The organism is Streptomyces sp. NPDC090025, from assembly GCF_044748125.1.
Taxonomy (GTDB): domain Bacteria; phylum Actinomycetota; class Actinomycetes; order Streptomycetales; family Streptomycetaceae; genus Streptomyces.
The window spans coordinates 1-57,400 of sequence record NZ_JBIVFL010000009.1 but is presented as its reverse complement, the minus strand read 5'-3'; the positions used below and the strand labels follow the sequence as shown (position 1 = coordinate 57,400).

At 72.9% G+C, this 57,400-nt stretch carries 48 protein-coding genes, 1 other RNA gene and 1 pseudogene (1 of these 50 cut by a window edge); 22 read left to right on the top strand and 28 right to left on the bottom strand.

Translation table 11 applies throughout. The annotated features are described in order from the left end of the window. A protein-coding gene (locus tag ACIPXM_RS21075) for an ABATE domain-containing protein (RefSeq protein WP_401657520.1) crosses the window boundary here: on the bottom strand, positions 1-86 show its beginning. Its footprint begins 640 nt before the window's first position; the window shows 86 of its 726 coding nt (coding positions 1-86); its start codon is at positions 84-86; its stop codon lies off the left edge, out of view. A 468-nt stretch (positions 87-554) separates the two neighbouring features. On the opposite strand from ACIPXM_RS21075, the gene ACIPXM_RS21070 reads away from it, so the two are divergent. Beyond that, positions 555-1,391 carry a helix-turn-helix domain-containing protein gene (locus ACIPXM_RS21070; RefSeq protein ID WP_401657518.1) on the top strand — a complete coding sequence of 279 codons (837 nt, stop codon included), beginning with the start codon at positions 555-557 and terminating at the stop codon, positions 1,389-1,391. A 3-nt stretch (positions 1,392-1,394) separates the two neighbouring features. On the opposite strand, the gene ACIPXM_RS21065 is transcribed toward ACIPXM_RS21070, so the two are convergent. After that, positions 1,395-1,937, bottom strand: a complete 543-nt coding sequence (locus ACIPXM_RS21065; protein ID WP_401657516.1) for a GNAT family N-acetyltransferase — start codon at positions 1,935-1,937, stop codon at positions 1,395-1,397. A 105-nt stretch (positions 1,938-2,042) separates the two neighbouring features. On the opposite strand from ACIPXM_RS21065, the gene ACIPXM_RS21060 reads away from it, so the two are divergent. After that, positions 2,043-2,261 (top strand): type II toxin-antitoxin system VapB family antitoxin, encoded by a 219-nt coding sequence (locus tag ACIPXM_RS21060; RefSeq protein WP_401657514.1) that lies wholly within the window; start codon positions 2,043-2,045, stop codon positions 2,259-2,261. Between the two features lie 32 nt (positions 2,262-2,293). Here ACIPXM_RS21060 and ACIPXM_RS21055 read toward each other — a convergent pair whose 3' ends face one another. From ACIPXM_RS21055 to ACIPXM_RS21045, 3 genes are all read right to left on the bottom strand, one after another. After that, positions 2,294-3,535: a uroporphyrinogen-III synthase gene (locus tag ACIPXM_RS21055; protein ID WP_401657512.1), complete on the bottom strand. Its 1,242-nt coding sequence runs from the start codon at positions 3,533-3,535 to the stop codon at positions 2,294-2,296. Positions 3,536-3,619: 84 nt separating this feature from the next. Next, the gene (locus ACIPXM_RS21050) at positions 3,620-5,026 is read right to left on the bottom strand and encodes a nitrate/nitrite transporter (RefSeq protein WP_401657510.1); all 1,407 of its coding nucleotides are present in this window, start codon (positions 5,024-5,026) and stop codon (positions 3,620-3,622) included. 205 nt (positions 5,027-5,231) lie between these two features. After that, complete coding sequence (locus ACIPXM_RS21045; RefSeq protein ID WP_401657508.1) at positions 5,232-6,194, bottom strand: LysR family transcriptional regulator; 963 nt, start codon at positions 6,192-6,194, stop codon at positions 5,232-5,234. A 156-nt stretch (positions 6,195-6,350) separates the two neighbouring features. Between ACIPXM_RS21045 and ACIPXM_RS21040 the strand changes: the two genes are divergently transcribed. Beyond that, positions 6,351-7,664 carry an MFS transporter gene (locus ACIPXM_RS21040; protein ID WP_401657506.1) on the top strand — a complete coding sequence of 438 codons (1,314 nt, stop codon included), beginning with the start codon at positions 6,351-6,353 and terminating at the stop codon, positions 7,662-7,664. Here the strand turns inward: ACIPXM_RS21040 and ACIPXM_RS21035 are convergent. Then, positions 7,661-8,182 (bottom strand): hypothetical protein, encoded by a 522-nt coding sequence (locus tag ACIPXM_RS21035; protein WP_401657504.1) that lies wholly within the window; start codon positions 8,180-8,182, stop codon positions 7,661-7,663. The two genes, ACIPXM_RS21040 and ACIPXM_RS21035, sit on opposite strands and share 4 nt — an antisense overlap. A gap of 308 nt (positions 8,183-8,490) precedes the next feature. Here ACIPXM_RS21035 and ACIPXM_RS21030 point away from each other — a divergent pair, with 308 nt between their 5' ends. From ACIPXM_RS21030 to ACIPXM_RS21015, 4 genes are all read left to right on the top strand, one after another. Beyond that, the gene (locus ACIPXM_RS21030; protein WP_401657502.1) at positions 8,491-8,766 is read left to right on the top strand and encodes a type II toxin-antitoxin system Phd/YefM family antitoxin; all 276 of its coding nucleotides are present in this window, start codon (positions 8,491-8,493) and stop codon (positions 8,764-8,766) included. Then, entirely contained in the window at positions 8,763-9,026 is a 264-nt protein-coding gene (locus ACIPXM_RS21025; RefSeq protein WP_401657500.1) for a Txe/YoeB family addiction module toxin, read from the top strand. Before ACIPXM_RS21030 ends, ACIPXM_RS21025 begins: the two co-directional genes overlap by 4 nt. A 297-nt stretch (positions 9,027-9,323) precedes the next feature. Continuing rightward, entirely contained in the window at positions 9,324-9,554 is a 231-nt protein-coding gene (locus tag ACIPXM_RS21020; protein ID WP_401657498.1) for a FitA-like ribbon-helix-helix domain-containing protein, read from the top strand. 5 nt (positions 9,555-9,559) lie between these two features. After that, a complete protein-coding gene (locus tag ACIPXM_RS21015; protein WP_401657928.1) occupies positions 9,560-9,982 on the top strand; it encodes a type II toxin-antitoxin system VapC family toxin in 423 nt (140 codons plus the stop codon). Between the two features lie 120 nt (positions 9,983-10,102). Here ACIPXM_RS21015 and ssrA read toward each other — a convergent pair. The 5 genes from ssrA to ftsE form a co-directional block, all read right to left on the bottom strand. Then, positions 10,103-10,471, bottom strand: a transfer-messenger RNA (tmRNA) gene (ssrA, locus tag ACIPXM_RS21010). Positions 10,472-10,603: 132 nt separating this feature from the next. Beyond that, entirely contained in the window at positions 10,604-11,143 is a 540-nt protein-coding gene (gene smpB, locus ACIPXM_RS21005) for an SsrA-binding protein SmpB (protein WP_401657496.1), read from the bottom strand. Between the two features lie 18 nt (positions 11,144-11,161). Then, positions 11,162-12,484 (bottom strand): S41 family peptidase, encoded by a 1,323-nt coding sequence (locus ACIPXM_RS21000; RefSeq protein WP_401657494.1) that lies wholly within the window; start codon positions 12,482-12,484, stop codon positions 11,162-11,164. A gap of 79 nt (positions 12,485-12,563) precedes the next feature. After that, complete coding sequence (gene ftsX, locus ACIPXM_RS20995; protein WP_401657492.1) at positions 12,564-13,481, bottom strand: permease-like cell division protein FtsX; 918 nt, start codon at positions 13,479-13,481, stop codon at positions 12,564-12,566. A gap of 21 nt (positions 13,482-13,502) precedes the next feature. After that, positions 13,503-14,192 carry a cell division ATP-binding protein FtsE gene (gene ftsE / locus ACIPXM_RS20990; protein WP_046910798.1) on the bottom strand — a complete coding sequence of 230 codons (690 nt, stop codon included), beginning with the start codon at positions 14,190-14,192 and terminating at the stop codon, positions 13,503-13,505. Between the two features lie 227 nt (positions 14,193-14,419). On the opposite strand from ftsE, the gene ACIPXM_RS20985 reads away from it, so the two are divergent. Further along, on the top strand, positions 14,420-14,605 hold the full coding sequence (locus tag ACIPXM_RS20985) for a hypothetical protein (RefSeq protein WP_401657490.1): 186 nt from the start codon (positions 14,420-14,422) through the stop codon (positions 14,603-14,605). Between the two features lie 157 nt (positions 14,606-14,762). On the opposite strand, the gene ACIPXM_RS20980 is transcribed toward ACIPXM_RS20985, so the two are convergent. The 6 genes from ACIPXM_RS20980 to ACIPXM_RS20955 all read right to left on the bottom strand — a co-directional run bounded on the left by ACIPXM_RS20980 (position 14,763) and on the right by ACIPXM_RS20955 (position 22,022). Further along, on the bottom strand, positions 14,763-15,773 hold the full coding sequence (locus tag ACIPXM_RS20980) for a hypothetical protein (RefSeq protein WP_401657488.1): 1,011 nt from the start codon (positions 15,771-15,773) through the stop codon (positions 14,763-14,765). A 308-nt stretch (positions 15,774-16,081) separates the two neighbouring features. Continuing rightward, a complete protein-coding gene (locus ACIPXM_RS20975; protein ID WP_401657486.1) occupies positions 16,082-16,468 on the bottom strand; it encodes a hypothetical protein in 387 nt (128 codons plus the stop codon). Positions 16,469-16,581: 113 nt separating this feature from the next. Beyond that, positions 16,582-17,082: a hypothetical protein gene (locus ACIPXM_RS20970; protein ID WP_401657484.1), complete on the bottom strand. Its 501-nt coding sequence runs from the start codon at positions 17,080-17,082 to the stop codon at positions 16,582-16,584. Positions 17,083-17,346: 264 nt separating this feature from the next. After that, complete coding sequence (prfB, locus tag ACIPXM_RS20965) at positions 17,347-18,456, bottom strand: peptide chain release factor 2 (protein ID WP_401657482.1); 1,110 nt, start codon at positions 18,454-18,456, stop codon at positions 17,347-17,349. Positions 18,457-18,698: 242 nt separating this feature from the next. Then, on the bottom strand, positions 18,699-19,958 hold the full coding sequence (locus ACIPXM_RS20960; protein ID WP_401657480.1) for a serine/threonine-protein kinase: 1,260 nt from the start codon (positions 19,956-19,958) through the stop codon (positions 18,699-18,701). A gap of 249 nt (positions 19,959-20,207) precedes the next feature. Beyond that, positions 20,208-22,022, bottom strand: a complete 1,815-nt coding sequence (locus ACIPXM_RS20955) for a serine/threonine-protein kinase (protein WP_401657478.1) — start codon at positions 22,020-22,022, stop codon at positions 20,208-20,210. 499 nt (positions 22,023-22,521) lie between these two features. Here ACIPXM_RS20955 and ACIPXM_RS20950 point away from each other — a divergent pair, with 499 nt between their 5' ends. After that, positions 22,522-26,298, top strand: a complete 3,777-nt coding sequence (locus tag ACIPXM_RS20950; RefSeq protein WP_401657476.1) for an FtsK/SpoIIIE domain-containing protein — start codon at positions 22,522-22,524, stop codon at positions 26,296-26,298. Between the two features lie 82 nt (positions 26,299-26,380). Next, positions 26,381-26,530, top strand: a pseudogene (locus ACIPXM_RS20945) (carbohydrate ABC transporter permease); the annotation flags it as partial. A gap of 38 nt (positions 26,531-26,568) precedes the next feature. Here ACIPXM_RS20945 and ACIPXM_RS20940 read toward each other — a convergent pair. Next, complete coding sequence (locus tag ACIPXM_RS20940; RefSeq protein ID WP_401657474.1) at positions 26,569-27,249, bottom strand: TetR/AcrR family transcriptional regulator; 681 nt, start codon at positions 27,247-27,249, stop codon at positions 26,569-26,571. Between the two features lie 125 nt (positions 27,250-27,374). On the opposite strand from ACIPXM_RS20940, the gene ACIPXM_RS20935 reads away from it, so the two are divergent. The 3 genes from ACIPXM_RS20935 to ACIPXM_RS20925 all read left to right on the top strand — a co-directional run bounded on the left by ACIPXM_RS20935 (position 27,375) and on the right by ACIPXM_RS20925 (position 30,609). Then, a complete protein-coding gene (locus ACIPXM_RS20935) occupies positions 27,375-28,355 on the top strand; it encodes an ABC transporter permease (RefSeq protein ID WP_401657472.1) in 981 nt (326 codons plus the stop codon). A 79-nt stretch (positions 28,356-28,434) separates the two neighbouring features. Then, on the top strand, positions 28,435-29,271 hold the full coding sequence (locus ACIPXM_RS20930) for an ABC transporter ATP-binding protein (protein WP_401657926.1): 837 nt from the start codon (positions 28,435-28,437) through the stop codon (positions 29,269-29,271). Positions 29,272-29,310: 39 nt separating this feature from the next. Beyond that, positions 29,311-30,609 (top strand): glycosyltransferase 87 family protein, encoded by a 1,299-nt coding sequence (locus ACIPXM_RS20925; RefSeq protein WP_401657470.1) that lies wholly within the window; start codon positions 29,311-29,313, stop codon positions 30,607-30,609. A gap of 93 nt (positions 30,610-30,702) precedes the next feature. On the opposite strand, the gene ACIPXM_RS20920 is transcribed toward ACIPXM_RS20925, so the two are convergent. Next, the gene (locus ACIPXM_RS20920; protein ID WP_401657468.1) at positions 30,703-35,661 is read right to left on the bottom strand and encodes an NAD-glutamate dehydrogenase; all 4,959 of its coding nucleotides are present in this window, start codon (positions 35,659-35,661) and stop codon (positions 30,703-30,705) included. A 370-nt stretch (positions 35,662-36,031) separates the two neighbouring features. Here ACIPXM_RS20920 and ACIPXM_RS20915 point away from each other — a divergent pair, with 370 nt between their 5' ends. Continuing rightward, positions 36,032-36,589 (top strand): DJ-1/PfpI family protein, encoded by a 558-nt coding sequence (locus ACIPXM_RS20915; protein ID WP_401657466.1) that lies wholly within the window; start codon positions 36,032-36,034, stop codon positions 36,587-36,589. 31 nt (positions 36,590-36,620) lie between these two features. Here ACIPXM_RS20915 and ACIPXM_RS20910 read toward each other — a convergent pair whose 3' ends face one another. Next, on the bottom strand, positions 36,621-37,280 hold the full coding sequence (locus tag ACIPXM_RS20910) for an HAD family hydrolase (protein ID WP_401657464.1): 660 nt from the start codon (positions 37,278-37,280) through the stop codon (positions 36,621-36,623). A gap of 78 nt (positions 37,281-37,358) precedes the next feature. Beyond that, complete coding sequence (locus ACIPXM_RS20905) at positions 37,359-37,865, bottom strand: DUF6912 family protein (protein WP_401657462.1); 507 nt, start codon at positions 37,863-37,865, stop codon at positions 37,359-37,361. A 279-nt stretch (positions 37,866-38,144) separates the two neighbouring features. On the opposite strand from ACIPXM_RS20905, the gene ACIPXM_RS20900 reads away from it, so the two are divergent. Next, the gene (locus tag ACIPXM_RS20900; RefSeq protein ID WP_401657460.1) at positions 38,145-38,561 is read left to right on the top strand and encodes an Rv3235 family protein; all 417 of its coding nucleotides are present in this window, start codon (positions 38,145-38,147) and stop codon (positions 38,559-38,561) included. Between the two features lie 158 nt (positions 38,562-38,719). Here the strand turns inward: ACIPXM_RS20900 and secA are convergent, their stop codons facing one another. Then, a complete protein-coding gene (secA, locus tag ACIPXM_RS20895; RefSeq protein WP_401657458.1) occupies positions 38,720-41,527 on the bottom strand; it encodes a preprotein translocase subunit SecA in 2,808 nt (935 codons plus the stop codon). 252 nt (positions 41,528-41,779) lie between these two features. Between secA and ACIPXM_RS20890 the strand changes: the two genes are divergently transcribed. After that, positions 41,780-42,364 carry a GNAT family N-acetyltransferase gene (locus ACIPXM_RS20890; RefSeq protein ID WP_401657456.1) on the top strand — a complete coding sequence of 195 codons (585 nt, stop codon included), beginning with the start codon at positions 41,780-41,782 and terminating at the stop codon, positions 42,362-42,364. Between the two features lie 109 nt (positions 42,365-42,473). Then, entirely contained in the window at positions 42,474-43,640 is a 1,167-nt protein-coding gene (locus ACIPXM_RS20885) for a winged helix-turn-helix domain-containing protein (RefSeq protein ID WP_401657454.1), read from the top strand. Positions 43,641-43,725: 85 nt separating this feature from the next. Here the strand turns inward: ACIPXM_RS20885 and ACIPXM_RS20880 are convergent, their stop codons facing one another. The 6 genes from ACIPXM_RS20880 to mtrA all read right to left on the bottom strand — a co-directional run bounded on the left by ACIPXM_RS20880 (position 43,726) and on the right by mtrA (position 51,362). Beyond that, positions 43,726-44,490 (bottom strand): response regulator, encoded by a 765-nt coding sequence (locus ACIPXM_RS20880; RefSeq protein WP_401657452.1) that lies wholly within the window; start codon positions 44,488-44,490, stop codon positions 43,726-43,728. Positions 44,491-44,740: 250 nt separating this feature from the next. After that, the gene (gene hpf / locus ACIPXM_RS20875; protein ID WP_401657450.1) at positions 44,741-45,421 is read right to left on the bottom strand and encodes a ribosome hibernation-promoting factor, HPF/YfiA family; all 681 of its coding nucleotides are present in this window, start codon (positions 45,419-45,421) and stop codon (positions 44,741-44,743) included. A 294-nt stretch (positions 45,422-45,715) separates the two neighbouring features. After that, positions 45,716-46,579: a ComF family protein gene (locus tag ACIPXM_RS20870; RefSeq protein WP_401657448.1), complete on the bottom strand. Its 864-nt coding sequence runs from the start codon at positions 46,577-46,579 to the stop codon at positions 45,716-45,718. 188 nt (positions 46,580-46,767) lie between these two features. Then, positions 46,768-48,531 (bottom strand): LpqB family beta-propeller domain-containing protein, encoded by a 1,764-nt coding sequence (locus ACIPXM_RS20865; protein ID WP_401657924.1) that lies wholly within the window; start codon positions 48,529-48,531, stop codon positions 46,768-46,770. A 130-nt stretch (positions 48,532-48,661) separates the two neighbouring features. After that, the gene (gene mtrB, locus ACIPXM_RS20860; RefSeq protein ID WP_401657446.1) at positions 48,662-50,683 is read right to left on the bottom strand and encodes an MtrAB system histidine kinase MtrB; all 2,022 of its coding nucleotides are present in this window, start codon (positions 50,681-50,683) and stop codon (positions 48,662-48,664) included. A 1-nt stretch (position 50,684) separates the two neighbouring features. Beyond that, positions 50,685-51,362 (bottom strand): two-component system response regulator MtrA, encoded by a 678-nt coding sequence (gene mtrA, locus ACIPXM_RS20855; RefSeq protein ID WP_401657444.1) that lies wholly within the window; start codon positions 51,360-51,362, stop codon positions 50,685-50,687. A 500-nt stretch (positions 51,363-51,862) separates the two neighbouring features. On the opposite strand from mtrA, the gene ACIPXM_RS20850 reads away from it, so the two are divergent. The 5 genes from ACIPXM_RS20850 to ACIPXM_RS20830 are packed head-to-tail and all read left to right on the top strand — an operon-like array spanning position 51,863 to position 57,255. Next, the gene (locus ACIPXM_RS20850; RefSeq protein ID WP_401657442.1) at positions 51,863-53,083 is read left to right on the top strand and encodes a hypothetical protein; all 1,221 of its coding nucleotides are present in this window, start codon (positions 51,863-51,865) and stop codon (positions 53,081-53,083) included. 4 nt (positions 53,084-53,087) lie between these two features. After that, positions 53,088-53,765, top strand: coding sequence for a DUF4129 domain-containing protein (locus ACIPXM_RS20845; protein ID WP_401657440.1), 678 nt, complete (start codon positions 53,088-53,090; stop codon positions 53,763-53,765). Continuing rightward, on the top strand, positions 53,762-54,967 hold the full coding sequence (locus ACIPXM_RS20840; RefSeq protein ID WP_401657438.1) for a DUF4350 domain-containing protein: 1,206 nt from the start codon (positions 53,762-53,764) through the stop codon (positions 54,965-54,967). Before ACIPXM_RS20845 ends, ACIPXM_RS20840 begins: the two co-directional genes overlap by 4 nt. Beyond that, a complete protein-coding gene (locus ACIPXM_RS20835; protein ID WP_401657436.1) occupies positions 54,964-55,947 on the top strand; it encodes an AAA family ATPase in 984 nt (327 codons plus the stop codon). Before ACIPXM_RS20840 ends, ACIPXM_RS20835 begins: the two co-directional genes overlap by 4 nt. Before the next feature lie 12 nt (positions 55,948-55,959). Continuing rightward, positions 55,960-57,255, top strand: coding sequence for a DUF58 domain-containing protein (locus ACIPXM_RS20830; protein WP_401657434.1), 1,296 nt, complete (start codon positions 55,960-55,962; stop codon positions 57,253-57,255). Positions 57,256-57,400: the final 145 nt, after the last annotated feature.

The following is a 57,400-nucleotide window of genomic DNA, read 5'->3' as shown; positions in this document are numbered from 1 at the left end:
AGGGGTTCGTCGGCGAGTCCGAGGCAGACCCGCCCGGCGTCGTACCCCCCGGACTCCACCCAGCCGGCCGCCGTACGCGCTGTCATGCCCCTGCCACCCTTCCGTCCACCCGGGGCCCGCGGCCGGACCCGTACGGGGGACACCTCGACGACCAGAGTGCCCATGAGAGGCCGCACTGGCTAGAGGAAGTCGGGGGGTGTGGCGCGAGGACGCCCCTCGGACACCGGGGCGTTGTCAGTGGGCCGCCCTACCGTCTGTCACGGGCCGGAGGACCGTGGATGCGGCCGCGGATGCAACGGGGGACACGACGGGGGATGCGGCCGTGGGCGCGGGATGACAGCGGTCGGCCCGGGCGTACGGGGGAGCCGCCCGGGCCGACCGGCAACCGGTCGGGCTCGGGGGAAGCCACCGGTTGATCGGGGGCGCCTCGCGGGCGGTACCGCCACAAGGGCGGACATGCCTGGCGAGGGCACCCACAGCATGAATGTTGAACCGTTTAATATCTACGGACCGCTTTTCTTACCTATTCGCGCACGGACAATTCGGAGGGCGCGGTGAACAAGACGGCCCTGCGGTCCCTCCTGAAGGAACGCCGCGAGCTGATCTCCCCCGAGGCGCACGGCCTGTCCCGGCCGACCGGGCGGGGCCGGCGCGCCCGCGGCCTGTCGCAGCAGCAGGTGGACGAGCTGACGCGGCGGGCGATCGACACGTACAACCGCCTGGAGACCGGCCGCTACCCGAACCCGCCGGTGGACTACCTGCGGCAGATCGGCCGGCTGTTCGGTCTGAACGAGCAGGAGTGGGTGTCGCTGTGCCGGTACGCCGGGATCGGCGACCCGCCGGGGCCGCTGAACCCGTCGTCGGGTCTGGAGGTCCCGGGGGTGTGGCGGGAGGCGGTCGACGGCATCGCGCACATGGCGTACATCACCGACGCGTCCTGGAACCTGCTCGCGCACAACCGGCACTTCGCGGAGATGCACCCGGGCGGGCGGGTGCCCGTGAACACCATGCGCTGGATGCTGCTCGACGACAGCGCCCGTACGTACAGCCTGATCGACTGGCACACGGTCTGGGCGCCGCTGATCCTGCCCCAGCTGCGCGCCGCGCTGGCGGTGCGCGGGGAGGACGAGACGCTGCGGCAGATCGAGCGCGAGGTCCGCGCGGATCCGTTCCTCGGCCCGCTGTGGGAGGCGGGCGGCGCCCACATCCACCCGGACGGCGACGAACGCCCCCTGCGGCACGCCCTGCTCGGCCCGGGCCATGTCACCATCTGCGCGGCCCAGCCGCTGACGGCCCCGGGCGCGCGCCTGATCATCATGCTGTTCCGCCCGGGCCCCCGGAAGTCCCACGTCCGCGCCCCGATGCTGCGGGCCCGGCCGGACACCCCGTAGGCGTCAGGCGGCGGCCTGCGGCACGGGCGGCGGGTCGTCGTGCAGGACCCGCTGGAAGAGGTGGTGGTCGCGCCACTCGCCGTCGATGTGGAGGTAGCGGGGCGCGGTGCCGATGCGGGTGAAGCCGCACTTGGCGAGGACCCGCTGCGAGGCGTGGTTGTCGAGCAGCGTGCACGCCTCGAGGCGGTGAAGCCCGAGCTCCTCGGGGGCCGCCCGGCAGACCTCCCGGAGCAGCCCGGTGGCCACCCCGCGCCCACCGGCGGCCGGATCGACCCAGTAGCCGACCGAGCCGCTGCGGAACGGCCCGAGAACGATCCCGGACACGGTCAGCAGCCCGACCACCGCCCCGTCCGCCTCGTCGACCGCGAACCAGCGCCGCCCGCCGTCCGCGAGCCGGGCGGCCTGCCCCTCGGCCGTGTAGTAGACCTCGGCGCGGTACGGCTCCCAGGGCTTCAGATACGTCCGGACGCGGCGCACGGCGGCGGCGAGCAGCTCGGCGTCGTCGGCGGAGCCGGGATCGGCTGCCCTGACATGCACATCGGCCATGCGCGTAACCTAGCCGACCGGCCGGACAGCCGGGCCTGCCTCCCGCCCACCGGCGGCTCCCGAACCCCGGCCCCTGACGCACAACTCCCCTGCTGGAGGTGGTACATGACCGCGAAGCGGAACGACATGGACGAGCAAGCCCTCGCCGAGGCCGAGCGGCCCTCCGGCGGGCGGCCGACGACACCGACGGCGACCCCGCCCCCGCAAAAGCACCCGGAACGGCGCCTGCGCACCGAGGCCCGGCTCCGCTGCCTCGAACGGGCCAAGACCTGGGACGACGAGGGCTTTTGGCAGCAGCACGCCGCCGAGAAGGGCGGATCCTGAGGCCCCGCCCCCGCGCCCCAGCCCCTACCCCCTCACCCCTCGTACGCGGCCTCCGCCGTCGGGTCGACGGCCAGCCGGTAGCCGCGCTTCACCACCGTCTGGATCAGCTTCGGTGTGCCGAGGGCCGTGCGCAGCCGGGCCATCGCCGTCTCCACCGCGTGTTCGTCCCGGCCCGCGCCCGGCAGCGCGCGGAGCAGTTCGGCGCGGGCGACCACCCAGCCGGGGCGGCGGGCGAGGAGGCCGAGGAGGGCCATGCCCGCGGGCGGGACCGGGCGGAGGTCGCCGTCGACGAGGACCGCGTGGCCGCGGATCTCCACCCGGTGGCCGGCCAGCGGCAACACCCGGGCCCGGGCGGGCAGTTCCTGGCACAGGAGCTGCACCAGCGGGCCGAGGCGGAAGCGTTCGGGCTGGTGGGTGGGGACGTCCAGGCCCTGGAGGGGCAGGGCGGTCACCGGGCCCACGCACAGCGCCAGGACGTCCTGCCGAAGCGCCGTCAACAGCTCGTCCAGCAGCCCGCGTTCCCGCGCCCGGCCGGTCAGCGAGGCGGCGGCCGGGGCGCTGGTGAAGGTCACCGCGTCCAGGGCGCGCGCCACGGTCGCGTCGAGCAGCCGGTCCAGCGGGACGATGTCCTCCGGCGGCATCCAGCGGTAGACCGGCACCGGCACCACCTCCGCCCCGGCCTCGGTCAGCGCCTCCACGAACCCCGGCAGCGGCTCCCCGTGCAGCTGGAGCGCGATCCGGCGCCCGGCGACCCCCTCGTCGAGCAGCCGGTCGAGCACCTCCGCCATCGACTCGGAGCCCGGCGACCAGCTCTCGGTCAGCCCGGCCGCCCGCACCGCGCCCTTCACCTTCGGGCCGCGGGCGAGGAGTTCGACCCCGCGCAGCCGGTCGAGCAGCCGCTCGCCGTACCCCCAGCCGTCGGCCGCCTCGACCCAGCCCCGGAAGCCGATCGCCGTGGTGGCGAGGACGACGTCCGGGGCGTGGTCGATGAGTTCCTCGGTGGCGGCGAGCAGTTCGGTGTCGTCGGCGAGCGGCACGATCCGCAGCGCGGGCCCGTGCACCACCCCGGCACCCCTGCGCCGGAGCAGCGCGATCAGCTCGTCGGCCCGGCGGGCGGCCGTGACACCGACGGTGAACCCCGCCAGCGGCCCGTGCGGGAGCTGCCCGGCCGGCCCGTCCGGGACCTGCCCGTCCGGGACCTGCCCGCCCGGCGTCCGGGGGCGCCGCTCCTCGTCCATGCCCGCGTCGTCCATGCCCGCGTCTTCCTCGTCCATGTCCGCCGACCCTGCCGGGGACGGATGTCCGTCTCGGTTCACCGGTATTTCCTGGTCGTTACGGTCCCGGCCGGCCGCTGTGACTCATGCCTCGACGGCGACCGTCACCTCAGGAGCTCCGCCCGGCACGGTGTCCGGGACCGGCGCCACCGCCGCCGGGCGTCGAAGGTATACCGCCCACGTCACGCCCATGCACACCGCGTAGAACACCAGGAAGGCCACGAACGCCCCGGTGCCCGAGCCGACCGCCCGGAACGACTCGCGGAACGCGAGGTTGATGCCGAGCCCGCCGAGCGCGCCCACCGCCCCGATGAGCCCCATCGCCGCGCCGGACAGCCGCCGCCCGTACGCCTCCGCCGCCTCGCCCGCGAGCCCGGCCCCGTGCCCATGGGTGAGGAAGATCGCCGGGATCATCTTGTACGTGGAGCCGTTGCCGAGGCCGCTCAGCGCGAACAGCGCGATGAAGCCGACCAGGAAGATCCCCAGCGACTCGACGACCGAGGCGTAGAGCACGACCGCCGCGGCGACGGCCATCACCGCGAACGTGGCGAGGGTGATCCGGGCACCGCCGTGCCGGTCGGCGAGCGCCCCGCCGACCGGGCGGACCAGCGAGCCGAGCAGCGGGCCGATGAAGGTGAGCGCGGCGGCCTGGAGCGGCGTGCGGCCGAACTGCGTCTGGAGGACGAGGCCGAAGGCGAAGCCGTACCCGATGAAGGAGCCGAAGGTCCCCACGTACAGGAACGCCATGATCCAGGTGTGCCGGGAGCGGACCGCCTCGCGGACCGCCCCGGTGTCGTTGCGGACCGGCGCGAGGTTGTCCATGAACAGCGCGGCGCACAGCGCGGCGACGACGATCAGCGGCAGGTAGACGCCGAGCACCAGCCTCGGGTGCAGGGCGCCCGCGGTGCCGATGACCAGGAGGCCGACCAGCTGGACGACGGGGACGCCGATGTTGCCGCCGCCCGCGTTGAGGCCGAGCGCCCAGCCTTTCTTCCGCAGCGGGAAGAAGGCGTTGATGTTGGTCATGGAGGAGGCGAAGTTGCCGCCGCCGACGCCGGTGAGCGCGGCGACCAGCACGAAGGTGCCGTACGAGGTGCCCGGCGCCATCACCGCGTACGCGAGGCCGGTCGGCAGCAGGAGCAACAGGGCGCTCACGACCGTCCAGTTGCGGCCGCCGAAGCGCGCGACGGCGAAGGTGTACGGGATCCTGATGACCGCGCCGACCAGGGTCGCGGTCGCGATCAGGAAGAACTTCCCGGCCGGGTCGACCCCGTACGCGGGCCCCATGAACAGCACCATCACCGACCACAGGCTCCACACCGAGAAGCCGATGTGCTCGGCGAGCACCGAGAACCACAGGTTGCGGCGCGCGATCCGTTCGCCGCCGCCCGCGTGCCAGAAGGTCTCGTCCTCCGGCTCCCAGCGCTCGATCCACCGACCGCCCGTCGCCCGACCGCCCGTCCCCCGACCGTCCGTCCCCTGACCGCTCATCCCGCACCACCTCCGTGTGTGACCGCTCGCAGACGGACGACGCTAGGAAGCGCGCGTTTCGGGGGACGGCGGCCGGAGGTGACGGGGACGGAACCTTGCTCTCACCCGGCGTACGGCCCCGGTGTGAGCCGTCGGGCACCGGAACCGGGCACCGGCACCGAGCACGGGCACCGAGCACGGGCACCGGACAAGGGCACGGGAGCCGCTACGCGCCGCCGAGCAGTTCGTCCTCCGGCAGCCAGGACCCGGGCGGCCGGACCAGCCAGCCCTCCTCGGCGGCCAGTTCGGCGGCGGCCCGGCGGAGCGCGTCGAGACCGGGGTGCCGCAGCCCCTTGCGCCACACCAGACTCATCGGTGACAGCGGTACGGGGTCGACGAGCGGCCTGAGGACGCTGCCCGGCATGGCGGGGAAGTCGACGACGGCGAGCACCGGGGTCGGCGACTTGGCCATCACCCGCCGGAACTCCTCCTTGCCGACGACCAGCGGCGCGGGCGGCGCCACGGTGATGCCGCGCCCGGCGAACAGCCGGACGGCCAGGTCGGTCCACTCGGGCGTACGGTCGTTCCCGGCGCCCGCGTAGACCTGCCGGCCGGCGAGCGCGGCCAGCGGCACCTCGGCGAGCCCGCTCAGCGGGTCGCCCTCGGGCAGCAGCACGGCCATCGGCTCGTACCGGACGAACTGCGCCTGGAGTCCGGCCCGCAGCGCGGGCGCGAGCCCGCCGTACCGGCCGAAGGAGGCGTCGAGCCGGCCGGCCAGGATGTCCCGGGCGGCGCCGGTGAGTCCGCTCTCGAAGCGGGCCATGAGTTCGAGGTCGGGGGCGAGCGCGCGGGCCCGGTCGAGCACCCGGCCGTGGCTGAGGCCCGCGCTGTTGAGGTCGACGAGGAGCGGGCGCGGCCCGCCCGCGAACGCCTCGGTGAGCGTGTCGTGGGCGGTGAGCACGGCGTGCGCGTACGGGAGCAGCCGCTCGCCGTCCGGGGTGAGCGTGACCTGGCGGGTGCTGCGGACGAACAGCTCGGCGCCGAGCTCGCGTTCGAGCCGCCGGATGTCCCGGCTGAGGGCCTGCTGGGCGACGAAGAGCCGGCCGGCGGCGCGGGTGAAGTGCAGTTCCTCGGCGACGGCGACGAAGGCGCGGAGGAGGCGGGGGTCGAGATCGTTCGGGCGGGCCACCCACCGCATTTAACAACCGGAGTGCGTCAATCGCCACCGGACAGGTGTTGGACCGGCGGGGGCGGGCCGACGGAACCTTGATCCATGCCGCCCTTCGATTCCTCGCTCGCCGCTCCCGACACTCGCGGACCTCACCAACTCCCCTCCCCTGGCCTGGTGTTCACGCCGACCGGTCCGGCGCTGGCCCCGCGCTACCGCGAGCCGGCCGCCCGGCGCCCGCGCCCGTACCCCACCGGCCCCGGCCCCGGCCCCGTCGCCGTCGCCGTCGCCGTCGCCGTCCCCCGCAACCCCTACCTCCGGCTTTTCGCGGTGCCCGGCGCCCGCGCGTTCACCGTGGGCAATCTGCTGGCCCGGCTGCCGATGGCCATGTTCAGCGTCAGCGCCGTGATGATGATCGCCGGGGCGTACGGCTCCTACGCGCTCGCCGGTGCCGTCAGCGCGGCCGGGCTCGCGGTGGGCGCGGTCGTCGCGCCGCTGCTCGCCCGGCTGGTCGACCGGCACGGCCAGGCCAGGATCGCGGTGCCCGCCACCGTGTGGGCGGTGCTCTGGCAGCTGGCGCTGCTGCTCTGCGCGCACGGCCGGGCACCGGTCTGGACGCTGTTCGCGGCGGCCGTGCTGGGCGCCACGCTGCCCAACACCGGCGGGATGTCCCGGGCCCGCTGGGCGCACCTGCTCAAGGACGCGCCGGACGGACCGGCCGCCCTGCACACCGCCAACGCGTTCGAGCAGGCGGCGGACGAACTGTGCTTCATGCTCGGCCCGGCGCTCGCCGCCGTGCTCTGCTCGTCGCTGTTCCCGGAGGCGGGCACGCTCGTGGCCGCCGTGCTGTTCCTGACCGGGATGCTGGTGTTCGCGGCGCAGCGCCGCACCGAGCCGCCGGTCGCCCCCCGCACGAGGGCGGGCTCGCCGCTGCGGACGCCGGGGATGCCCGCGCTGCTCGCGGTGTTCCTGGCCACCGGCGCAGTGTTCGGCGCGATGGAGATCGTCACCCTCGCGTACGTGGACGGGCCGCCGGCCGGTCCGGTCCTCGCCCTGCAGGCGGCGGGCTCCTGCGCGGCCGGTCTGCTCTACGGCCGGGTGCGCAGGACCGCTCCGCTGGGCGTCTGCCTTGCGGCGATGACCGCCCTGATGTCGCTGCCGCTCCTTGCCGCCGCCCTCACCGGCTCGCTGCTCGCGCTGGCCGCCGGGCTGCTGCTCGCGGGCATGGCGACGGCGCCGGCGATGGTCACCGGGATGGGCCTGGTGCAGCGACTGACCCCGGCGGCGCAGCTCAACGAGGGCATGACGCTGGCGGTCACGGCGCTCCTCGCGGGCATCGCACTCGGCTCGGCGACCGGCGGCCGCCTCGCCGAGCACGCCCCGACGCCGGTGTACGGCTACCTGGTCCCGGTCGCCGCGGCGGCGCTCGCCCTGCTGCTGAGCACGGCGACGGGCCGGCGGACGGCGACGACGGTCCGGACACCCTCCTAGTAGTTCCAGCGGTTGCGGCTGCCGTCCTTGCGGCAGTGGATGATCCGGCCGTTCTCGGCGTGCGTGGACCTGCCGAGGTCGGCCTTGCGGCAGAACTGGCCGGCGTCGTAGCAGTTGCCCGCGTTCGACACGATCTCGCAGGTGGTGCCCTTGCTCGCGGCGGCCCGGGTGGGCGCGGGCCGCGGGGCGGGCGCCTTGGTGGTGGGCGCGGCCGGGCGCTTCGCGGTCCGGGTGGGGGCGGGGGCCTTCGTCGCGGCCTTGGTGGGGGCGGCCGTGGTGGCGCTGGGGGTCGGCGTGGGCGTCGGGGTGGGGGTGGGCGTCGCGCTCGACGGCGTGGCGGTCACGGTCGCGGTCGCAGTCGCGGAGGCGGTCGTGGCGACCGGCGCGGCGCTCGTCCCCTTCCCGCCGTCGCAGGCGCTGAGCCCGAGCGACAGGACGATGGCGGCGGCGACGGCGGCGGCGACCCGCCCCCGCGCAGTGGTGCGGGAGGCGGCGGTGCGGGAGGCTATCGGGGACACCCGGCCCTCTTCTTCTTCGTGCCGGGTTCTCCCCGGGCAGTGGCGTGAACGGCCACAGGCTACGGAGAGTCGTTGGTCATGAACACACCCAGGCCGATCGGCCTCACGGAGCCCCGATCCGTAGGGGCCTTCGACCAGGACGGGAACGGGACGAGAGCCCGAGGGCGGTGCGCACTCCCAGCAATACGGTACGCGTTTCCCGTACCACCTCCGTACCGTAAAGTCGTACCGTAAAGTCGTACCGTCAGCCACGACGCACTGGGTCTGACGCCGGACCTGCCATCGGCCCGACCGAAGGAGTGGAACTCGTGACCATAAGCGCCAGCGAAGCCCGTCAGAATCTCTTCCCCTTGATCAAGCGGGTCAACGACGATCACATGCCGGTCCGGATCAGCTCCAAGGCCGGGGATGCCGTGCTGATGTCCGCCGATGACTACGACTCCTGGCAGGAGACGATCTACCTGCTGCGCTCCCCCGCCAACGCGCGGCGCCTGATGGAGGCCGTGGGCCGGGACAGGGCAGGCGCCGTCGAGGTCCCGAGGACCCTCGACGAGCTCCGTGAGCTGGCCGGGGGCGAGGAGTGAGGAGGGTCCACTTCGACCCCGCGGCCTGGGAGGACTTCCTCTTCTGGCTCGCCTCCGACCGCAAGGCGGCCCGTCGGATCACCCGGCTGATCGGGGAGATCCAGCGCACGCCCTTCACCGGCATCGGCAAGCCCGAGCCGTTGAAGGGCGATCTGTCGGGGTACTGGTCGCGGCGGATCGACGACGAGCACCGGCTCGTCTACCGGGCGGACGACAAGGAAGTGAAGATCCTCCAGGCCCGACACCACTACACGGACTGACCGACGGCCGGCAGAACGCGGGCTCCGAAGTCCGGACATGACGAAGGCCCGGCAGTCGTCGTGACGACCACCGGGCCTTCGCCCACATGGGATGAGTGGAGAGGGCGGGAATCGAACCCGCCCACAAGCCCTACGGACAGTAGGCCAGGGCGATATTCCCGCAGGCCAACCGCACAGGACGACACCAAGCGGCACGATCCATCAGGATCCAGCACCCCCTGGTGCTCCCGCCGGGAGCACCGGACGCACCCTTATCGAGCGACTGCAAACTGACTGCATCGACGATAAAATGCAGTCATGACTGCATTCACGATCCGGGAAGTCCCCGACGACATCGCCCGCCGCATAAAGGTCCGCGCCGCTGAGGCCGGACAGTCCCTCCAGAGCTACCTGCTCAGCCTCGTCACCAGAGACGCCACCCAGCCCACGCTCGGCGAAATGGCCGAGCGCGCCGAGCGCTATGCCACGGAGGACATCGACATCCAGGACGTCCTCGACACCATCGACGCAGGCAGGGCGAGCCGTTGATCGTCGTGGACTCGTCCGCCCTGGTCCTGTTCCTGACGGACAGGGGCTCCCGTGGCGCCGCCGCCCGCCGGCGCATCGGCGAGGAAGACACTCTCGCCGCTCCCTACCTCCTGGACACGGAGGTCGCGTCCGCCCTCCTGGGCATGGCCCGCGGCGCCAAAATCGACCCCACGAGCCTCGACGAGCACTTCAAGACCTACCAGGGGCTGCGCGTACAGCGGCACGAGACGGGCCCGCTGCTCCCCCGGATCCGAAAGCTGTACGCCAACCTCTCCGCCTACGACGCCACATACGTCGCTCTCGCCGAGGCACTGGGCGTCCCCCTGCTGACGGCGGACGCTCGCATCGAACGAGGCGTTCAGAAGCCGCGTTGCGGGATCGAGGTCATCACGGCCAACGGTGACCAGCCCCCACACCCGGGCACCTGACGCACCCACGCATCCGACGCACTCCCTGAAGGGTGGTGCTCCCGCCGTGCTCCCACATGACGAAGGCCCCCCAACCTCGCGAAGTTTTCGCAGGTCAGGGGGCCTTCGCCCACATGGGATGAGTGGAGATGGCGGGAATCGAACCCGCGTCCAACGGTGCGGAATCAGGGCTTCTCCGTGTGCAGTCTGGTACGCGTTTCTCAGCCCTCCGGATCACCCAGACAAGTCCGGAACGGGCTCAGTCACTGTTTGATTTCCCTCTTCACCCCGTGACCGGGATCAAGGTTTAGTCCCCTGGATGATGCCAGGATCCGGGTCGGGAACAGCCCCGGGCTGACACTTCGCAAGTCGCTACTTAGGCAGCGAGGGCGAAGGAATCGCGCTTGGTGTTGGCGATTATAGGTTTCGGCGCGTGGTTAACGAGATCATTGCCGCTTCCTCGACACGCTTCCCCTGCTTCGACATCCGCTGTCGAAACCGATCATCCCCATGTTGATTTTTCAAACCATGCACCCTCTGTGAGGTGCAGGCCCCATCGTACGTGACCAGCGCGCACGCTCGCCAGCGTATTCCCCGCGTTCACCCGGAGGCCCCGGGCGCACGCCCGTGCGGGCGCGCCGCTCAGGCCAGCTTCGCGGCCCGCTGCCGCCGCCGCGCCGCCGAGATCGCGCGGCTCGCCTCACGGGTGTCCTGCTGCTCACGGAGCGTCTGGCGCTTGTCGTACTCCTTCTTGCCCTTGGCGAGCGCGATCTCGCACTTCACCCGGCTGCCCAGGAAGTACAGCGCCAGCGGCACGATCGTGTGACCGGTCTCCGACGCCTTCTGCTCCAGCTTGTCGATCTCCGCCCGGTGCAGCAGCAGCTTGCGCTTCCGCTTCGCCGAGTGGTTGGTCCAGCTGCCCTGCGTGTACTCGGGCACATGGATGTTGTGCAGCCACGCCTCGTGGCCGTCGATCTGGACGAAGCCGTCGACCAGCGACGCCCGGCCCATCCGCAGCGACTTCACCTCGGTGCCCATGAGGACCACACCGCACTCGTACGTGTCGAGGATGTGGTAGTCGTGCCGCGCCTTCTTGTTCTGCGCGATGAGCTTGCGCTCAGGCCCCTTGTCCGCGCTCTTCTTCGCAGGCTTGCCCTGCACATTCACGAGTCCCTTAGCCATAGTGCGGTCATTTTCGCACTAGGAGCCCCCTCCGAGGCCACTCAATACCGTGCGGGCCCGCGCCTCGGCCCGATCTCCCGTGGTGTCGCCCACCGTGACGTCCGGGGTGATGCCATGACCGTCGACCTCGTGCCCGGCCGGCGTGCGGTAGTGGCCGACGGTCAGCTCGGCGACCGCGCCGCCCGGCAGCGTGCTCGGCATCTGCACCGAACCCTTGCCGAAGGTGCGGGACCCGACGGTGACCGCCCGGCCGCGGTCCTTCAGGGCGCCGGTCAGCAGCTCGGCCGCGCTCATGGTGCCGCCGTCGACGAGGGCGACCAGCGGCCGCTCGGTGTCGCCGCCGCCCTGCGCGTACACCGCGTGCTGGGTGCCTTCGACGTCGTACGTGGCGACCAGGCCGCCGTCCAGGAAGGCGGAGGCGGCGGTGGCGGCCTCGGTGAGCAGTCCGCCGGAGTTGCCGCGCAGGTCGAGCAGGACCCCGGCGCGGGCGGGCGCGGTGCGCACGGCCCGGCGGACCCGCTCGCCGGTGCCCTTGGTGAAGGCGGTGACCCGGATGACCAGGGTGCCGTCGTCGAGGCGGCGGACGGCGACCGGGTCGACGGCGAGCCTGGCCCGGCGCAGCCGCTCGGTCCAGGCGGCGCGGCCGCGCTGGACGCCGACGGCGACGGTGCTGCCGGGGACGCCGTCGCCGCGCAGCAGCGCGACGACCTCGGCCACGGAGCGGCCGGTGACCGGGCGGCCGTCGACGGCGGTGAGCCGGTCGCCGGGGCGCAGTCCGGCGCGGGCGGCGGGGCCGCCGGGGGCGACCCGGCTGATCTCGACCCGGTCGGGGGCGGCGCGGCGGGCGGACAGGCCGACGCCGGTGTAGGCGCCGCCGAGGGACCGCTCGAACTCGGCGTACTCCCGTCTGTCGTAGACGGCGCCCCAGCGGTCGCCGCTGCGGCTGACGAACTCCTCTGCGGCGGTCGCGGGGGACTTGCCGTCGGCGATGGCGTCGGCGGCGGCGCGGGCGAGGGCGCCGCGGTCGACGGTGGCCCCGGCCCGCTCGCCGAGCCCGGCGGCGTCGGTCCCACCGGCCCCGTCGGCCTCTTCGAGCGCGTCCGCCCGGTCACCGCCCCGGGCGCGCGGGTCGGCGGCGGTACGTGGGTCGGCGGCGCTGCGCTCGCCCTCGTACGGGATGCCCCGGCCCCGTACGGCGGACCCGCGGGGGTCGTCCTGGCGGGGCAGCGTGCCGGTGGCGGCGGCGGTGCCGAGGACCCCGGCGAAGACCAACGTCAAAGCGGCCCCACGGAGGATTCCGCGGGGCCCGCGACAGAACTCGGGGCCGCTGCCGGCACGCATGGCGCCCACTCTAGGACAAGCGAATGGCGCCGTACGGGCGTTGGCCGTACGACGCCATCCGCGTCTCACGAGTGAACCGTCACACCTTCAGGTACTTGCGCAGCGCTATGAAGGCGGCGAGAGCAGGCATCAGCAGACCGATGGCGAGCACCAGCGGCAGCTTGGCGAGGACGGCGTCCCAGCCGATGAAGTTGACCAGCTGCATCTTGTCGGCGAGCGCGATGCCGTGGTCGATCAGGAAGTACCGGCCGACGATCAGCATCACGCAGGCGACGCCGCCGCCGAGGAGTCCGGCGAACGCGGCCTCCGCGATGAACGGCATCTGGATGTAGAAGTTGGTCGCGCCGACCAGCCGCATGATGCCGGTCTCGCGGCGGCGGCTGAACGCGGACACCCGGACGGTGTTCACGATCAGCATCAGCGCGATCACCAGCATCAGACCCATGACTCCGAGGGCGGCGATGTTCATGCCGTTCATCAGGTCGAAGAGGTTCTGCAGGATGTTGCGCTGGTCCTGGACCGACTCGACGCCGTCCCGCCCGGCGAAGGCGGTGGCGACCACCTTGTACTTCTCCGGGTCCTTCAGCTTGACCCGGAACGACTCCTGCATCTGGTCCGGGGTGACGACGGACGCGATGGCCGTGTCGCCGTACTGCTCCTTGTAGTGCTTGTACGCCTCGTCGGCCGTCTCGCGGTGGACGGACTCGACGATGTCCATCTTCTTCAGATCGGCCTCGATCTGCTCCTTCTGCTGGGCGGTGACGGCACCCTTGGCGCACTTGGCGGAGTTGGCGCCGTCACTCTTGTTGCAGAGGAAGATGGAGACGTTGACCTTGTCGTACCAGTAGTCCTTCATGGTGCTGACCTGCTCGCGCATGAGCAGGGCACCGCCGAACAGGGCCAGCGACAGGGCCACGGAGACGATGACGGCGAACGTCATCGTCAGGTTGCGCCGGAGACCGACCCCGATCTCGGACAACACGAACTGGGCGCGCATGTGTCTGTTTCCCCTACTGGCTCAGTGCTGGTAGCCGTAGACGCCGCGCGCCTGGTCACGGACGAGGCGGCCCTTCTCCAGCTCGATGACGCGCTTGCGCATCTGGTCGACGATGTTCTGGTCGTGGGTCGCCATGACGACGGTGGTCCCTGTCCTGTTGATCCGGTCGAGCAGCTTCATGATGCCGACGGAGGTCTGCGGGTCGAGGTTGCCGGTGGGCTCGTCGGCGATCAGCAGCATCGGGCGGTTGACGAAGGCCCGCGCGATGGCGACGCGCTGCTGCTCACCGCCGGACAGCTCGCCCGGCATGCGGTCCTCCTTGCCGCCGAGGCCGACCAGGTCGAGCACCTGGGGGACGGCCTTGCGGATCTCGCCGCGCGGCTTGCCGATGACCTCCTGGGCGAAGGCCACGTTCTCGGCGACGGTCTTGTTGGGCAGCAGCCGGAAGTCCTGGAAGACCGTCCCCAGCTGGCGCCGCATGTGCGGCACCTTCCAGTTGGACAGCCGGGCGAGGTCCTTGCCCAGGACGTGCACCTGCCCCTGGCTGGTGCGCTCCTCGCGCAGGATCAGCCGCAGGAAGGTCGACTTTCCGGAGCCTGAGGAACCGACGAGGAAGACGAACTCCCCCTTCTCGATCTCCAGGGAGACATCCCGGAGCGCGGGGCGGTTCTGCTTCGGATAGGACTTGGAGACGTTGTCGAATCGGATCACGAATGCACCACGGTCGGCCGGGAGTAGGTGTGCGTGACCATACGCGAGTCGGGATGGCCCGTGCAGTCGCGCTCCTGGCTTGCGTGCTTTATCCTTTTCGTCCTTCCGCCCTGATGTGCGCGGGGCGCGCCGAAAACCCCGGGAGCTGGCACAGTGGTGAGGGGAACGCGCGGACCGTGCCGAGCGTTGTCCTGATACGGACCCCTTGTGCGGGAGGAGGAGAGCGCATGACCTATGACCGACTGGTGTGCGCCAACTGCGCGGCCCCCGTCGCGGAGGGCCGCTGCCCCGTCTGCCGCGCGAACCGCGAGCGACTGCCCCAGCCGACGGGGCTGACGCCCGCGATGCTGCTGACCCTGGTGATCGCCCTGGTGGCGGCGACGGCACTGCTGGTGGCGGTGCGGGGCGTCTGAGCCCCCGCCGGAGCCTCCCGGCGGCCGCAGGGCCGCCAGGGGCCCGCGAGAAGCCGTCCCGGCCGCGCGAGGCCATCCACAGCTCATACGGCCATGGGAAAGGGCCGGGAACGCCCGTACGGCGTCCCCGGCCCTTTCTGTCGCGCTCGGCCCGTGCTTAGGCGACGGTACGACCGCCACCGACGAGACGCGGCAGGAAGCGGAACCCGATACCACCGGCGATCATGGTCGCGGCCCCGATGACCAGGAACGTGGTCTCGGCGGCACCGGTCTCGGCCAGCTCCTCCTTGGCCTTGCCCTGCTCGACCGGCTGCGAGCCCGCGTTGTTGGTGCCGGGCTTGTTGTCGACGCACTCGGCGCCGTCGAGGTCGACGGTGCAGGTGCCGGCGCCACCGTCGGTGGCGGAACCACCGTCGGTGGAGGAGCCACCGTTGGTGTTGCCGCTGTCGGAGTTGCCGGTGCCACCGTTGTCGGTCTGGCCGCCGTTCTGGCTGCCCCCGTTGTGGTTGCCGCCGTTCTGGCCGGTCGAGGTGCCGGTGGACGTGCCCGTCGAGGTACCGGTCGAGGTGCCCGTCGAGGTGCCCGTGGACGTACCGGTGGAGGTACCGGTCGACGTGCCGGTGGACGTGCCGGTGGACGTGCCGGTCGAGGTGCCCGTGGACGTACCGGTGGACGTACCCGTCGACGTGCCCGTCGAGGTACCCGTGGACGTGCCCTCGGAGGTGCCGGTGGACGTACCGGTCGAGGTGCCCGTCGACGTACCGGTGGACGTACCCGTCGAGGTGCCCGTGGAGGTCCCCTCGGAGGTGCCGGTCGAGGTGCCCGTGGACGTACCCGTCGAGGTGCCCGTGGACGTGCCCTCGGAGGTGCCGGTGGACGTACCGGTCGAGGTACCGGTCGACGTGCCCGTGGACGTACCGGTCGAGGTGCCCTCGGTGGTCCCCTCGGAGGTGCCTCCGCCGTCGACGCCGCCCGGGTCGCCCTGGCCGCCGTCGTCGCTCCCGCCGTCCGAGTTGCCGCCGAGGTTGGCGTCGACACTCTGGTTGGCCACGGTGATGTCTTCGCCGCTCACGGCCTGAGCGGCGCCCGCGACGGTCAGCGAGGCGCCGGCCGCGATCACGGCACCGGCAGCGATCCGCGCGACGCGGACCCGCGTCTTCTTGGTCATCTGGCTGCTACCCCCAGTAGCTCAAATCGTCTGTAGGGCCGCGCTCGGGGCTCCGGAACCGGAGGGCGTCACACTCGCTGGACTGCCCCCGTTCACACGCGCCCCAGGAAAACGCATGCCGCGTGCCACCCTTGCGACTTTCCGATAACACGTCAAGGCCGTTGCGTCTGCGATGCCCGAAAGATCACGATTTGCCCGTCATACGGCGATGCAACTGTGACGTAAACCCGGAACTCCCGCCTCGGCTGCGCTAGTTCGTGTGTCGACAAAGCGCCAGAGTCGTTCCCGGGCCGCTTGCGCCCGCGAAGTCACCCGAGGCCGCACTCCGATCCGGCGGCCAGAAAGTCGGAACGGTCCATCACCTTGGTCTTGTCGCCGCCGTCGGAGACGAGTACGTCGTCCCTTTCGAGCTCGCGGACCTGGCCAACGGTGAAGCGGATCTGCCCGTTGAGCGCCCGGTGGTCCACCGTGCCCATGCTCCGAGCCTCGTACGGAACACCCTCGCTCAGAGCGGTGAGAGACCTCTCGTCCTCGCGCCACCCCCTTGGGGTGTCGAACAGTCTGACCGAGTCCACCGGAGGCCGCACCCGGTACCCGTTGACGGACCATGCCTTCAGGGGCCGTTCCGACACGTCCGCGACGATGCTGACCGAGTCCACCGTGTATCCGGCGCACCGCGAGAACAGCAGACGCACCCCTGCCGCCCCATCCCGCTCCACCGCGATCACCCCCTGCGGAGCGGGCGAACACCCCGTCCCCACCCCCAGCAGCGCCGGCACCAGCACCACCCCGGGCACCACCCGCCCCCTCACCGGCGGCACTTCAGCTGCGCGTCGATCTGCTCGCGCGTCAGAACCGCCCCGGTCCACGTCATGAACTCACCCTCCCCGAGCCGCGCCCCGCGCAGCTTCCGCAGGTCGACCGTGCCGTCGCGGTCGGCCGAACCCGCACCGGCGAACTGGACCTCGACGAAGAACTCCTGGGGCAGCTCGCCCGAGAGCGGCTTGTCCACATCGGCGTAGCTCGCCGCCGCCCCGGGCCCGGCCACCGGGAAGACCCCTTCCCTCGCCTCCTCCATCCGGAGCCCCCGCGCGCTCCACAAGATGTCGAAGCCGTCCCTCTGCCCGTCCTCACCGACCCACACTGAGACAAGAGCACTGGTGACCGTCTCCGAGGCGCACCGGGGCGCCGCAACGACCAGCGTGTCGCCCCGCATGCGGTAGCCGAAGTCCGGCGGGTCGGGGGCCGGGCCCAGCACGCAGGCGGACAGCAGCAGGGTCCCAGCCAGGGCGAGAACCGGCCAGGCCACGCGCCGACGCCGCGCGATCCGCTGCCACCCCGATCCGCCGGAACCGCCGTCTCTTCGTCGTCGCACCATTCGCACCGCGCCCCCTCCCCCCGCTCCCCGGTCGGCGAGCGGCCCGCACTGTGGCCGCACGGCGGTCCCCCGGCAACCCGGAGGCCGACACTCCGTCAGGTACCGGCGGGGGTACGTGCGGGAGTACGGGAACGCCGACGGGCCCCGCTCCGTGGTGCTGAGCGGGGCCCGTGGTGAGGCGGGTGCGGCGGGCGGTTACGCCTGTTCCTGCTGCTTGCGCCAGCGGATGCCCGCCTCCAGGAAGCCGTCGATGTCGCCGTCCAGGACCGAGGTCGGGTTGCCCACCTCGAACTCCGTACGGAGGTCCTTGACCATCTGGTACGGGTGGAGGACGTAGGAGCGCATCTGGTTGCCCCAGGAGCTGCCGCCGTCGCCCTTGAGGGCGTCCATCTTGGCGCGCTCCTCCTGGCGCTGGCGCTCCAGGAGCTTGGCCTGGAGGACGTTCATGGCGCTCGCCTTGTTCTGGATCTGGGAGCGCTCGTTCTGGCAGGAGACCACGATGCCGGTCGGGAGGTGGGTGATCCGCACCGCCGAGTCGGTGGTGTTGACGCCCTGGCCGCCGGGGCCCGACGCGCGGTAGACGTCGATGCGGAGCTCCGACTCGTCGATGTCGACGTGGTCGGAGGACTCGACGACCGGAAGGATCTCGACGCCCGCGAAGGAGGTCTGGCGGCGGCCCTGGTTGTCGAAGGGCGAGATGCGCACCAGGCGGTGGGTGCCCTGCTCGACCGAGAGGGTGCCGTAGGCGTAGGGGGCCTTGACCACGAAGGTGGTCGACTTGATGCCGGCCTCTTCCGCGTACGAGGTCTCGTAGATCTCCGTGGAGTAGCCGTGGCGCTCGGCCCAGCGCAGGTACATGCGCTGCAGGCGCTCCGCGAAGTCGGAGGCGTCGACGCCGCCCGCCTCGGCGCGGATGTTGACCAGGGCCTCGCGCTCGTCGTACTCGCCGGAGAGGAGGGTGCGGACCTCCATCTCGTCGAGCGCCTTGCGCACGGAGACGAGCTCGGTCTCGGCCTCGGCCCGGGTGTCCGGGTCGTCCATCTCCTCGGCCAGCTCGAACAGGACCGCGAGGTCGTCGATGCGGCCACGCAGCGTCTCGGCCTTGCGGACCTCGGCCTGGAGGTGCGAAAGCTTGCTGGTGATCTTCTGCGCCGCCTCCGGGTCGTCCCACAGGGACGGGGCCGCGGCCTGCTCTTCGAGCACGGCGATGTCTGCCCTCAGCTTGTCGAGGTCCAGGACGGCCTCGATCGACCCCATGGTCGAGGAGAGGGACTTCAGCTCTTCGGATACATCGACGACTGCCACGCGTCCAGCGTAACGGCTCGGGGCAAGCACCCGGACCCTGAGCCGCCCCCGAACCGCCCCGGACCAGTCCCGGAGCCCTGCCTAGGGCCTGTCTGACAATTCGCGTCGGATCAGGCCGGGTCGTTCGGTGCGTGCGATCGGCGTGCGGCCGGGGCGCCCTTGTAGCGGAGCTACTTGGGCGTTTCGGCCGTACGGCGAGCGTGCCGGGCGGGCCGGACCCGACGGGAATTGTCAGACAGGCCCTAGGGGGTCTGCGACTGCTTGGTGTCCTGCGGCGGCGCGTCCTCGCCGCCCGCCACCGCCAGGTAGCCGCCGACGCCCAGCGCGCCCGCCACGGTCAAGGCCGCCACGGTCAGGGCGATCCGGCGCTTGCGCGCGGAATCGGCCTTGTGGCGGGCCGAGCCGGGGCGGCGGGCGCCCGCCGGGCGGGGAGCCCGGGCGGTGCCGAGCGGGCCGCCGGAGAGCTCGTCGGGGCCCGGCACGCGCATGGAGGTGTGGGTGTCGCGGTTGGAGTCGGTCGAGGCGCCCGGCACCAGCGGCACGGCGGCCCGGCGCGGCGCCGGTTCCCCGCCGTCGGCGCCCGCACCGGCGCCCGCGCCGGTGGCGTACGGGTCCTCCTCGTACCCCGGTTCCGCCGCCGGGTCCGCGTCCGGCTCGTCGACGTCGAGCGGCGGGATGCCCTTGAGCATCGGCAGTACGTCCCGCAGCCGGGTGCCGAGCTCCGAGGCCCGCAGCCGGGAGGCCGGGGCCTTGGCGAGGCACTGCACGATCAGCTGCCACAGCTCCTCGGGGATGCCGGGGAGCGGGACGACGGTCTCGGTGACGTGGCGGCGCAGCACGGCGCCGGAGTGGCCGCCGCCGAACGGGGTGAACCCGGCGAGCAGCTCGTACAGGACGGTCGCGAGCGCGTAGATGTCGACGGCGGCGCGCGGCGGGAGGCCCTCGACGATCTCGGGCGCGAGGTAGTCGGGGGTGCCGATGATCCGGGTGGCCTTGGTGCGGCCGGGGGTGTCGATCAGCTTGGCGACGCCGAAGTCGGTGAGCAGCGCCGGGTGGGCGCCGCCGGGGCCGAGCGGGCCCTCCATGTCGAGCAGGATGTTCTCGGGCTTGACGTCCCGGTGCACCACCCCGGCCTTGTGGGCGGCGGCGAGGCCGTCGGCGACGTCGGCGATGATCGCGACGGCCGCCTCGGGGGCGAGCCTGCGCTCGCGGTCGAGGCGGGTGCGCAGGTCGGTGCCGCGCACGAGGTCCATGACGAGCGCGAGGTCGTTGCCGTCGACGACGAGGTCGCGGACGGCGACGACGTGCGGGTGGTCGAGTCCGAGCAGCGCGGTGCGCTCCTGGACGAAACGGCCGACGAGCTCCTGGTCGGAGGCGAGGTCCTCGCGCAGCAGCTTGATGGCGACGGGGCCCTCGGGGCCCTCGCCGAGCCACACCGTGCCGGCGCTGCCCCGCCCGAGGATCTGGTGGGCCGTGTAGCGGCTGCCGATATTCCGTGCCAAGACTGCTCCCTCAGCGGCTGCGGTTCGCGTCAAAGCTACGCGTCCGAGGGCGTCGACCGGCACTTCCGAGGGGAAATCACCCCTCGGAAGTCGACATAGCGACAGAACGGGTGCCGTCGAGGGCCTTCAGGGGCCGTAGCGGCGCCCCTGAAGGAGCCGGATCACGGCGCCGGACACACGGCCGGCCGAGCCCGGACCACACAGTCCGACCACGCAGTCCGACCACGTAGCCCGACCACCCGGGCCGGACTACGGAGTCGTGCCGCCGCCGCCCGCGCTGTCGCCGAGCGACGAGACCCAGTCGCTGACCGAGGTGATCGCGTCGCCGATCGCCTCCCAGTAGCCCTTGCCCTGCGCGACCCAGTCCTGGAGCGGGGTGAGCTCCCAGATCAGCCAGCCCGCGACCACGAACAGCACGATCGTGAACAGGCAGCCCTTCAGGCAGCCGAGGCCGGGGATGCGCATCGGGTTGGCGCCGCGCTGGCGCGGCGGACGCGGCTCGCGCGGCACCGGAGCCGGGGCCGGTGCGGGCGGCGGGGCCTGCGGCGGCGTGTACTGCTGGCGCTGCGGCTGGGGCGCGTACTGCTGCTGCTGCGGCTGCGGGGCGTACTGCTGGGGCTGCTGGTACGGGGGCGGCTGCTGGCCGTACCCCTGCTGCCGGCCCTGGCCCTGCCCCTGCCCCTGGCCGTAGCCCGGACCCGGGCCCTGTGCGTACCCCTGCGGGGGCTGCTGCGGCTGCGACGGCTGGGGGCGGCGCTGCGGACGGCGGCGGAGCGGGTCCTCGCTCGGGTCGAGGTACTGCACCTGGGTCTGCTCGTTGCGGTCGCGGAGCGCGCCGAGCTGGCTCTGCCAGGGGTGCGGGTCCTCCGGCCGCGGGCCCGGCGGGTCCTGCGGCACCGGGGGCATGACGGCGGTCGGATCGGCGGCGCCCGGAGCGGTCGCGGGGAGCACGGCGGTCGGGTCGGCGGCGCCGGCCGGGCCACCGCTCCTGCCGTCCGTGCCGTCGAAGCCGCCCAGGCCCGCCATTCCGGCCATCGGGCCGCCGGTCGGCAGCACGCTGGTCGCCGCGGCCGGGTCGTACGCGGAGGTGCTGGGCAGCACCTGGGTGGCACCGGCCGGGTCGACGCCCGGGGTGTCGGGCACCGGCGCGGGCGCCGGGTCGGGCGCGAGCAGCGCGCCGACGCCGTCGGCGGCCTCGATCTGGGCGGGGGTGGCGTGCACGCCGATCCCGGCGGCGACCACGCGCAGTCCGCGGGCCAGGCTCTCGGCGCTGGGCCGCTCGTCGGGGTTCTTGCGCAGGCAGCGCTCGATCACCGTCCACAGCGGGCCCGGCACGGTGGAGGGGCGGCGCGGCTCCTCGCTGAGGTGGCGGTGCAGGACTTCGAGTGCGGTGCCGCCGGCGAACGGCGGGCGGCCGGTGACCAGCTCGTAGAGGAGGATGCCGGCGCCGTAGATGTCGACGGCGGAGGTCTGCGGGCGGCCCTCGGCGGACTCCGGCGCCACGTACGCGGGCGTGCCGACGAATTCGTGGGTGCGGGTGAGGCCCGGGGAGTCGGCGAGGCGCGCGATGCCGAAGTCGGTCAGCATCGGGTGCATGCCGCCGTCCTGGGTGGCGAGCAGCACGTTCGCGGGCTTGAGGTCGCGGTGGACCACGCCGTCGGTGTGGCTGGCGGCCAGCGCGTCGGCGATCTGCGCGGTGAGCAGGGCGGCGGCGACCGGGGTGAGCGGGCCGTTCTCGCGGATGTAGCGGTGCAGGTCGGGGCCGTCGACGAGGTCCATGACCAGGGCGAGGACGTCACCCTCCACGACCAGGTCGCGGGTGCGCACGATGTTGGGGTGGGTGAGCCGCAGGAGCACGGACCGCTCGCGCAGGAAGCGCATCACGATGTCCGCGTCGTTGGCGAGCTCCTCCTTGAGGACCTTGATCGCGACCGTCTCGCCGGGCTGGCCCGCCACCGCCGCCTCGGCGCCGGCCGTCTCGCGCTGGCGGGCTCGCCAGACGGTGCCCGTGGCGCCGCGGCCGAGCGGCTCCTCGAGCAGGTACTTGCTGCCGATAGGCCGCACGTCACGCGCTCCCTGCTGATCGTGGTCCTGACCCCGGGCCCGCCCGGGGGGTCCGAGGGGGGCCGCGACCCGAAGGGGTACGGGGTGTGTCCTGTTGTTCTGTGACCCGTCCGGGTGTCCGACCCACTTTAGTGCCGCCGAACGAGTCATCGAGCGGGCGCGGGCGGGCGGATTCCCACGGGTCGCCGAGGCGCCGCTGCCGTCGGACCTGTCCGAAAGACAGACGCCGGGAGCGGCCGTGAGGTTGCCGGAAGCGCAGCGAGACGTACGCAACCAGGCGAAATAGCGTCGATCGACGACCGAACAAGATCACTTCTGGACGACCCGGGGGCGGGTTGTCAGCGGCAGGTGCGAGGATGCGTACAGCACGTCGAGTCGGGGCCGGGAGCCCCCGCCGCCGTGCCGACCTGTACCGGACGACGCGTCCGTGCCGGGTGGGGGGAAGCACCAGGTCGGACCCCCTGCCGGGCACCCCGCGCAGAAGGGACCGCTGACGGCGATGCAGATCCGGCTGACCGTCCTCGCGCCGCACGCCGGCCACGGCGCGGGCCGCGCCTGCGACGTGCTCGTCACCGCCCCCGCGGGCACCGAGCTGGCCGCCGTGGCCTCCTCGCTCGCCGCCGCCGTCTCGGGGCCCGACACCTCTTCCTCCGGCACCACGGTGCTCTATTCGGGTGGTGAGCGGCTCGACGCCCGTCGCTGTCTGCTCGGGCTGCCCCCGCTGGTCGACGGCGCCGTGCTGGCCCTCCAGACGCCAGGACCGGACAGCGCGGCCGACGTCATAGGGGAGGACGCCCCGGCCCGGCTCCATGTGGTCGCGGGACCCGACGCGGGCGGGGTCCATCTGCTGCACGGCGGAGCGATCAGAATCGGCCGTTCCGTCGACGCCGACGTGCCGCTGGACGATCCGGACGTCTCGCGCGCCCACTGCACGGTGACCGTCGGCCCCGACGGCCGCGTCACGGTCACCGACCAGGGCTCCACGAACGGCACGAGCGTCGACGGCGCCGCGGTCGGCGCGCAGCCGGTCCGGCTCCCGTCCGGCGGTCTGCTCCGGGTCGGCGAGTCCGCGCTGCGGCTCACCGCCGGGACCGAGGGCCGCGCCGCCACCGTCCCGACGGCCCCGGACGGCGAGGGCCATCTGCGGGTGGACACCCCCGGCGCCGGACCGGGCCAGGGGCCGACCGACGGCCGGGACGGGACGGCTCCCGGCGGCCCGGTCCCGTACGGCACCGCCCCGGGTGCCCCGTACGGGACCCCGCACCCGCACCCCGCCCCGTACGGTTCACCGTCGTCCCACCCCGGTTCCCACCCTGATTCCCACCCTGGTTCCCCTCCCGACTTCCACCCCGGCGGTACGGGTCCCCAGGGCGCGACCCACGGCGCGGGCGCCGCGCTCGCTCCCGGCGGCGCCACCGGCCGCGAGGACCCGGCGCACCCGGTTCACCCGGCGCACGCGCGCGCGGGGGAGTTCGATCCCGAGGACGGCGACCCGGGCGGCGAGCTGGAATCGCACAGCAGGACCCGGCAGGCCCGCAGGCGCGGGCTCGGCGCCTGGGCCCGGCGGCTCGCGGGCGGCCGGGAGGAGCCGCGGGACGGGGAGTACGGGGTGGCCCCGGTGCCCGCCTTCGCGGGCGGCGCCCCGCAGAGCGGCCCGCAGGGCGCCGCCGTCCCGCCCGACAGCTGGCCCGACCCGGCCGCGGTGCTGCTCACCGCCCTCGGCCCGGGCCCCCGGCTGTGGGAGCGCGGCCCCGGCCATCCCGAGGCCCTGGTGGTCCGGCTCGGCACCACCGACCGCGCCGATCTTTCCGGGGTGCCGGTCACCGTCGCGCTGCGCGAGGCGGGCTCGCTCGGCCTGGCCGGACCCGCGCCCCGGCTCGCCGGTCTGGCCCGCTCGGTGATCGCCCAGCTCGCCGCCCTGCACCCGCCGGGCGACCTGGAGATCGTGCTGGTCTGCGCCGACCGGGCCCGCCCGGTCGAGGAGCGGCGGCGCGCCTGGGGTTGGCTCGGCTGGCTGCCGCACACCCGCCCGGCGCACGGCCAGGACTGCCGGCTGCTGCTCGCCTACGACCGGGACCAGGCACAGGCCCGGCTGACCGAGCTCACCCGGCGGCTCGACGAGAGCCCGCTCGGGCCCGGCTGGGCCAGCGCCGACCGGGAGCTGGTCGCCGAGACCGCCGCCCGCCATCAGGGGCCGTCGACCGTGGTCGTCGTGGACGGCGACCCGGGTTCGGCGGCGCTGCGCGAAACGGTGGCGCGGCTCGCCGGGGCGGGCTCCGCCGCCGGGATCCATCTGGTCTGTCTGGCCGAGGCGCCCGCCGCCTCCCCGGCGTCGCCGGTCGCCGCGACCTACGAGGCGGCCTGCGCGGCCTCCCTCGCGTTCCGCGAGTGTGGGGCGGCGGCGCTGCTCAGCGGTGACGTGGCGACCGCGCTGCGGCTGCTGCGGACGGCCGGCGGCCGGGCCGCCGGGCACGGCACGGTCGGTGTGGTGGACGCGGTGTCGGTGGCCTGGGCGGAGCGGTTCGGCCGGGCACTCGCCCCGCTGCGCACCGAGACGGCGGCGGGCGCCGGGCGGAGCAGGACCGCCGCCGCGCTGCCCCCGTCGGCCCGGCTGCTCGACGAGCTGGGCCTGGCCAGGGCCACCCCCGCGTCCCTGATGGCCCGCTGGGCGTCGGCCGACGACGGCACGGTGGTCCTCGGCGCGGGCCCGCGCGGCCCGGTCGCCGTGGACCTGACGCAGGAGGGCCCGCATCTGTTGATCGAGGGCCCGGCGGGCAGCGGCCGCACCGAGCTGCTCCGCTCGGTCGCCGCCTCGCTGGCCGCCGGGGGCCGCCCGGACCGGCTCGGGCTGCTCCTGGTGGACGGTGCGGGCGGTGAGCGCGGCGAGGGCCTCGCGGCCTGTACGGAGCTGCCGCACGTGACCGAGCATCTGGTGGCCTCCGACCCGGTGCGGATGCGGGAGTTCGCGCAGGCCCTCGGCGCCGAGCTGAAGCGCCGCGCCGAGCTGCTCGGCGACACCCACTTCGCCGACCGCCGGTCGGCCCGGCTGGTCGGCCAGCGCGCGGCGAGCGCCGCCGAGTCGGTGCCGCCGGGCCCGCGCGGCTCGGCCCGCATCCCGGACGCCCGCGCGGGCTCCGGTTCCGGTGCCGGAACCTGCATGGGCTCCGGTACGGGGATGGCTTCCGGTACGGGGATGGGCCCGGGCCCGGGTGGTCCTGGCGGCCCCGGGGTGCTGAGCGAGCGCACCCCGCCGCCGGGTTCCGATCTGCTGGGCGACCGGCCCAGCGGCCGTACGGTGCGGGTCACCCAGGACGGCGCGCTCGGCGACACCCCGAGCGCCCGGCTGCCCCGCCCGAGTTCGCCCGACCGGGACCGGCAGGGCGACCGGTACGGGGAGCGGGAGCGGTACGGCGACCCGTACGGGGAGCGCACTCCGCCGCCGGGCTCGGACCTGCTGGGCGACCGGCCCAGCGGGCGGACGCTGCGCGCGGCGGCCGACGGCAGCGTCGGCGACACCCCGAGCGGGCGCACCCACCGCACCGGGGCGCTGCCGCTGGGGGACACGGTGAGCGGCCGGACCCACCGGTCGGCGCCGCGCGAGGTGTACGACCAGCACGCCGACACCTCGGCGTACCACCCGAACCACCCGACGCCGCCGCCCGGCGCGGATCTCCTTGCCGACCGGCCGAGCAGCCGTACCGACCCGGTGCGCAACGGGCCGGCCGCCGAGGGCGCGGGCGCGCTGCCGCGTCTGGTGGTGCTCGTGGACGACTTCGACGCGCTGGTGGCGCCCGCGCTCGGCGCGCCGGGCCGGCCGGCGGCCGGTTCGGTGGTGCGCGCCCTGGAGATGATCGCGCGCACCGGGGCCCGGCTCGGGGTGCATCTGGTGGTGACCTCGGCGCGGCCCGACCGCACGGCGGACACCGAGCTGGCGCACGGGGCGCGGCTGCGGATCGTGCTCGACGCGCCGCCGGTGGCGCCGGGCGGGCCGGATCAGCCGCAGCCGGGCCGGGGGCGGCTCGGGCATCCGGACGGCCGGGTGACGCCGTTCCAGACCGGGCGGATCACCGGGCGGATCCCGCGCACGGCGACGCTGCGGCCCACCGTGGTGCCGCTGGAGTGGGAGCGGATGGGCGATCCGCCCGCTCGTCGTCCGGTGCGCGAGCTGGGCAACGGGCCGACGGACCTGGCGCTGCTCGCCAGTGCGCTGGACCGGGCCGCGCGGTCGGTGGAGGCCACCCCGGTGCCGCCGCTGGTGTCGCCGACCCCCGCCTGAGGCGGCCTCGCCCGCGGCCCGCCCCAGGCCCTGACGGCACGTCATCATCGCGCCGGGCTCGGCGCAGGACGACGCCAACGTGCTGGCGCTCCAGCAGCAGGTCCGGCAGTTCGGCAACAACGTCGACGTGCTCGCGCCCGGCGCGTTCGTGTCGATGGTGATCCCGCTGCTGGTCTTCTTCGCCTTCCAGCGGCAGTTCGTCAGCGGGGTGATGGCGGGCGCGGTGAAGTGACCCCGTAGGGGCGGGCGGGCGTACGGCGAGCCGCCCGCTCACGCCTTGAGCGCGGCCACCGCCGACCGGGCCAGATCGTCCAGGTACTTCTTCGGCGGCTCGGTGCGCACCACCACGAGCCGCCAGTACAGCGGGCCGACGATGAGGTCGAGGGCCCGGTCGGGGTCGGCGCCCGTCGGCAGCTCGCCGCGCTCGACGGCGGCGCGGACCACCTGGGCGACGAGGCCCTGCTGCGGGTCGAGCAGGGCCGCCTTCAGGGTGTCCGCGATCTCCGGGTGCCGGGCGGCCTCGACGAGCAGGTCCGGGATGACCTGCGAGGCCACCGGGTGGCGCAGGGCGTGCGAGGCGACGGCGAGCAGCGCGCGGACGTCGCCGTGCAGCGTGCCGGTGTCGGGGGCGGGCAGGCCCTGGACGGCGAAGGCGCCCACCAGGTCGACGACGAGCGAGAGCTTGGACTTCCAGCGCCGGTAGACCGCGGTCTTGCCGACCCCGGCGCGGCGCGCGATGCCCTCGATGGACATCCGGGCGTAGCCGACGGACGCCAGTTCCTCGAAGACGGCGGCCCGGATGGCCTCGGTGACGTCCTCCCGGAGCACGGCGGCGCCCGCGGGGGCGCGCCGGGGGGTGCCCGGGGCTCCGGACCGTGCCGCCGCTCCCGCCGCTCCCGCGCCGCTCGCCGACGATCCCGAGCTGCCCGGACGTGCCGAAGGTGTCGTCATGCACAGGATCTTAACCAGCGGTGACGGACCAGGGGCGTTACGACGACACGGTTGCGTTCCGACGTACGGGCGTCCTACTCTCCCGGTAGCGACGATACGGACCCGTTCCATCGAAAGCGGTGCTCGTGACCCCCCAGACCCTCGCCACCCCGGCGCCCCCCACCGCCGAGGCCCCGCCCGGCGCATCCGGCGCGCCTGACGCATCCGGTACGCCCAGCGCTCCGGCCGCGCTCAGCTCCGCCGAGCTGCGCGCGCTCGCCCAGCGCCACGGCCTGACCGTGAGCGGCGCGCGCCCCTCCCTGCCTGCGTACGTGCGCCAGCTGTGGTCCCGGCGCGACTTCATCACGGCCTTCGCCACGGCCAAGCTCACCGCCCAGTACAGCCAGGCGAAGCTCGGCCAGATCTGGCAGGTGATGACCCCGCTGCTCAACGCGGGCGTCTACTACGTGATCTTCGGCATCCTGATGGACGTCCAGCGGGGCATCCCGGACTATGTGCCGTTCCTGATCACCGGCGTCTTCGTGTGGACCTTCACCTCGCAGACGATCATGACCGGCACCCGCGCCATCAGCGGGAACCTGGGTCTGGTCAGGGCGCTGCACTTCCCGCGCGCCAGCCTGCCGATCGCCCTCGCGCTGCAACAGCTCCAGCAGCTGGTCTTCTCGCTCGCCGCGCTGGTGGGGATCCTGCTCTGCTTCGGCGAGTTCCCGCGCCCGAGCTGGCTGCTGGCGATCCCCGCGCTGATCCTGCAGGCGCTGTTCAGCACCGGTCTCGCGCTGGTCATGGCCCGGCTCGCGGCCCGGATGCCGGACGTCTCGCAGCTGATGCCGTTCGTGCTGCGCACCTGGATGTACGCCTCCGGTGTCATGTGGTCGATCGCCCACCTCACCCACGGCCGCGACCTGCCGCACGCGGTGATCCTGCTGCTCCAGGCCAACCCCGCCGCCGTCTACATCGACCTGATGCGCTTCGCGCTCGTCGAGAGCTTCACGGCGGCGCAGCTGCCGCCGCACGTGTGGGCGCTGGCGGCCGGGTGGGCCGTGCTGACCTTCGCGGGCGGCTTCATCTACTTCTGGAAGGCGGAGGAGGTCTACGGCCGTGGCTGAGCAGACCGTCGGACGAAGCGCGGACACCCAGGGCACCCGCGCCCCCGGCTCCCCCGGCGCCCTCGACCTGCGGGCCCCCGTGCCCGCCCAGGCCGCCGCCCTCACCGCCTCCCCCGCTGTCGCCGGGCGGGCCCCGGAACGTACCCCCACCGTCGTCGCCGACGACGTCCACGTCACGTACACCGTGCAGGGCGGCCGCGGCGGCAAGGGCAGCGCGACCTCGGCGCTGAGCCGGCTGGTGTCCCGGCGCGGCTCCCCCGGGGCCCGCAAGGTGCACGCGGTCAAGGGCGTCAGCTTCGCCGCCTACCGGGGCGAGGCGATCGGTCTGATCGGTTCGAACGGCTCGGGCAAATCGACGCTCCTGAAGGCGGTCGCCGGTCTGCTGCCGGTGAACCAGGGGGCCATGTTCACCCAGGGCACCCCGGCCCTGCTCGGCGTCAACGCGGCCCTGATGGGCGATCTGACGGGCGAACGGAACGTGGTCCTCGGCGGGCTCGCGATGGGCATGAGCCGCCGCGAGGTCGCCGAGCGCTACGACGGGATCGTGGAGTTCTCCGGCATCAACGAGAAGGACGACTTCATCTCGCTGCCGATGCGCACGTACTCCTCCGGCATGGGCGCCCGGCTGCGCTTCTCGATCGCCGCCGCCCGCAGCCACGACGTGCTGCTCATCGACGAGGCGCTGGCCACCGGCGACGCGGCCTTCCGGCGCCGCAGCCAGCGGCGGATCGACGAACTGCGCGCCGAGGCGGGCACGGTGTTCCTGGTCAGCCACTCCAACTCGACCATCACCGAGACCTGCGACCGGGCGCTGTGGCTGGAGTCGGGCACGCTGCGGATGGACGGCCCGGCGGACGAGGTGGTGGCCGCGTACGAGGAGTTCACCGGCGCGGGCGCCACGGCCAAGAAGAAATAGAAGCAAGAAATAGGACAAAGCGGGCTACAGTGCGGAGGGGTGAGCACCCCTCCGCCCCCGCCCCCGCGCGCCCAGGCCGCGCCGCCCGCCCTCACCCGCTCCCCCTTCGCGTCGGAGACCTTCACCTCCGCCACCTTCGTGACCGTCGGCCGCGGCCCCCTGCTCGCCCTCGCCGCCGTCTGGCTGCTCACCCGGGCCGGCATGCTGGTGCTGCTGGTCCGCGACAACCTCGGCATCGGGGGCGTGGCCAGCGAGGTGTACGTCCTCTACCGGCACTGGTACGGCCAGTTCGCACAGGGCACCTTCCCGCCCGGCGACGTCACCTGGCAGTACCCGCCCGGCGCGGGCCTCGTCATCATGGCGCCCGGCGCACTGCCCTGGCTCACCTACTTCCAGGCGTTCGTGCTGCTCGCGCTGGTCGCGGACGCCGTCGTCACGGCCGCCCTGGCCCGCGCCGACAGCGCCCGGCTGACCCACGGCGCCTGGTACTGGACGCTCGGCCTGCCGCTGCTCCTGCACATCCCGCTGGCCCGGTACGACGTGCAGACCACCGCCGTCGCCGTGCTCGCGCTGCTCGCCCTGCGGTCCCGCTCCGGACTCGCCCACCGGTTCGGCGGCGCGCTCGCCGGGCTCGGCGCGATGGTGAAGGTGTGGCCCGCGCTCACCCTGATCGGCACGCCCCGGGGCCGTACCACCCGGGAGGCGTGGACCGCCGCCGCCGTCACCGCCGCCGCCCTGCTCGCCGTCCTCGCGGCGCTGTTCGCCGCACCCCTCGGCTTCCTGCGCCAGCAGGGCGACCGGGGCGTCCAGATCGAGTCCCTCGGCGGCACCGCGCTCGCCCTCGCGAAGGCGGCGGGCGGCTGGTCCGGCTCGGTCCAGTTCCGCTACGGCGCCTTCGAGTACGTCGGACCGTACGTCTCCACGCTCGGGCACCTGGCCCTGCTGCTCACCGCCGTGGCCTTCATCTGGCTGGTGTTCTGGCGGATCAGGGCGCACCGCTGGACCGAGGCGACCCCGCAGGACGCGGCGCTCGCCGCCGTGCTCCTGTTCACCGTCACCAGCCGGGTGATCAGCCCGCAGTACCTGATCTGGCTGCTCGGTCTGGCCGCCGTCTGCCTCACCTCGCGCCGCACCCTGATGCGCCCGGTCGCGGCGCTGCTGCTGCCCGCCGCCGCCCTGAGCGCGCTGACCTACCCCGTCCTCTACAACGACGTGGTGGCCGGCACCTGGCCCGCCCTCGCCGTCCTGACGGCACGCAACCTGCTGCTGCTCGCGGCGGCGCTGCTCGCCGCCCGCCGCCTGTGGACGGCGACCGTCGCCGCGCCCCGGGAGGAGTAGCCCGGCCCGGACCCCACGGTCCTCACGCACACGAAGGGGCGCCCCCGTCGGCCCGTACGGACCGGCGGGGGCGCCCCTTCACCCGTGCACGGATCAGGTGTGGGTACGCAGCAGGGTGCGCATCGTCCGCATCGCGACCGACAGGTTCGCCAGGTCGAAGGCGTCCGAGCCCTGGATCTCCTCCAGGGTGGTGCGCGCCCGGCCGAGCAGCGCCGCGTTCTTGTCCTCCCACGCGTGGAAGCGCTCCTCCGGGGTGGAGGTGCCGTTCCCGGCGGCCAGCACGTCGGCCGTGAGGGCGGCGTGCGCGGCGAAGAGGTCCTCACGGATGGAGGCGCGGGCCATCGACTGCCAGCGGTCGGCCCGCGGCAGCTCGATGATCCGGTCCATCAGGTCGGTGATCTTCAGCCGGTCGGCCAGGTCGTAGTAGACCTCGGCGACGGCCAGCGGGTCCTTGCCCATGCGGTCGGCGACCGCGACGATGTCGAGCGTCGGGAAGGCGGACGAGAACCCGGCGACGCGCAGCGCCAGCTCCTCCGGGACGCCGACCTCGGTCAGCTCGTCCAGGATCGACTGGTACCACTCCAGGTCCGCGCCGCGCACCAGCTGCGGCAGCTTCTCCCAGACCAGCGCGACCCGCTCCGAGAAGAACTCGATGGTCTCGCTGAGCTGGAGCGGCTGCGGGCGGTTGTTGAGCAGCCAGCGGGTGCCGCGCTCGACCAGGCGGCGCGAGTGCAGCCGCATCCGGGTCTGGAACTCGGCGGGCACCTTGTTGTCGAGGTCCTCGACGGCGTCCCAGACCTCGCTGAGCCGGAAGATCGCGCGGGCGGCGGTCTGGGCGCGGACGATCTCCTCGATCGAGGCGCCGGTCTCCTCCCGCAGCCGGTGCAGGAAGGTCGAACCACCGGCGTTGACGGTGTCGTTGACCAGCACCGTGGTGATGATCTCGCGGCGCAGCGCGTGGCCGTCGACGGCCTCGGTGAACTTCTCGCGCAGCTGGGTGGGGAAGTACGCGTGGAGCAGCCCGCGCAGGTACGGGTCGTCCGGCAGGTCCGTGCCGATCAGCTCGTCGGCCACCGTGATCTTGGTGTACGCGAGGAGGACGGCGAGCTCCGGCTGGCTGAGGCCGCGGCCGTTGTTGAGCAGTTCGCGGATCTGCCGGTCGTTGGGCAGGAACTCCAGCGAGCGGTCGAGCGCCCCGTCGCGGCCGAGCCGGCGCATGAAGCGCTGGTGGGCGTGGAGCAGGGACGGCGACTGGGCGACGGCGTTGGCGAGGGCGGTGTTCTGCGCGTAGTTGTTGCGCAGCACCAGGGCGCCGACCTCGTCGGTCATCTCCGCGAGGATCTTGTTGCGCTGCTTGACGGTCATGTCGCCCTCGGCGACCAGACCGTTGAGCAGGATCTTGATGTTGACCTCGTGGTCGGAGGTGTCCACACCGGCGCTGTTGTCGATGGCGTCGGTGTTGACCTTGCCGCCCTCGCCGTCGGGACCGCCGGTGCGGGCGAACTCGATGCGGCCCAGCTGGGTCGCGCCGAGGTTGCCGCCCTCGCCGATGACCTTGGCGCGGACGTCCTGGCCGTCGACGCGGATGGCGTCGTTGGCCTTGTCGCCGACCTCGGCGTGGGTCTCGGCCGAGGACTTCACGTACGTGCCGATGCCGCCGTTCCACAGCAGGTCGACGGGCGACTGCAGGATCGCCTTCATCAGCTCGGCCGGGGTCATCTTGGTGACTCCGGCCTCGATGCCGAGGGCGGCCCGCAGGTGCGCGTTGACCGGGATCGACTTGGCGGTACGCGGGTGGATGCCGCCGCCGGGCGAGAGCAGCGCGGTGTCGTAGTCGGCCCAGGAGCTGCGGGGCAGGTCGAACAGGCGGCGGCGCTCGGCGTACGAGGTGACCGCGTCCGGGTTCGGGTCGACGAAGATGTGCCGGTGGTCGAAGGCCGCGACGAGGCGGATGTGCTCGGAGAGCAGCATGCCGTTGCCGAAGACGTCGCCGGACATGTCGCCGACGCCGACGACGGTGAAGTCCTCGGTCTGGGTGTCGTGGCCCAGCTCGCGGAAGTGCCGCTTGACGGACTCCCAGGCGCCGCGGGCGGTGATGCCCATGCCCTTGTGGTCGTATCCGGCGGAGCCGCCGGAGGCGAAGGCGTCGCCCAGCCAGAAGCCGTAGGACTCGGCGACCCCGTTGGCGATGTCGGAGAAGGTCGCGGTGCCCTTGTCGGCGGCGACGACCAGGTAGGTGTCGTCCTCGTCGTGGCGGACCACGTCGACCGGCGGCACGACCTCGCCCGCGACCAGGTTGTCGGTGATGTCGAGCAGCGCCGAGATGAAGGTCTTGTACGAGGCGATGCCCTCGGCCAGCCACGCGTCCCGGTCCACGGACGGGTCCGGGAGCTGCTTGGCGACGAAGCCGCCCTTGGCGCCGACCGGCACGATGACGGTGTTCTTCACCATCTGCGCCTTGACCAGGCCGAGGATCTCGGTACGGAAGTCCTCGCGGCGGTCGGACCAGCGCAGGCCGCCTCGGGCGACCTTGCCGAAGCGCAGGTGGACGCCCTCGACGCGCGGCGAGTACACCCAGATCTCGAAGGCCGGGCGGGGCGCCGGGAGGTCCGGGATGGCCTGCGGGTCGAACTTCATCGACACGTACGGGTGCGGGGTGCCGTCCGACGACTTCTGGAAGAAGTTGGTGCGCAGGGTGGCCTTGATGACGGTGAGGAAGGAGCGCAGGATGCGGTCCTCGTCGAGGGAGGCGACCTGGTCGAGGGCGCCGTCCAGCTCCTCCAGGAGCCCGTCGATCAGCTCGGTCCCGGCGCGCTGGCGCTCGGGCGCCATCCGGGCCTCGAAGAGGGAGACGAGCAGCCGGGTGGTGTGGACGTTGTTGCGGAGGGTGTCCTCCATGTAGTCCTGGCTGAACGTCGCACCGGCCTGCCGCAGGTACTTCGCGTACGCGCGGAGCACCAGCGCCTCGCGCCAGGTGAGCCCGGCGGACAGGACGAGCGAGTTGAAGTTGTCGTTCTCGGCCTCGCCGGTCCAGGTGGCGGCGAACGCCTCCTGGAAGCGCTCGCGGCCGTCGTCGCCGAGGTAGTCGCCGCTTCCGGCGGGCTTCGGCATCCGCAGACCGAAGTCGTAGATCCAGGCGTGGGTGCGGTCGGAGCAGCGCAGCTCGTACGGACGCTCGTCGGTGACCTCGACGCCGAGGCGGCCGAGCACCGGCAGGACGGCCGACAGGGAGATCTGGTCGCCGGTCTTGTAGATCTTGAAGCGGCGCTCGCCGGAGCCGGAGGCGACCGGCTCGTACAGGGAGAGCGCGAAGTCCTTGCCGCTGTCGGCCAGGGCCTCCAGGTGGACCAGGTCGGCGACGGCGGCGCGCGGCGAGTGGTCGGCCTTGTAGCCCTCGGGGAAGGCGGAGCCGTAGCGGCGCAGCAGCTCGGCGGCGCGCTCCTCGCCGCACTCGGCGTTGAGCGCCTCGGCGAAGCCGTCGGCCCAGGAGCGGGCGGCGTCGGCGAGCCGGGTCTCGATGCGGTCGACGTCGGCGTCGGTGAGCTTCGGCAGCGTGGTGCCGGGCTCGACCCGGATGACGAAGTGCAGCCGGGAGAGGATCGACTCGGTGTTCCAGGCGGTGAAGTCGACGGAGGCGCCGTTCAGCTCCTCCTTGAGGATGTCGATGATCCGCAGCCGGACGCGGGTGGTGTAGCGGTCCCGCGGGAGGTAGACGAGGGCCGAGTAGTAGCGGCCGTACTCGTCCTGGCGCAGGTAGAGCCGCAGCCGGCGGCGCTCCTGCAGGTACAGGACGCTGGTGACGATGGACTGCAGCTGGTCGACCGGGGTCTGGAACAGCTCGTCGCGCGGGTAGGTCTCCAGGATCTGGAGCAGGTCGCGGCCGTCGTGGCTGCTGGGCGCGAAGCCCGCGCCGTCCAGGACCTCCTGGACCTTGCGCTTGACGACCGGCACCCGGCGCACGGACTCGGTGTAGGCGGCCGAGGAGAACAGGCCGAGGAAGCGGCGCTCGCCGATGACGTTGCCGTCGGCGTCGAACTTCTTCACGCCGACGTAGTCGAGGTACGAGGGGCGGTGCACGGTCGCGCGGCTGTTGGCCTTGGTCAGGATCAGCAGCTTGTGCTCGTGGGCCTTGGCGCGGGCGTCGGCGGGCAGCCGGCTGAACGACGGGGACACCGGGTGGGCGTGGTTGTCCTCGCCGCTGTGGTGCGGGTCGGAGCGCAGGATGCCGAGTCCGGTGCCCGGGACGGCGGCCAGGGCGTCGCCGCCCACCAGCTCGTACTCGCGGAAGCCCAGGAAGGTGAAGTGGTCCTCGGCGAGCCAGCGCAGCAGCTCGCGGGCCTCCTCGACCTCGGTCGGGCGCAGGTCGGGGGCGGTGGGCTCGGCGGGCAGGCCGTCGGCGATGCGGATCGCCGCCTCCCGCATCTTCTCCCAGTCCTCGACGGCCTCGCGGACGTCGGACAGGACGCGCAGCAGGTCGCTGGTGATCTGCTTGAGGTCGGCCTTGTCGGTCTCGCGGTCGATCTCGACGTGGATCCAGGACTCGGTGAGGGCGTCGTGCGGCAGCTGGTCCTTGGGCAGCTGCTTGGCGAGCACCTCGATGAGCTTGCCGGTCACGTCACGGCGGACGAGGACCTGCGGGTGGATGACGACGTGGATGCCGCGCCCCTGGCGCGACAGCTCGTTGGTCACCGAGTCGACGAGGAAGGGCATGTCGTCGGTGACGACCTCGACGACGGAGTGGCTGCAGGTCCAGCCGTTCTCCTCCACCGTCGGCGTGTGGACGCGGACGTTCGCGGTGCCCTGGGGGCGGTTCTCCGCGAGGCGGTAGTGCGAGAGCGCGGCGCCGAAGACGTCGACGGGGTCGCGGCCCGTCAGGTCCTCGGGCGCGGTGTGCAGGTAGTAGCGCTGGAGGTAGTCGAGCACGGGCGCGTGGTCCGGAAGCTCCCCGTTGCCCGGCCCTGTCGGAAGTAGCCCCCCGACCGGGCTGTTCTCAGCTACCCGGGCGGCCCGTTCGAGCAGCTCGGCCTTGGCTTCGTCCAGCTTGGTCTGCATGTCCTCTGACTCCTGTCGCGCGCCATTGCGTGACGTCGGTGGAAGAAAGGACACAACGCCACGACGCGGTGGTACCGGTCGAAAGAGACGTTATGCCGCGATGAGAGATGTCCAGGCGCTTCTCAGCCACCCGGGGAAGAAGATCGGCGAACGCGTCGTCGGCCCGGCCGTCGATGCGGGCCGGGCGAGAGCCGGGGGCTGCGTTGCCCCCCTGGCGTATCGCGCTGATCACGGGAAAAGCCTATCGCTCATGACCCCCCGATCGTCATGAGCCTTATGTGTACAAAAGACGGCTGGGAAGTTTGACGATCTGGACAGCGACGAATGGTTCCCGGGGGCATAACGGCAACAGACGGATCGGGGAGTCGTCATGGCAAAGATCTTGATCGTGACCGGGGACGCGGCGGAGTCGCTGGAGGTGATGTACCCCTACCAGCGACTGCTCGAAGAGGGGTACGAGGTCGACATCGCGGCTCCGGCCCGCAAGCAGCTGCGGTTCGTGGTGCACGATTTCGAGCCAGGCTTCGACACGTACACCGAGAAGCCGGGCTACACCTGGCCCGCCGACCTGGCCTTCTCGGAGGTCGACCCCGGCGCCTACGTGGCCGTGGTCATCCCGGGCGGCCGGGCCCCGGAGTACCTGCGCAACGACCCGGAGCTCCGCAAGATCCTGAAGTCGTTCTTCGACGCGGACAAGCCGGTGGCCCAGATCTGTCACGGCCCGCTGCTGACCGCGGCCGTCGGCAGCCTGGAGGGCCGCCGGGTGACCGCCTACCCGGCGCTCGAACTCGACATGCAGGCGGCGGGGGCCAGCTTCCAGGACACCGAGGCCGTGGTGGACGGCCGCCTCGTCTCGTCCCGGGCCTGGCCGGACCACCCGAGCTGGATGCGCGAGTTCCTGAAGGTGCTGCGGGACGTGAAGGAGTAACCGGGGCTCGGGCCCGGTGGCGGGCCGCTCGTCAGACCAGCTCGTCGGCGACGGCGACGGCCTCGGCGAGCGAGTCCACCACCGGGACCCCGACGGACTCCAGGCTCCGCCTGCTGTGCGAGCCGCCGGTGTACAGCACGGCCCGGGCCCCCACGGACAGCGCCGCCACGGCGTCGTCCGCCGCGTCACCGATCACCACGACCCGCTCGGCGGGGACCCCGTCGAGCGCGGCGAGGTGGCGCGCCATGTTCCCGGACTTGCCGTCGGTGGAGTTGTCGGTGCGCCCGTCGACGCGCAGGAAGCGCTCGGTGATCCCGTGCCGGGCCACCAGCGGTATCAGCTCGGCGTGCGGCGCCAGCGAGAGCAGGGACTGGGTGAACCCGGACTCCTGCCGGGCGGCGAGCAGCTCGGCGGCGCCCGCGGTGAGCCCGCAGCCCTCGGCGCGCGCCCAGTAGTGCCGGTGGAAGGCGGTGTCCATGACGGCCCACTCGGCCTCGGTGGGCAGCCGCCCCATCAGCCGCTCGTAGAACTTCGGCACGGGCACCGTGTACAGCTCGCGGTACCGCTCCAGGGTGATGGCCTCGAGGCCCAGCTCGGCGAAGGCGGCGTTGGTCGCGCCGATGACCGCGCCGATGTCGTCGAGCAGTGTGCCGTTCCAGTCCCAGACCAGGTGCTTCGCGTGCGTCCCCATGGGAAAAGACGGTACCGCCCGGCTCCGACAACGGACCCCGGCGGCCCCGGACGACCTCGGGGACCGTGCGCCGCGGGCTCAGCCGAGCAGCGCGGGGATCTCCTGCACGCCGAACCACAGCAGCTCGTGGTCCTCGGCCCCGTCCACCACGAAGCGGGCGTCGTCGTCGCCCTGGTCGGAGGCGCCCAGCGCGGCCGCGGCGGCGGTGACGTCCGCTTCGGCGTCGTCGGCGTCGGCGTGCACGGCCGCGGCCTTGGCCAGCGGCACCGCGGCGGCGATCCTGACCTCGCCGAGGGCGCCCGCGTCGAGCGCGCGGTCCGGGTCGACGGCGGCGTCCTTGTCGGGCACGTCGACCGCGACGACGACCCGGCGGCGGGCGGCCCCGGGGTCACCGGCGATCAGCCGCAGCGACGCGGCGGCGGCACGGTTGAGGGCCGCGTACTCCAGCTCCTCGATGTCGTCGGAGACGTACCACTCGCGCAGGCCGGGGGTGACGGCGTACGCGGTGAGCGGGCCGGGGCCGAGCTCGCCCGCCTTGTGCGCCTGTGCGAGACCGGGAAGGGTCAGAGGTACGTACACGCGCATGGCTTGGCCGCTTTCGTAGTCGGAGACGCCCTCAGGATACGTGCGGAGTCCCCCTTCGGGGGCGTCACCCCGGGTTCCGTCCGGCCGCCCGGCGGACCCGCCGCGAGCGCCGCCGACCGCGGCTCCGGCGGCCTCTCACCCTGATAGGTGAATCGCTCTGCGTGACCGGCGGCGGGCGGGCGGCGCTTGCCCGGCCGGGCGGCAGCCCCGTACAAGATCCCCAACGAAAGTTACCGACCGGTATCCGCCGGTGACGCACCGCGACGAACGGGGACCCGCATGACCAGCTCCGCCCGACGCCCCCTCGGCTCCCGCCCCGGCGGCCCGGCCGGCAGCCACCCGCGCGGCCGCTCCGGCCCGGCACCGCACCGGACGCTCCCGCCGCACGTGATGTTCGCCGAACGGCTGCTGGCCGTCCTGAGCGGGGAGCGCCCGGTGCACTGGATGCTCGGCCACACCATCGGCGAGGGCTACGAACAGCTGGTCCAGCTCGCCCCCGGCACCCCGCTGCGCTCCCTGGGCCCCCGCCCGGTGCTCCGCCACTGCCGGGCCCACCCGCCGGGCCACGGCGACGCCGTCGAGGCGTGCGCCACCATCGCCACCGGCGACCGCGTCCGCGCGATGGCCTTCCGCCTGGAACGCGGCCAGGACCGCCGCTGGCGCTGCGCGGCGGTGGAGCTGGACGGACTGTCGTGACGACCCTCGCGAAGGCGCCGTACGGCCACGGAGAGCCCCGGCAACGGCTCCGGACGGCCGCGCCCCGGTACGACGAAGGGCCGGCCGCCCCTGAAGGCGACCGGCCCCGCGTCCCGCTACCGCTCCCGCTCCCGCGCACTCACGCGGGCGCGTACGCGCTACTTCTTGCGGCGACGCCCGCCCGCGCTCTTCTGCGCCTTGCGGCGCTCCGCGCGCGTCATGCCGTCGCTCTCGTCGGCCGCGCCGCCGTCCGCGGCGAAGTCGCCCTCGACGACCGAGCCGTCACCGTCGACCTTCGGCGCGGTGTAGTGCAGCCGGTCCGGGCGCTGCGGCGCCTCCAGGCCCTTGGCCCGGATCTCCGGGCGGCCGGCGCCCGCCGGGACGGCGTCCTTCTCCAGCGACGGGGAGTCCTGCACCGGGATCTCCTCGACCTGCTGCTCGACCTGGACCTCCAGGTTGAACAGGTAGCCGACGGACTCCTCCTTGATGCCCTCCATCATCGCGGAGAACATGTCGAAGCCCTCGCGCTGGTACTCGACCAGCGGGTCCTTCTGGGCCATCGCCCGCAGGCCGATGCCCTCCTGGAGGTAGTCCATCTCGTAGAGGTGCTCGCGCCACTTGCGGTCGAGCACCGAGAGGACCACCCGGCGCTCCAGCTCGCGCATGATGTCCGAGCCGAGCTGCTGCTCACGCGCGTCGTACTGCTCGTGGATGTCGTCCTTGACGGACTCGCCGATGAACTCGGCGGTGATGCCCGCCCGGTCCCCGGCCGCGTCCTCCAGCTCCTCGACCGTGACCTTCGCCGGGTAGAGCTGCTTGAACGCGGTCCACAGCCGGTCCAGGTCCCACTCCTCGGCGAAGCCGTCGGCGGTCTCCTGGCGGATGTAGTCGTCGATCGTGTCGTTCATGAAGTGCTGCACCTGCTCGTGCAGGTCCTCGCCCTCCAGGACGCGACGGCGCTCGCCGTAGATGACCTCACGCTGCCGGTTCAGGACCTCGTCGTACTTCAGGACGTTCTTACGGGTCTCGAAGTTCTGCGACTCGACCTGGCCCTGCGCGGACGCGATCGCACGCGTGACCATCTTGTTCTCGATCGGCACGTCGTCCGGGACGTTGGCCATGGCCATGACCCGCTCGACCATCTGCGCCTTGAACAGACGCATCAGGTCGTCGCCCAGCGACAGGTAGAAGCGGGACTCGCCCGGGTCGCCCTGACGGCCGGAACGACCGCGCAGCTGGTTGTCGATACGGCGGGACTCGTGGCGCTCGGTGCCCAGGACGTACAGTCCGCCGAGCTCCTTGACCTCCTCGAACTCCGCCTTCACGGCCTTCTCGGCGCGCTCCAGGGCGGCCGGCAGGGCCGCCGCCCACTCCTCGACGTGCTCGACCGGGTCGAGGCCCGCCTGGCGCAGCTCCGCCTCGGCGAGGTCGTCGGGGTTGCCGCCGAGCTTGATGTCGGTACCACGGCCGGCCATGTTGGTGGCGACGGTGACGGCGCCGCGGCGGCCGGCCTGGGCGACGATGATCGCCTCGCGCTCGTGGTGCTTGGCGTTCAGCACCTCGTGCGGCACACCGCGCTTGCTGAGCTGCTGCGACAGGTACTCGGACTTCTCGACCGAGGTGGTGCCGACCAGGACCGGCTGGCCCTTCTCGTGCTTCTCGGCGATGTCGTCGACGACGGCGGCGAACTTGGCGACCTCGGTCCGGTAGATCAGGTCCGGCTGGTCGTTGCGCTGCATGGGCTTGTTCGTCGGGATCGGGACGACACCCAGCTTGTAGATCTGGTGGAACTCGGCCGCCTCGGTCATGGCCGTACCGGTCATGCCGGAGAGCTTGCCGTAGAGGCGGAAGAAGTTCTGGAGGGTGATCGTGGCGAGCGTCTGGTTCTCGTCCTTGATCGCCACCCCCTCCTTGGCCTCGATCGCCTGGTGCATGCCCTCGTTGTAGCGGCGGCCGGCGAGGATACGGCCGGTGTGCTCGTCGACGATCATGACTTCGCCGTCGATGACGACGTAGTCCTTGTCCTTCTTGAACAGTTCCTTCGCCTTGATGGCGTTGTTCAGGTAACCGACGAGCGGGGTGTTCACCGACTCGTAGAGGTTGTCGATGCCGAGCCAGTCCTCGACCTTGGCGACACCGGACTCGTGGATGCCGACGGTGCGCTTCTTCTCGTCGACCTCGTAGTCGCCGGTCTCCTCGATGCCCTTGAGGGGGTTGCCCGGCTCGCCCTTGACGAGGCGGGTGACCAGCTTGGCGAAGTCGCCGTACCACTTGGTGGCCTGGTCGGCCGGGCCGGAGATGATCAGCGGCGTACGGGCCTCGTCGACGAGGATCGAGTCGACCTCGTCCACGCACGCGTAGTTGTGGCCGCGCTGGACGAGCTCCTCCTGGGACCACGCCATGTTGTCGCGCAGGTAGTCGAAGCCGAACTCGTTGTTCGTGCCGTACGTGATGTCGCAGGCGTACTGCTCACGGCGCTGGGCCGGAGTCATGTTCGCGAGGATGCAGCCGACCTCGAGACCGAGGAAGCGGTGCACCCGGCCCATCATCTCGGAGTCACGCTCGGCGAGGTAGTCGTTCACCGTGATCAGGTGGACGCCCTTGCCGGACAGCGCGTTCAGATACGCCGGGAGGGTACCCACCAGGGTCTTGCCCTCACCGGTCTTCATCTCGGCGACATAGCCGAGGTGGAGGGCGGCGCCGCCCATGATCTGCACGTCGTAGTGACGCTGACCGAGGACGCGCTTCGCGGCCTCACGGACCGTGGCGAACGCCTCGGGGAGCAGGTCGTCGAGGCTCTCGCCGTCGGCGTACCGCTGCTTGTACTCGTCCGTGAGCGCCCGCAGGTCGGCGTCGGAGAGGTTGACGAAGTCCTCTTCGATGGAGTTGACCTGGTCCGCGATGCGGTGCAGTTTGCGCAGGATCTTGCCTTCGCCTGCACGCATGAGCTTGTTGAAGACGGACACTGAGGCTGGTCTCCTTGCCGGTCGGGCCTGGCACTGGGTCTTGTCATGACTCGGGCGCGGGCACGGCAGGTGGTCCCCACCGCAACGGCCATCGTAAGCGAGACCGCCCTCGCGGAGGGAGGCCAGCTGTGCCGGAGGCCCCGCTCCCGCTCAGGACGCCGCCCTCAAGAACAACGCTCGACCCCGCCGGAAGGTGCCGCCCCGGCCCGAAAAGTGTTCGCATCGGGCCGGGCGGGTCACCACAATTCCGTCATGGAACCCATCGTGCTCACCACCGACCGGCTCCGGCTGCGCCCGTTCACGGCCGCCGACACCGACGCCGTCCACGCCGCCTGTCAGGACCCCGACATCCAGCGGTGGACCCAGGTTCCCTCGCCGTACACGCGCCAGGACGCCGCACTGTTCCTGACCCGGCTCGTGCCGGACGGCTGGCGCGACGACACGGAGTACACCTTCGCCGTCGAGCCGCTCGACGGCGGCCCGCTGATCGCCGCCGCCGGGCTGCACGCGCGCGGGCTCGGCATCCGCGAGATCGGCTTCTGGATGGTGAAGGAGCACCGGGGCAACGGCTACATGACCGAGGCCGTCGACGCCCTCGCCCGCTGGGCCTTCGGCCCGCTCGGGGTGCACCGGCTGGTGTGGCGTGCCGAGGTCGGCAACCTGCCGTCCCGCGCGGTCGCCGAGCGGGCCGGTTTCGTGATCGAGGCCGTCGAGCGGGCGGGCCTGCTCAACAAGGGCACCGTCCGTGACTCCTGGCTCGGCGCGCTGCTCCCGTCCGACCTGGGGCTGCCGTCGGCGGCGCCGTACCTGCCGTCCCGGGCGGGCGGGAACGGCTGAGCGCGGGGCGGGCCGGTGCCCGGCCGGGTTGTCCGGTCCGGCTGTCGGATCCGCCTGTCGGATGCGGTTGTCCGGTCCGGTTGTCAGTGCCGGGCCCTAGGGTCTGATCATGACGACCGCCGCCCCGCGCCCCGCCGCCGAACTGTCCGCCGACGACGCCCGCCGGATCGCCCTGCGCGCCCAGGGGTTCCTCGGCGCCCCGGACCGCCGGGGCGGGGTGCGCGGCGTGCTGCGCGCTCTCGGGCAGGTCCAGCTGGACACCATCTCGGTCCTCGCCCGCTCGCACGAGCTGATCCCGTACGCGCGCCTGGGCGCGGTCGGCCGCCGCCCCGTCGAGGACGCCTACTGGACCGAGGGCCACGCCTTCGAGTACTGGTCGCACGCCGCCTGCATCCTGCCGATCGAGGAGTGGCCGCACTTCGCCTTCCGCCGCCGCTCCTACCGCGGCCGCCCGCACTGGAACCACGAGCTGGCCGCCGGGGCGTACGAGGCGGTGATCGCCCAGCTGCGGGCCGAGGGCCCGCTGACCGCCACCGAGCTCGGCGGCGCGAAGAACAAGGGCGAGTGGTGGGACTGGTCCGACTCGAAGATCGCCGTCGAGCGGGCGCTGATGTACGGCGAGGTGGTGGTCACCGAGCGGCGCGGCTGGAAGCGGGTGTACGACCTGGCGGAGCGCGCCGTCCCGGACGCGCTGCTGCACGACGACCTGGACGACACCGAGTGCCTGCGGCGGCTGGTCCGGCAGGCGGGCGAGGCGCTGGGCGTCGGGACCCGCTCGGACCTCGCCGACTACCACCGGATCAAGGGCGAGGCGTTCGACGCGGTGGTCGCCGACTCGGGTCTGGTGCCGGTGACGGTGGCGGGCTGGGGGAAGCCCGCCTGGGCCGATCCGGCGGCGCTCGCGACCGAGCCCCGGGGGCGGCACCGTACGACGCTGCTGTCGCCGTTCGACTCGCTGATCTGGGAGCGGCCGCGCACCGAGCGCATCTTCGGCTTCACCCACCGCCTCGAGGCGTACGTGCCGAAGCCGAAGCGGGTGTACGGGTACTTCGCGATGCCGGTGCTCGCCGGCGGGCGTCTGGTGGGCCGGGTGGACCCGGCGCGGGACGGCCGGACCCTGGTCGCCCGCCAGGTCACCCTGGACGGCCCGAAGGCGGTCCCGGCGGTGGCGCGGGCGCTGCGCGAGGCGGCCGAGTGGGTGGGCTGCGACGCGGTGGCGGTGGAGCGGGTGGACGCTCCGGAGCTGGCGGCGGAGCTGGTGAAGGCCCTGGCCTGAGTTTCTTTCCGCTTTTCTTTCCGCCGTCCGTCAGGTCGTTCGTCAGGTCGTCCGTCAGGTCGGCGGGATTTCTTGGGGTCAGCGGTCAGCGGATCTCGAGGATCTTCTCCCGCATCGCGTAGACCACGGCTTCCATCCGGGAGTGCAGCTGGAGCTTCTCCAGGATGTTGCGGACGTGGTTCTTCACGGTGTTCTCGGAGATGAACAGTTCCTTGGCGATGTCCCGGTTGTTCATCCCGGTCGCGACGAGTTTCAGGACCTCCAGCTCGCGGTCGGTCAGCCGGGGCGCGGGCACCAGGCGCCGCTCGTCGGTGCGCTGGATCATCGACTTGAACTCGGTGAGCAGCTTCGACGCCATCGACGGGCTGATCTGCGACTGGCCGTCGGCGACGGCGCGGATCGCGGTGGACACCTCGTCGGTGGAGATCTCCTTGAGGAGATAGCCGGTGGCACCGGCCTTGATCGCGTCGTAGAGGTCGGCCTCCTCGTCGCTGATCGTCAGCATGATGATTTTCGCGCTGGGCGCCACTTCCTTGATGGAGGTGCATGCCTCGATGCCGCCGCGTTTGGGCATCCGGACGTCCATCAGCACGATGTCGGGCAGCAGATCGGCCGCCTTGTCGACGGCTTCCGCGCCGTCGCCCGCCTCACCGACGACCTGGATGTCCTCTTCCTGGGCGAGGACGATCTCCAGTCCGCGGCGGAAAAGGGCGTGATCGTCCACCACGAGGACCCGGATCGGCTCCGCTCGCGACGAATCGCTGGCCGAATCCATTCCTTCCGAGCCCTCCGGATGCACCGGTCCTTCGAGCCTTCGCCCGCTCTGCACCGGCCCGAAGCTGTTCGCCATCGTTCCTCCCCCTGAAGGCCATGGCCTGAAGTCGTGTGCCCAATTGCTCTGGTGGTCTCCAACCGCTGCTCGGGGAGCCGTGGTTGGTCGCTCGCCATGATTTCATGCCCGGGCGCATCCGCGGTGATCCCGTGACCGCCCGAGGTCGCACAGGGGTGCGCACCGTCGCACAGGGGTGCCCCTGGGAGCGCCCGGAAGGCGCTCCCAGGGGCACCGGTCGGATCAGCTTCCGCGGCCCGCGGCCGGGGGTTCAGCCGCCGAGCGCACCGCCCGCGCCACCGCCCTCGGCGAGCGGGTCGCTCTCCAGGTGGATGACGCCGTAGTCGTAGGCGTGGCGCCGGTAGACCACGCTGGGCTGCTTGGTGTCGGAGTCGACGAAGAGATAGAAGTCGTGGCCGACGAGCTCCATCTCGTAGAGCGCCTGGTCGAGGGTCATCGGGGCGGCCTTGTGGGTCTTCTCCCTGACCACCAGCGGGCCTTCGCCCTGGACCTCGATGGAGCCCATCATGGTGGTGGTCACGCCCTTGCCCTCGTCGGCGACGAGTTCACCGTTGGTGTCGAGCTCGGCCGCGCCGTGCACCACGTCACCGACCTCGGCCGCCGAGAGCCGGCCCGCGCCGCGGCGGGTGTAGCGCTTGTCGTGCTGCTTGCGCAGCCGGGCCTCCAGCTTGTCGCTGGCGAGGTCGAGCGCCGCGTAGGGGTCGGCCGCCGCTGCCTCCGCCCGGATCACCGGGCCTCGGGAGTGCAGGGTGATCTCCACCCGGTCCGACCTGTCTGCCTGTCGCGGATTGGGCTCCTTGGACACCTCGACGTCGAGGCTGATCACCTTGCCGTCGAGCTTCTGGATCTTCTCCGGCTTCAGCTTCTCGGCCACGTGCTTCCGGAACCGCTCGGGCACCTCGGTCTTGCGGCCCTTCACGACGATGTCCACGCAGAACTCCGTTCCCGGATCGCCCGGTCCGGCTCCTTGGCCGGCGAGCTTCTCCCTTTGCACCAGACCCCGGCGTTTACCGGAGTCTCGGACTTGGCGACTTGACCTCTGTCCTCCCCAGTCGACAAGCTCCCCACCCCACCAACAAGAGGTTAATTCGCCCTGAACTCCCGTCCTGTAGGCGCACCCGTGCAATGGGTGAGGTGCGGCTTTCGCCATTCCTCACAACCGAACATAGCTCCTTCGGACGGGTGTCGGCACCCGGTGGCGCCAGTTACCTCCGTTCGGGTGTTTTCACCTCTCACCACCTGCAACGATGCAAGATCTGCGAGAGTTCCGGTTTATTTCGAACGAAGCCGGAGAGGATGCGACTACCGCCGCCACCGGCTGTTCGAAAAGCATGTCCTCACCGTTTCGCCGCGCGCCGTCCGGAAATCCCCGCGACATGAACGGACGGTGTACAGCGATCCCGGCGTTCCCGGCCGCCTCCGCACGGCCTCCTGCCGCGGTGACGGCCCGCGCCGCCTCCGCGAGCGAGGCCCCGGTGGTCATCAGGTCGTCCACCAGCACCACCCGGCCACCCGCGCCGACGGCCCGCGCCAACACCCGCAGCCCGTCCGGGGCCACCTCCAGCGCACCCGCCAGGTTCGCGAGCCGCCCCCGCGCCCCGAGCCCCGCCTGGTCCCGCACCGCCCGCCGCTGCCGCAGCACCGGGAGCACCCGCGCCGCCCGGCCCGCCCGCCGCAGCCGCCGCGCCGCCGCCAGCGCGATCCGCCGGGTCGGATCGTGCCCACGCGCCCGCACCGCCCGCCGCGCGGACGGCACCGGCACCAGGAGCAGCAGCCGCGCCCCCGGCCCGCCACAGGCCCCTTCGGCGGCCGTCACGGCACCGGCGAGCGCCACGCCGAGCGGCCCCGCGAGCGCCAGCGCCCCGCGCTCCTTGTGGGCGATGAGAAGACCCCGTACCGCCCCCTCGTACCGCGCGGCGGCACACACCGGCGGCAGCCCCACGGGCTCCGGGTCGGGCCGCACGGGGCGCGGCCCGACAGCCGTCAGCTCGGCCTCGCACGACGGGCACAGCGCCGTGCGGGACCGCCCGCAGCCCTCGCAGCAGACCGGCAGCATCAGACCGGCGACCTCTCGCCACCACCCCCGCATGGCTCCACTGTCCTCCCACCCGGCACGCTCGGCCACCCCTGTGGAAAACCCCCTGTGGACAACCCGCCGCCCAGGTCCGGCGGAACGCGAACGGCCCCGCCCGGCACCTGCCGGACGAGGCCGTCCACCTCGTACTCACCCTGCGCCCGGCCCCGTACCCGCCGGGTGCCCACGCGTGGCTCCGCCGCTCAGCCCGGGTACACCGGCGAGCCGCCGCTCTTGACGACCGGCTGCCAGTTCGCCCCCGGCACGAGCCGCACGATCCCGTCGTTGCCGGAGTCCGCGACCACCGGGGCCTGCTCGCCGTAGGGCGCGGCCACCGCGTCGACGCCGTTGAGGCCCGGCAGCACGGACGTGGCGGAGGTCGAGCCGTCCGTCTGCACGTACCGCACCTGCTGCACCCCACCGGCCTCGGTGCCGACCACGACGAGCCTGCTCGGCCCCGCCCACGACACCGACGTCACCGACGAGAGCCGCGGCGCCGCGTTCTCCAGATCGGTGACCGCGACGGTCTGCCCGTCGTCGGTGAAGGTCCGCTCCACCCGGCCGATCTGCAGCGTCGTGTGATGGTCCTTGGTGACGAGCAGCGCGATCCGCACCCCGTCCGCCGACACCCGCAGCGACTCGACGCGCGCCCCGTCGCGCAGCCACGGCGTGCTCACCTCGATCCGCTCGCCCTGGCCGCCCGGCACCATCCACAGCCGCGGCTTCACCGGGTTGCGGTCGGCCACCCACAGGTCGCCGCGCCCGTCCCAGCTCGGCGCCGACAGCCGGTCGGCCGGCCGGACCCCGCTGCTGGTGACGACCGCGGGGGGCAGTTCCTCGTCGGCCGTGATCGAACCGACCCGCAGCTCACGGCCCTCCTGGACGACGCCCGCCGCGTGGCTCTCCTCTCGGTCCACGGCCACCGCCTTCAGCGGCACCACGCCCTTGCCGAACGGCCCCGGCACCTCGGTCGGCCGGTCCGGCTGCCGCCCGCCGACCGACAGCGTCATCAGCTTGCCGTGCTCGTCGACGAAGTACGGATTCTCGCTGTGGCCCGCGTTCCTGACCGGCGCGTACTCGTCGCGCGCCTGCGCCTTCCCGAGCAGGCACAGCCGGTCGCCCTTGCTGCCCTGGATCTCGACCTGCTCGACCCGCACCGATGTCAGGTCGCCGAGGGTGAACAGCAGCTGCGCCGCCATCCCCTTGCAGGCCACCGCGCTGACCCGGTCGGCCTTGGCGTTCAGCGGCACCTTCAGGGTCGACTGATCGTCGGTGACGAGCGTCGTGACACCCGGCGCCAGCTGCGTACCGGACGGGAATCGCGAGTCGACGGCCGGATCGAGCCAGCCCGTCGGCCCCTCCAGGAGCGCCTTCACGGTCTGCGCCACCGGATCCATCCGGGTGACCGGGTCCTGCCGCTGCCGGATGTAGACGGGGTCGGCGACCACCCAGTTCTCGCCGGACGCGAAGTAGTACTTGTTGACCGACCGGTAGTTGCGCAGGAAGTCCGCCTCACCGAGCACCAGGCCCTTGGGCAGGCTGTCGATGCGCCATTCCTTGCTCTTGCCGTCCGCCGACGGCTGCTGCACCACATGGATCGACTGGTTGTACTCGCCGGGCGCGTTCGGCTGGTACGCGTGGCTCGCGTCGACCGTCGCGATCTGCCGCCCGGACAGCGGATAGGTCCGGCCCTTGCTCTCGTCGGCCGGCCGGTCGGCCTGGTCGCGGTCCGGCGCGTTGGTGAGCACCGAAATGCTCTCCTCCGGCTTCCAGGCCCGCACGGCCTTCCGGGTCAGATACTTCCGCGCGGTCGCGAAACCGGGGTCGTCACTCGTCATCGCCTCCAGGAAACCGTCGACGATCTCGTCCGGATCCGCGTTCTCGCGGGGCGCGACCGCGTACACCCGCACCTGCGAGTCACCGGGGTTGGACGCCTTCACGGCCTGGACCTCGCCGCTGTCCGGCATGGTCGCGCACCCGGCCACCAGCAGCGAACCGCAGGCGGCGAGCACGACCCCGCGCAGCGACCGGGCCCGCCCCCGGGCCACCGGCCGCCGCCCGTCCCGAACGCCTCGAACGCCCTCGGCGCCCCGAAGGTCAGCGCTCACCCGTCCCGTCCTCCCGCTCGGCGCGCGTCGACGCCATCGCCTCTCCCGTGGCCTCGCCGTCCGCGGGCCGGGTCACCACCCGCGCGCCGCTGCCGGGCAGCGCCGTCGGGTCGGCCGTCGGCCGCGGCACCGGCGGCAGCCTCGGCGGTACGGGCAGGGCCGGGCGGTCCGCGGGCTGCACCGGCACCGCGGCGAGCCGCCCGCCCGCGCCGTTCGTCGTCGAACCGTCGCCGCCACCGGCGGCGGCCCCGCCCGCGGCGAGCGCGGCCTGCTCGCGGTTGCGCCGCGAGTCCTCCGGCTCCAGCGGTATCGGGGAGCCGCGCAGCGGCTCGTCCGCCGTACGGGGCAGGGTGAGCCGGAACTGCGAACCGCCACCGGGCTCGCCCCACGCCTGCAGCCAGCCGCCGTGCAGCCGGGCGTCCTCGACCGCGATGGACAGGCCGAGGCCCGTACCACCGGTGGTACGCGCGCGTGCCGGGTCGGCCCGCCAGAACCGGTTGAACACCCGGGTCGCCTCGCCCGGCTTCAGACCCACGCCGTAGTCGCGCACGGCGACCGCGACGGCGCCGCCCGCGGCGGCGAGCCGCACCACGACGTCCCGGCCCTCGCCGTGCTCGACGGCGTTCACCACCAGATTGCGCAGCACCCGCTCGACCCGGCGGGCGTCCGCCTCGGCCACCACGGGCTGCTCGTCGCCGATGACGACGATCCGGGTCCCCTTGCGCTCGGCCAGCGGCTCGGCGCCGCCGATCACCCGCCGGACCACCGCGCGCAGGTCTATCGGCTCGGCCTCCAGGCTCGCCGCGCCCGCGTCGAACCGGCTGATCTCCAGCAGGTCCGAGAGCAGCGACTCGAACCGGTCGAGCTGGTCGCCGAGGAGCTCGGCGGAGCGCGCGGTCACCGGATCGAAGTCGACCCGGGCCTCATGGATGACGTCGGCCGCCATCCGCACGGTGGTCAGCGGGGTGCGCAGCTCGTGCGAGACGTCCGAGACGAACCGCCGCTGCATCCGCGACAGGTCCTCCATCTGCTGGATCTTCAGCTGGAGGTTCTGCGCCATCTTGTTGAACGCCTCGCCGAGCCGCGCGATGTCGTCCTCGCCGGTGACCTTCATCCGCTCCTGAAGGGTGCCGACGGACAGCCGCTCGGCGATCCCGGCGGCCATCCGCACCGGCGTCACGACCTGCCGCACCACCAGCCACGCGATCGCCCCCAGCAGCACCACGACGAACAGCCCCGCCGTCGCCAGGGTGCCCTTGACCAGGGTGAGGGAGTCCTCCTCCTGGGCCAGCGGGAAGAGGTAGTAGAGCTCGTACGGCGTGCCGTCGGCGTCGTTGAGCCGCTTGCCGATCACCAGACCGGCCTCGGGCGCCTTGCCGCTGGTGTAGTGGATGCGGGCGAACTTCTGGTACGTCGTGGTGCCCTGCGCCACGCTGTGCCGCAGCTCCGCGGGAATGCTGGTGGTGGGGTCGACCTCGCCCGAGGCACGGGCGCCGCGGCTCGCCGTGTCCCCGGTCTCCAGGGACAGCGCGACCACGTTGTAGGCGCTCTGACCGCCACTCGCGAGCTGCTCGACGAGCGTCGAGCGCCAGTTCACGGACGCGCCGGTACGGCCACCGTCCTGGTCACCGGGCGCGGACGGCGTGGTCGCCGCCCGGTCCTGAGCCGCGGAGAACCCACCGGCGGCCTGACTCTGCGCCGCCCGCTCCTTGGCCTCCAGCAGACCGTTGCGCACCTGGCCGATGACGACGAGGCCGAGCAGCAGCACCACACCGAGCGACATCAGCAGGGTGCCCGCGACGACCCGCACCTGCAGGTTGCGCCGCCACAGCCGGACGGCGGGCAGCAACGGCCGCCGCACCCAGCGCACGACGAGCCGGAACACCGGGCCGCCCGGCGCCCCGTCCTGCAACAGACGGCCGAATCGCGAGCCCCCCCGTCCCGGTCCGGCAGCCCGCCCCGTACGGACTCCCGGATCCCCGGGCTTCGGAGCAGCACTGCCCGCAGTCATGTCAGCTCGGTCCTGCCTTGTAACCGACCCCACGGACGGTGACCACGATCTCGGGGCGCTCCGGGTCCTTCTCGACCTTCGAGCGCAGCCGCTGGACGTGCACGTTCACCAGCCGGGTGTCGGCCGCGTGCCGGTAGCCCCAGACCTGCTCCAGGAGCACCTCACGGGTGAACACCTGCCACGGCTTGCGGGCGAGCGCGACGAGCAGGTCGAACTCCAGCGGCGTCAGGGCGATCGACAGCCCGTCCCGCTTCACGGAGTGCCCGGCCACGTCGATCACCAGATCGCCGATGGTCAGCTGCTCCGGCGCCGGCTCCTCCGACCTCCGCAGCCGCGCCCGGATCCGGGCGACGAGCTCCTTCGGCTTGAACGGCTTCACGATGTAGTCGTCGGCCCCGGACTCGAGCCCGACGACCACGTCGACGGTGTCGCTCTTGGCCGTGAGCATGACGATCGGCACCCCGGACTCCGCCCGGATGAGCCGGCACACCTCGATCCCGTCCCGCCCGGGCAGCATCAGATCGAGCAGCACCAGATCCGGCTTGGCCTCCCGGAACGCCGCGAGCGCCTTGTCGCCGTCCGCGACGAACGACGGCTCGAAACCTTCACCTCGGAGCACGATGCCGAGCATCTCGGCCAGTGCCGTGTCGTCGTCGACGACAAGAACGCGTCCCTTCATATCGACATCATCCCATTTCCGTATCAGTCTCAAGGCGGCTGGTGAGATACCTCACTGACCTGCGGGGACGTCGGTGTTCGCCCGCTGTGAACCGCCGGTGCCCGTGGGTGTTGATGTCAGACATGGATGCCAGCACGTGACCCCCGTGGTCGCCCCGAACCGTACCCCGTACGCCCGACTCCGGCCCAGAGCCGAGCTGGCGCATCCCCACCGGCCCGATCGTCACCCGCACGCGGCGGCCGGAGAACCCGGCTCGCCCCGGCCGGCGCACGAGCGGACGACAGCCGCCGGACGGCCGCCGGTCCCCGCAGCGCGCGGGCCTCCCCGGTGTGCGAGGACTCCCCAAGCCCCGCCCGGGATTCTGATCCCTCGGCCCCGCCCGCAGGTGGGGCGCGCGTGGCACGATGGCTCCCGGCCCACCGCCCCGAACGGCGCACGGCCCCAGACACCGAGCCGACTCGCCGAGCCGGCCCCGCGACCAATCCTCGAGGTGGACGACCGTGAACGACACTCCGGGCTGGACCTCGCCCGGATCCGCGCCCTCCGACGGCCACGACGGCACCGGGATCCCCGGGCCCGCCGCGCCCGCCGACGCCGCGGGTCCCGACGGCTCCGCCGGTCAGTGGTCGAAGCAGCAGCCGCCGGCCGGCCAGTGGCAGCCGCCGTCCGCCGCCACGGTCCCCGCCCCGCCGCAGGCCCCGACCCCCACCTACCCCGGCCCCGGCTGGGGCGGACAGCCCCCGCAGCGCCACTGGGGCCCGCCCGCCGCGGCGAAGCCCGGCGTGATCCCGCTGCGCCCGCTGACCCTCGGCGACATCCTCGACGGCGCCGTCACGACCATGCGCCGCTACTGGCGGACCGTCCTCACCATCAGCGTGACCGTCGCCGTGTTCACGCAGATCGCGGACATCCTCTTCCAGCGCTTCCTGATGCCCGCCACCACGCCGATCGACCCGGACGCGAGCCCCGAGGAAGCACTGACCCAGAGCGTCGACAGCCTCAAGGACTCGCTGGTCGGCATGGCACCGGCGTACGTCATCATCGTCGCCGCCGGCATCCTCGTCTCCGCACTGCTCACCGTCGTGGTCAGCCGGGCCGTCCTCGGCAAGCCCGTCACCCTGGGCACCGCCTGGCAGGAAGCCCGGCCCCGGCTGCTCCAGCTCCTCGGCCTGACCCTGATCGTGCCCCTGGCCGGCGGCGTCATCATGTTCGTCGGACTGCTGCCGGGCATGCTCCTCGGCGGCGACGCGGGCGGCTTCCTCTCCTTCCTCGGCGGCGTCTGCGCCTTCGCCGCCGTGATGTGGATGACCATCAGCTTCTCGCTGGCCTCTCCCGCCCTGATGCTCGAACGCCAGGGCGTGGTCAAGGCGATGAAGCGCTCCGCCAAGCTCGTCCAGGGCTCCTGGTGGCGCATCTTCGGCATCACCCTGCTCACCCAGGTGCTGATCTTCCTGGTGCAGATGGTGGTCGCGATCCCGTTCCTCGGCATCGCGCTCGCCGCCTCCGGCGAGGGCCTCGGCGACCTCGCCAGCGGCAACGTCCCGGACACCACCTGGACCTTCCTGATCATCACGGGCATCGGTGGCGTCGTCACCAGCGCCGTGACCTACCCGTTCTCCGCCGGTGTCAGCGTCCTGCTCTACATCGACCAGCGGATCCGCCGCGAGGCCCTCGACCTCGAACTCGCCCGCGCCGCCGGCCTGCCCGGCTACGGGGGCTGATGGCGTGACGGTCACGGGGGGACCGACCGCCGACGTACCCGTGGACATCCCGCGCCTGCCCGCCCAGGAGGCGGCCGAGCGCGAACTGTCCAAGCCGATGTACCACGAGCACGAGCCCAACCTGCTCCAGCGCGGCCTCGACCGCTTCCTCGACTGGGTGGGCGGACTTTTCGACAGCGCCGCCGGGCACGCGCCCGGCGGCGTCGTCGGACTCATCGCCGTCGTCCTCGTCGCACTGGCCGTCGCCGCCGCCCTCTGGTGGCGCCTCGGCACCCCGCACCGCTCCCCCGCCGCCATAAGCGACTCCCTCTTCGACGACAGCCCCCACACCGCCGCCGAACACCGGACCGCCGCCACCCGCCACGCCACCGCGGGCCAGTGGAACCAGGCCGTCCAGGAACGGATACGGGCCATCGTCCGCGCCCTCGAAGAACGCACCCTGCTCGACCCGCGCCCCGGCCGCACCGCCGACGAAGCCGCCGCCGAGGCGGGCCGCTCACTGCCCGCCCACGCCGAGGCGCTGCGCGCCGCCGCCCGGTCCTTCGACGACGTCACATACGGCGCCCGGACCGCCGACGAAGCCGCGTACCGCCGCATCGAGCAGCTCGACGGCGCCCTCGAACGCACCAAACCGGTCCTCGCCACGGCCACCGGCGGCGGCTTCACGGAGGCGCCCCGATGAGCCGGACGCCCACCAGCACCACCTCCACCTCGCTCACCCCGCACCAGCTCTGGACCCGCTCCCGCGGCACCCTGCTGCTCCTCGCGCTGCTCCTGACCGGCGGAATCCTCGTCGCGGCCGTCCAGTCCGCCGACCACGGCGGGCGCCTCGACCCCCGCTCCGCCGACCCTGCGGGCAGCCGTGCCGTCGCCGAACTCCTCCAGGCCCAGGGCGTCACCCTCCAGGTGACCGACAGCCTCACCGAGGCCACCACCGCCACCGGAGCCGACACCACCCTCCTGGTCACCACCCCCGACCTGCTGACCCCGCGCCAGCAGTCCACCCTGTACGGGGCGATGACCCGCTCTCCGGGCCGCACCGTCCTGCTGACCCCGGGCAGCCCCTCCCTGCCGACCCTCGCCCCCGGGATCGACACCGGCCGGGCCGTCCCCGTCAGCACCCGCGAAGCGGGCTGCGCACTGCCCGCCGCCACCCGCGCGGGCAGCGCCGAACTCGGCGGCGAGCGCTACCGCACCGGCGGCACCACCGCCGACTCCTGCTACCTCGCCGACGGTCTGCCGACCCTGGTCCGACTCCCCAACACCGGCACCGGCACCGGCGACACCGTGCTCCTCGGCTCCGCCGAGCTGCTCACCAACGAGCACCTCGCCCGCGAGGGCAACGCGGCCCTCGCCCTGCATCTCCTCGGCTCCCGCCCGCATCTCGTCTGGTACCTCCCCTCCCTGGCCGACGCACCCGCCGACGCCACCGGGGCCTCCGACGACCCCACCGACTCGTTCCTCGATCTGATCCCCTCCGGCTGGCTGTGGGGCACGCTCCAACTCGCCCTCGCCGCCGTCCTCGCAGCCGTCTGGCGAGGCCGCCGCCTCGGCGCCCTCGTCCCCGAACGCCTCCCCGTCGCGATCCGCGCCTCCGAGACCACCGAAGGCCGCGCCCGCCTCTACCGGAAGACCGACGCCCGCGACCGCGCGGCGACCGTCCTGCGCACCGCGACCCGCGACCGGCTCGCCCCGCTCCTCGGCGTCCCCGGCAGGGACGCCCACTCCCCCGAACTGCTGCTGCCCGCGCTCTCCGCCCGGCTCCCCGCCAACGCCGGAGACCACCGGGACCTCCTCTTCGGCCCGGTCCCCACCAACGACGCCGCCCTCGTCCGCCTCGCGGACCAACTCGACGCCCTCGAAAGAGAGGTACGCACCTCATGAGCGCCCCGACCCCCGCGACCCCGACGAGCTCGGACAGCGCCCGCGCCTCCCTGGAGGCCCTGCGCACCGAGATCGGTAAGGCCGTGGTCGGCCAGGACCCCGCCGTCACCGGTCTCGTCGTCGCCCTGCTCTGCAAGGGCCACGTGCTCCTTGAGGGCGTCCCCGGCGTCGCCAAGACACTCCTGGTGCGGGCGCTCGCCGCCACCCTCGAACTCGACACCAAGCGCGTCCAGTTCACCCCGGACCTGATGCCGAGCGACATCACCGGCTCACTCGTCTACGACACCAGAAGCGCCGAGTTCTCCTTCCAGCCCGGCCCAGTCTTCACCAACCTGCTGCTCGCCGACGAGATCAACCGCACGCCCCCGAAGACGCAGTCCTCGCTCCTGGAGGCCATGGAGGAGCGCCAGGTCACCGTGGACGGCACACCCCGCCCACTGCCCGAGCCCTTCCTGGTCGCCGCGACCCAGAACCCCGTCGAGTACGAGGGCACCTATCCGCTGCCCGAGGCCCAACTCGACCGCTTCCTGCTGAAGCTGACGGTCCCGCTGCCCTCACGGGAGGACGAGATCAACGTCCTCACCCGCCACGCGCAGGGCTTCGACCCGCGCGATCTGAAGGCCGCCGGAGTCCGCCCCGTCGCGGGCCCCGCCGAACTCGCCGCCGCCCGTCAGGCCGTCGCCAAGATCGCCGTCTCGGCCGAGATCACCGGCTATGTCGTCGATATCTGTCGTGCCACTCGTGAATCCCCCTCGCTCACTCTCGGCGTCTCCCCCCGAGGAGCCACCGCCCTGCTCTCCACCGCCCGCGCCTGGGCCTGGCTCACCGGCCGGGACTACGTCACCCCGGATGATGTGAAGGCCCTCGCCCTGCCCACGCTGCGGCATCGCGTCCAACTGCGGCCCGAGGCCGAGATGGAGGGAGTGACCGCCGACACGGTCCTCCAGTCGATCCTCGCCCACGTCCCCGTACCCCGCTGAGAACGGCACCCCATGGCCCTCACCGGACGAACAGCCCTGCTCGCCGCCATCGGATCGCTCCCCGTCGGCATCCTGGCCCCGAGCTGGACCGGGATGCTCGCGGTGAACGCGCCGCTCACACTCGCCATTCTGTGCGACTACGCGATGGCCGCGCCAGTGCGAACACTCCAGTTCACCCGAAGTGGTGATACGTCTGTTCGACTGGGTGACGGAGCCGAAGTCCAGCTCACCGTCACCAACCCGTCGCGCCGCCGACTCCGCGCCCAACTCCGCGACGCCTGGGCCCCCAGCGCCGCCCAGCACCCGGCCCGCCAGCGGCTCACGGTGCCCGCCGGAGAGCGCCGCCGCATCACCACGGCCCTGCGTCCCACCCGCCGCGGCGACCGCAAGGCCGAACGCGTCACGGTCCGCTCCTACGGCCCCCTCGGCCTGGCGGCCCGTCAGGGCAACCACCAAGTCCCCTGGACCGTACGGGTCCTGCCGCCCTTCGCCAGCCGCAAGCACCTCCCCTCGCGCCTGGCCCGGCTCCGCGAACTCGACGGCCGCACCAGCGTCCTCACCCGCGGCGAGGGAACCGAGTTCGACAGCCTCCGCGAGTACGTCCCCGGCGACGACACCCGCTCCATCGACTGGCGGGCCACCGCCCGCCAGAACACCGTCGCCGTCCGCACCTGGCGCCCCGAACGCGACCGCCACATCCTCATCGTCCTCGACACCGGCCGCACCTCCGCGGGCCGCGTCGGCGACGTCCCCCGCCTCGACGCGGCGATGGACGCGGCCCTGCTGCTCACCGCGCTCGCCGCCCGCGCCGGGGACCGCGTCGACCTGCTGGCCTACGACCGCCGCGTCCGCGCCCACGTCCGGGGCCGCTCCGCGAACGACATCCTGCCGGCCGTCGTCGACGCGCTGGCCCCGCTCGAACCCGAACTCGTCGAGACCGACGCCCGCGGCCTCGCAGCCACCGCCCTGGCCCGCGCCCCGCGCCGCTCCCTCGTCGTCCTCCTCACCGGCCTGGACGCCGCCCCCGTCGAGGAAGGCCTGCTCCCGGTCCTCCCGCAGCTCACCCGACGCCACACGGTCGTGGTGGCCTCCCCCGCCGACCCGTACGTGGCCCGGATGGCCGGCACCCGCGGAACGATCGAGGGCGTGTACGAGGCCGCCGCCGCGACCCAGCACCAGTCCCAGCGCGTCCGCACCGCGGAACAGCTCCAGCGTCATGGCGTCACGGTCGTCGACGCCACCCCGGAGAACCTGGCCCCGGCCCTGGCCGACGCCTATCTCGCGCTGAAGGCGGCGGGCCGGCTCTGACAGATCGTTCCCTCCACGCTCGGGCGAGGAGGGAACAGAAATCTGGCCGTGAACGCAGAAAAGCCCCGCACCATAAGGTGCGGGGCTTTCCCACAATGATTGTTCGGCGGCGTCCTACTCTCCCACAGGGTCCCCCCTGCAGTAC

Coding starts and splice junctions, on each gene's coding strand:
- ACIPXM_RS20840 (WP_401657438.1), top strand. CDS start 53,762: ATGAGCCGGACGCCCACCAGCACCACCTCCACCTCGCTCACCCCGCAC.
- ACIPXM_RS21065 (WP_401657516.1), bottom strand. CDS start 1,937: ATGGCCGATGTGCATGTCAGGGCAGCCGATCCCGGCTCCGCCGACGAC.
- ACIPXM_RS21050 (WP_401657510.1), bottom strand. CDS start 5,026: ATGAGCGGTCAGGGGACGGACGGTCGGGGGACGGGCGGTCGGGCGACG.
- ACIPXM_RS20865 (WP_401657924.1), bottom strand. CDS start 48,531: ATGCCGGACAGCGGCGAGGTCCAGGCCGTGAAGGCGTCCAACCCCGGT.
- smpB (WP_401657496.1), bottom strand. CDS start 11,143: ATGGCTAAGGGACTCGTGAATGTGCAGGGCAAGCCTGCGAAGAAGAGC.
- ACIPXM_RS20890 (WP_401657456.1), top strand. CDS start 41,780: ATGGAACCCATCGTGCTCACCACCGACCGGCTCCGGCTGCGCCCGTTC.
- ACIPXM_RS20905 (WP_401657462.1), bottom strand. CDS start 37,865: ATGCGCGTGTACGTACCTCTGACCCTTCCCGGTCTCGCACAGGCGCAC.
- ACIPXM_RS20910 (WP_401657464.1), bottom strand. CDS start 37,280: ATGGGGACGCACGCGAAGCACCTGGTCTGGGACTGGAACGGCACACTG.
- ACIPXM_RS20985 (WP_401657490.1), top strand. CDS start 14,420: ATGACCTATGACCGACTGGTGTGCGCCAACTGCGCGGCCCCCGTCGCG.
- ACIPXM_RS21055 (WP_401657512.1), bottom strand. CDS start 3,535: ATGGACGAGGAAGACGCGGGCATGGACGACGCGGGCATGGACGAGGAG.
- ACIPXM_RS20870 (WP_401657448.1), bottom strand. CDS start 46,579: ATGCGGGGGTGGTGGCGAGAGGTCGCCGGTCTGATGCTGCCGGTCTGC.
- ACIPXM_RS21060 (WP_401657514.1), top strand. CDS start 2,043: ATGACCGCGAAGCGGAACGACATGGACGAGCAAGCCCTCGCCGAGGCC.
- ACIPXM_RS21020 (WP_401657498.1), top strand. CDS start 9,324: ATGACTGCATTCACGATCCGGGAAGTCCCCGACGACATCGCCCGCCGC.
- ftsX (WP_401657492.1), bottom strand. CDS start 13,481: ATGCGCGCCCAGTTCGTGTTGTCCGAGATCGGGGTCGGTCTCCGGCGC.
- ACIPXM_RS20880 (WP_401657452.1), bottom strand. CDS start 44,490: ATGGCGAACAGCTTCGGGCCGGTGCAGAGCGGGCGAAGGCTCGAAGGA.
- ACIPXM_RS21000 (WP_401657494.1), bottom strand. CDS start 12,484: ATGCGTGCCGGCAGCGGCCCCGAGTTCTGTCGCGGGCCCCGCGGAATC.
- ACIPXM_RS20835 (WP_401657436.1), top strand. CDS start 54,964: ATGAGCGCCCCGACCCCCGCGACCCCGACGAGCTCGGACAGCGCCCGC.
- ACIPXM_RS20940 (WP_401657474.1), bottom strand. CDS start 27,249: ATGACGACACCTTCGGCACGTCCGGGCAGCTCGGGATCGTCGGCGAGC.
- ACIPXM_RS20830 (WP_401657434.1), top strand. CDS start 55,960: ATGGCCCTCACCGGACGAACAGCCCTGCTCGCCGCCATCGGATCGCTC.
- ACIPXM_RS20900 (WP_401657460.1), top strand. CDS start 38,145: ATGACCAGCTCCGCCCGACGCCCCCTCGGCTCCCGCCCCGGCGGCCCG.
- ACIPXM_RS20950 (WP_401657476.1), top strand. CDS start 22,522: ATGCAGATCCGGCTGACCGTCCTCGCGCCGCACGCCGGCCACGGCGCG.
- mtrB (WP_401657446.1), bottom strand. CDS start 50,683: ATGACTGCGGGCAGTGCTGCTCCGAAGCCCGGGGATCCGGGAGTCCGT.
- ACIPXM_RS20885 (WP_401657454.1), top strand. CDS start 42,474: ATGACGACCGCCGCCCCGCGCCCCGCCGCCGAACTGTCCGCCGACGAC.
- ACIPXM_RS20980 (WP_401657488.1), bottom strand. CDS start 15,773: ATGACCAAGAAGACGCGGGTCCGCGTCGCGCGGATCGCTGCCGGTGCC.
- ACIPXM_RS20915 (WP_401657466.1), top strand. CDS start 36,032: ATGGCAAAGATCTTGATCGTGACCGGGGACGCGGCGGAGTCGCTGGAG.
- mtrA (WP_401657444.1), bottom strand. CDS start 51,362: ATGAAGGGACGCGTTCTTGTCGTCGACGACGACACGGCACTGGCCGAG.
- ACIPXM_RS20920 (WP_401657468.1), bottom strand. CDS start 35,661: ATGCAGACCAAGCTGGACGAAGCCAAGGCCGAGCTGCTCGAACGGGCC.